The organism is Actinoallomurus liliacearum (genome assembly GCF_039542035.1).
GTDB classification, from domain to species: Bacteria; Actinomycetota; Actinomycetes; order Streptosporangiales; family Streptosporangiaceae; genus Actinoallomurus; species Actinoallomurus liliacearum.
The window spans coordinates 1-57,431 of sequence record NZ_BAABHJ010000028.1 but is presented as its reverse complement, the minus strand read 5'-3'; the positions used below and the strand labels follow the sequence as shown (position 1 = coordinate 57,431).

Annotated in this window: 49 protein-coding genes; 25 read left to right on the top strand and 24 right to left on the bottom strand. The window is 72.4% G+C overall.

Annotated features, from left to right (window positions below; genetic code table 11):
• Positions 1 to 3,000: a bifunctional [glutamine synthetase] adenylyltransferase/[glutamine synthetase]-adenylyl-L-tyrosine phosphorylase gene (locus tag ABD978_RS33765; RefSeq protein WP_425550794.1), complete on the bottom strand. Its 3,000-nt coding sequence runs from the start codon at positions 2,998 to 3,000 to the stop codon at positions 1 to 3.
• 108 nt (positions 3,001 to 3,108) lie between these two features.
• On the opposite strand from ABD978_RS33765, the gene ABD978_RS33760 reads away from it, so the two are divergent.
• Both ABD978_RS33760 and ABD978_RS33755 read left to right on the top strand, forming a co-directional pair.
• Positions 3,109 to 3,831, top strand: coding sequence for an aspartate/glutamate racemase family protein (locus ABD978_RS33760; RefSeq protein WP_345363823.1), 723 nt, complete (start codon positions 3,109 to 3,111; stop codon positions 3,829 to 3,831).
• Positions 3,832 to 3,983: 152 nt separating this feature from the next.
• Positions 3,984 to 5,330 carry an FG-GAP-like repeat-containing protein gene (locus tag ABD978_RS33755; protein ID WP_345363822.1) on the top strand — a complete coding sequence of 449 codons (1,347 nt, stop codon included), beginning with the start codon at positions 3,984 to 3,986 and terminating at the stop codon, positions 5,328 to 5,330.
• Positions 5,331 to 5,385: 55 nt separating this feature from the next.
• Here the strand turns inward: ABD978_RS33755 and ABD978_RS33750 are convergent, their stop codons facing one another.
• Positions 5,386 to 6,972, bottom strand: a complete 1,587-nt coding sequence (locus ABD978_RS33750) for an MDR family MFS transporter (protein ID WP_345363820.1) — start codon at positions 6,970 to 6,972, stop codon at positions 5,386 to 5,388.
• 115 nt (positions 6,973 to 7,087) lie between these two features.
• On the opposite strand from ABD978_RS33750, the gene ABD978_RS33745 reads away from it, so the two are divergent.
• The gene (locus ABD978_RS33745; protein WP_345363818.1) at positions 7,088 to 7,657 is read left to right on the top strand and encodes a TetR/AcrR family transcriptional regulator; all 570 of its coding nucleotides are present in this window, start codon (positions 7,088 to 7,090) and stop codon (positions 7,655 to 7,657) included.
• Here the strand turns inward: ABD978_RS33745 and ABD978_RS33740 are convergent.
• The 7 genes from ABD978_RS33740 to ABD978_RS33710 form a co-directional block, all read right to left on the bottom strand.
• Complete coding sequence (locus ABD978_RS33740; RefSeq protein ID WP_345363816.1) at positions 7,639 to 9,000, bottom strand: glutamine synthetase family protein; 1,362 nt, start codon at positions 8,998 to 9,000, stop codon at positions 7,639 to 7,641. The genes ABD978_RS33745 and ABD978_RS33740 overlap by 19 nt on opposite strands.
• A gap of 147 nt (positions 9,001 to 9,147) precedes the next feature.
• On the bottom strand, positions 9,148 to 9,921 hold the full coding sequence (locus ABD978_RS33735; RefSeq protein ID WP_345363814.1) for an amino acid ABC transporter ATP-binding protein: 774 nt from the start codon (positions 9,919 to 9,921) through the stop codon (positions 9,148 to 9,150).
• Positions 9,918 to 10,739 carry an amino acid ABC transporter permease gene (locus ABD978_RS33730; RefSeq protein ID WP_345363812.1) on the bottom strand — a complete coding sequence of 274 codons (822 nt, stop codon included), beginning with the start codon at positions 10,737 to 10,739 and terminating at the stop codon, positions 9,918 to 9,920. The genes ABD978_RS33735 and ABD978_RS33730 overlap by 4 nt, the downstream gene beginning before the upstream one ends.
• Before the next feature lie 29 nt (positions 10,740 to 10,768).
• Positions 10,769 to 11,578: an ABC transporter substrate-binding protein gene (locus tag ABD978_RS33725; protein WP_345363810.1), complete on the bottom strand. Its 810-nt coding sequence runs from the start codon at positions 11,576 to 11,578 to the stop codon at positions 10,769 to 10,771.
• A 74-nt stretch (positions 11,579 to 11,652) separates the two neighbouring features.
• On the bottom strand, positions 11,653 to 13,179 hold the full coding sequence (locus tag ABD978_RS33720; protein ID WP_345363808.1) for a penicillin-binding transpeptidase domain-containing protein: 1,527 nt from the start codon (positions 13,177 to 13,179) through the stop codon (positions 11,653 to 11,655).
• A gap of 91 nt (positions 13,180 to 13,270) precedes the next feature.
• Positions 13,271 to 14,080, bottom strand: coding sequence for an ABC transporter substrate-binding protein (locus ABD978_RS33715; protein WP_345363806.1), 810 nt, complete (start codon positions 14,078 to 14,080; stop codon positions 13,271 to 13,273).
• 110 nt (positions 14,081 to 14,190) lie between these two features.
• On the bottom strand, positions 14,191 to 15,258 hold the full coding sequence (locus ABD978_RS33710) for an ArsR/SmtB family transcription factor (protein ID WP_345363804.1): 1,068 nt from the start codon (positions 15,256 to 15,258) through the stop codon (positions 14,191 to 14,193).
• 55 nt (positions 15,259 to 15,313) lie between these two features.
• Between ABD978_RS33710 and ABD978_RS33705 the strand changes: the two genes are divergently transcribed.
• The 3 genes from ABD978_RS33705 (at position 15,314) to ABD978_RS33695 (ending at position 19,782) form a co-directional block, all read left to right on the top strand.
• The gene (locus ABD978_RS33705) at positions 15,314 to 16,543 is read left to right on the top strand and encodes an MDR family MFS transporter (RefSeq protein WP_345363802.1); all 1,230 of its coding nucleotides are present in this window, start codon (positions 15,314 to 15,316) and stop codon (positions 16,541 to 16,543) included.
• Between the two features lie 118 nt (positions 16,544 to 16,661).
• On the top strand, positions 16,662 to 17,879 hold the full coding sequence (locus tag ABD978_RS33700; RefSeq protein WP_345363800.1) for an MFS transporter: 1,218 nt from the start codon (positions 16,662 to 16,664) through the stop codon (positions 17,877 to 17,879).
• A 58-nt stretch (positions 17,880 to 17,937) separates the two neighbouring features.
• A complete protein-coding gene (locus ABD978_RS33695; RefSeq protein ID WP_345363798.1) occupies positions 17,938 to 19,782 on the top strand; it encodes an NAD+ synthase in 1,845 nt (614 codons plus the stop codon).
• 62 nt (positions 19,783 to 19,844) lie between these two features.
• Here the strand turns inward: ABD978_RS33695 and panB are convergent, their stop codons facing one another.
• On the bottom strand, positions 19,845 to 20,687 hold the full coding sequence (gene panB, locus ABD978_RS33690) for a 3-methyl-2-oxobutanoate hydroxymethyltransferase (protein ID WP_345363797.1): 843 nt from the start codon (positions 20,685 to 20,687) through the stop codon (positions 19,845 to 19,847).
• Positions 20,688 to 20,887: 200 nt separating this feature from the next.
• Here panB and ABD978_RS33685 point away from each other — a divergent pair, with 200 nt between their 5' ends.
• The 5 genes from ABD978_RS33685 to ABD978_RS33665 all read left to right on the top strand — a co-directional run bounded on the left by ABD978_RS33685 (position 20,888) and on the right by ABD978_RS33665 (position 27,257).
• Entirely contained in the window at positions 20,888 to 22,447 is a 1,560-nt protein-coding gene (locus tag ABD978_RS33685; RefSeq protein ID WP_345363795.1) for an MFS transporter, read from the top strand.
• Between the two features lie 14 nt (positions 22,448 to 22,461).
• Positions 22,462 to 23,070, top strand: coding sequence for a TetR/AcrR family transcriptional regulator (locus ABD978_RS33680; RefSeq protein ID WP_345363793.1), 609 nt, complete (start codon positions 22,462 to 22,464; stop codon positions 23,068 to 23,070).
• A 90-nt stretch (positions 23,071 to 23,160) separates the two neighbouring features.
• The gene (locus tag ABD978_RS33675) at positions 23,161 to 25,230 is read left to right on the top strand and encodes an ATP-binding SpoIIE family protein phosphatase (RefSeq protein ID WP_345363791.1); all 2,070 of its coding nucleotides are present in this window, start codon (positions 23,161 to 23,163) and stop codon (positions 25,228 to 25,230) included.
• Positions 25,231 to 25,367: 137 nt separating this feature from the next.
• Complete coding sequence (locus ABD978_RS33670; protein ID WP_345363789.1) at positions 25,368 to 26,558, top strand: asparaginase domain-containing protein; 1,191 nt, start codon at positions 25,368 to 25,370, stop codon at positions 26,556 to 26,558.
• A gap of 126 nt (positions 26,559 to 26,684) precedes the next feature.
• Complete coding sequence (locus ABD978_RS33665) at positions 26,685 to 27,257, top strand: hypothetical protein (protein ID WP_345363787.1); 573 nt, start codon at positions 26,685 to 26,687, stop codon at positions 27,255 to 27,257.
• On the opposite strand, the gene ABD978_RS33660 is transcribed toward ABD978_RS33665, so the two are convergent.
• From ABD978_RS33660 to ppgK, 4 genes are read right to left on the bottom strand one after another with little or no spacing between them, the layout of a single operon-like run.
• On the bottom strand, positions 27,208 to 28,023 hold the full coding sequence (locus ABD978_RS33660; RefSeq protein WP_345363785.1) for a helical backbone metal receptor: 816 nt from the start codon (positions 28,021 to 28,023) through the stop codon (positions 27,208 to 27,210). The two genes, ABD978_RS33665 and ABD978_RS33660, sit on opposite strands and share 50 nt — an antisense overlap.
• Entirely contained in the window at positions 28,020 to 28,982 is a 963-nt protein-coding gene (locus ABD978_RS33655; RefSeq protein WP_345363783.1) for a ketopantoate reductase family protein, read from the bottom strand. The genes ABD978_RS33660 and ABD978_RS33655 overlap by 4 nt, the downstream gene beginning before the upstream one ends.
• Entirely contained in the window at positions 28,979 to 29,659 is a 681-nt protein-coding gene (npdG, locus tag ABD978_RS33650; RefSeq protein ID WP_345363781.1) for an NADPH-dependent F420 reductase, read from the bottom strand. Before npdG ends, ABD978_RS33655 begins: the two co-directional genes overlap by 4 nt.
• A gap of 24 nt (positions 29,660 to 29,683) precedes the next feature.
• On the bottom strand, positions 29,684 to 30,433 hold the full coding sequence (gene ppgK, locus ABD978_RS33645) for a polyphosphate--glucose phosphotransferase (RefSeq protein ID WP_345363779.1): 750 nt from the start codon (positions 30,431 to 30,433) through the stop codon (positions 29,684 to 29,686).
• 78 nt (positions 30,434 to 30,511) lie between these two features.
• On the opposite strand from ppgK, the gene ABD978_RS33640 reads away from it, so the two are divergent.
• Positions 30,512 to 31,093: a hypothetical protein gene (locus tag ABD978_RS33640; RefSeq protein WP_345363777.1), complete on the top strand. Its 582-nt coding sequence runs from the start codon at positions 30,512 to 30,514 to the stop codon at positions 31,091 to 31,093.
• A gap of 4 nt (positions 31,094 to 31,097) precedes the next feature.
• On the opposite strand, the gene ABD978_RS33635 is transcribed toward ABD978_RS33640, so the two are convergent.
• Positions 31,098 to 31,274, bottom strand: coding sequence for a hypothetical protein (locus ABD978_RS33635; RefSeq protein WP_345363775.1), 177 nt, complete (start codon positions 31,272 to 31,274; stop codon positions 31,098 to 31,100).
• Between the two features lie 58 nt (positions 31,275 to 31,332).
• On the opposite strand from ABD978_RS33635, the gene map reads away from it, so the two are divergent.
• The 4 genes from map (at position 31,333) to ABD978_RS33615 (ending at position 35,329) form a co-directional block, all read left to right on the top strand.
• A complete protein-coding gene (gene map, locus ABD978_RS33630) occupies positions 31,333 to 32,181 on the top strand; it encodes a type I methionyl aminopeptidase (RefSeq protein WP_345363773.1) in 849 nt (282 codons plus the stop codon).
• Between the two features lie 34 nt (positions 32,182 to 32,215).
• Positions 32,216 to 33,193: a DNA polymerase ligase N-terminal domain-containing protein gene (locus ABD978_RS33625; RefSeq protein ID WP_345363771.1), complete on the top strand. Its 978-nt coding sequence runs from the start codon at positions 32,216 to 32,218 to the stop codon at positions 33,191 to 33,193.
• Between the two features lie 260 nt (positions 33,194 to 33,453).
• Positions 33,454 to 34,191: a metal-dependent hydrolase gene (locus ABD978_RS33620; RefSeq protein ID WP_345363769.1), complete on the top strand. Its 738-nt coding sequence runs from the start codon at positions 33,454 to 33,456 to the stop codon at positions 34,189 to 34,191.
• A gap of 112 nt (positions 34,192 to 34,303) precedes the next feature.
• Complete coding sequence (locus ABD978_RS33615) at positions 34,304 to 35,329, top strand: S1C family serine protease (RefSeq protein ID WP_345363767.1); 1,026 nt, start codon at positions 34,304 to 34,306, stop codon at positions 35,327 to 35,329.
• Between the two features lie 43 nt (positions 35,330 to 35,372).
• Here ABD978_RS33615 and ABD978_RS33610 read toward each other — a convergent pair whose 3' ends face one another.
• The 4 genes from ABD978_RS33610 to ABD978_RS33595 form a co-directional block, all read right to left on the bottom strand.
• Positions 35,373 to 35,951, bottom strand: coding sequence for a retropepsin-like aspartic protease (locus ABD978_RS33610; protein ID WP_345363765.1), 579 nt, complete (start codon positions 35,949 to 35,951; stop codon positions 35,373 to 35,375).
• 29 nt (positions 35,952 to 35,980) lie between these two features.
• Entirely contained in the window at positions 35,981 to 36,943 is a 963-nt protein-coding gene (locus tag ABD978_RS33605) for a TIGR03621 family F420-dependent LLM class oxidoreductase (protein ID WP_345363763.1), read from the bottom strand.
• 70 nt (positions 36,944 to 37,013) lie between these two features.
• Positions 37,014 to 39,041 carry a bifunctional copper resistance protein CopD/cytochrome c oxidase assembly protein gene (locus tag ABD978_RS33600; protein ID WP_345363761.1) on the bottom strand — a complete coding sequence of 676 codons (2,028 nt, stop codon included), beginning with the start codon at positions 39,039 to 39,041 and terminating at the stop codon, positions 37,014 to 37,016.
• Between the two features lie 335 nt (positions 39,042 to 39,376).
• A complete protein-coding gene (locus ABD978_RS33595; RefSeq protein WP_345363759.1) occupies positions 39,377 to 40,675 on the bottom strand; it encodes a helix-turn-helix domain-containing protein in 1,299 nt (432 codons plus the stop codon).
• A 621-nt stretch (positions 40,676 to 41,296) separates the two neighbouring features.
• Here ABD978_RS33595 and ABD978_RS33590 point away from each other — a divergent pair.
• From ABD978_RS33590 to ABD978_RS33570, 5 genes are all read left to right on the top strand, one after another.
• A complete protein-coding gene (locus ABD978_RS33590) occupies positions 41,297 to 42,703 on the top strand; it encodes an NCS2 family permease (protein WP_345363757.1) in 1,407 nt (468 codons plus the stop codon).
• Positions 42,704 to 42,759: 56 nt separating this feature from the next.
• Positions 42,760 to 43,380, top strand: a complete 621-nt coding sequence (locus tag ABD978_RS33585; RefSeq protein WP_345363755.1) for an FMN-binding negative transcriptional regulator — start codon at positions 42,760 to 42,762, stop codon at positions 43,378 to 43,380.
• A gap of 70 nt (positions 43,381 to 43,450) precedes the next feature.
• Complete coding sequence (locus tag ABD978_RS33580) at positions 43,451 to 44,932, top strand: potassium/proton antiporter (protein ID WP_345363753.1); 1,482 nt, start codon at positions 43,451 to 43,453, stop codon at positions 44,930 to 44,932.
• A gap of 99 nt (positions 44,933 to 45,031) precedes the next feature.
• The gene (ald, locus tag ABD978_RS33575) at positions 45,032 to 46,147 is read left to right on the top strand and encodes an alanine dehydrogenase (RefSeq protein WP_345363751.1); all 1,116 of its coding nucleotides are present in this window, start codon (positions 45,032 to 45,034) and stop codon (positions 46,145 to 46,147) included.
• 83 nt (positions 46,148 to 46,230) lie between these two features.
• Positions 46,231 to 46,803, top strand: coding sequence for a histidine phosphatase family protein (locus ABD978_RS33570; protein ID WP_345363749.1), 573 nt, complete (start codon positions 46,231 to 46,233; stop codon positions 46,801 to 46,803).
• A gap of 13 nt (positions 46,804 to 46,816) precedes the next feature.
• On the opposite strand, the gene ABD978_RS33565 is transcribed toward ABD978_RS33570, so the two are convergent.
• The 3 genes from ABD978_RS33565 to ggt all read right to left on the bottom strand — a co-directional run bounded on the left by ABD978_RS33565 (position 46,817) and on the right by ggt (position 50,112).
• On the bottom strand, positions 46,817 to 47,656 hold the full coding sequence (locus ABD978_RS33565) for an oxygenase MpaB family protein (protein ID WP_345363747.1): 840 nt from the start codon (positions 47,654 to 47,656) through the stop codon (positions 46,817 to 46,819).
• A gap of 104 nt (positions 47,657 to 47,760) precedes the next feature.
• Positions 47,761 to 48,084 carry a divalent-cation tolerance protein CutA gene (cutA, locus tag ABD978_RS33560; RefSeq protein ID WP_345363745.1) on the bottom strand — a complete coding sequence of 108 codons (324 nt, stop codon included), beginning with the start codon at positions 48,082 to 48,084 and terminating at the stop codon, positions 47,761 to 47,763.
• A 204-nt stretch (positions 48,085 to 48,288) separates the two neighbouring features.
• Positions 48,289 to 50,112, bottom strand: coding sequence for a gamma-glutamyltransferase (gene ggt / locus ABD978_RS33555; protein ID WP_345363743.1), 1,824 nt, complete (start codon positions 50,110 to 50,112; stop codon positions 48,289 to 48,291).
• Positions 50,113 to 50,340: 228 nt separating this feature from the next.
• On the opposite strand from ggt, the gene ABD978_RS33550 reads away from it, so the two are divergent.
• Together ABD978_RS33550 and ABD978_RS33545 are read left to right on the top strand one after the other, a co-directional pair.
• Positions 50,341 to 51,906: an amino acid permease gene (locus ABD978_RS33550; protein ID WP_345363741.1), complete on the top strand. Its 1,566-nt coding sequence runs from the start codon at positions 50,341 to 50,343 to the stop codon at positions 51,904 to 51,906.
• A gap of 40 nt (positions 51,907 to 51,946) precedes the next feature.
• Positions 51,947 to 53,122 (top strand): MFS transporter, encoded by a 1,176-nt coding sequence (locus tag ABD978_RS33545; RefSeq protein ID WP_345363739.1) that lies wholly within the window; start codon positions 51,947 to 51,949, stop codon positions 53,120 to 53,122.
• A 7-nt stretch (positions 53,123 to 53,129) separates the two neighbouring features.
• Here ABD978_RS33545 and ABD978_RS33540 read toward each other — a convergent pair whose 3' ends face one another.
• Both ABD978_RS33540 and ABD978_RS33535 read right to left on the bottom strand, forming a co-directional pair.
• Positions 53,130 to 54,635 (bottom strand): PH domain-containing protein, encoded by a 1,506-nt coding sequence (locus ABD978_RS33540; RefSeq protein WP_345363737.1) that lies wholly within the window; start codon positions 54,633 to 54,635, stop codon positions 53,130 to 53,132.
• Positions 54,632 to 55,129 carry a PH domain-containing protein gene (locus ABD978_RS33535; protein ID WP_345363735.1) on the bottom strand — a complete coding sequence of 166 codons (498 nt, stop codon included), beginning with the start codon at positions 55,127 to 55,129 and terminating at the stop codon, positions 54,632 to 54,634. The genes ABD978_RS33540 and ABD978_RS33535 overlap by 4 nt, the downstream gene beginning before the upstream one ends.
• 240 nt (positions 55,130 to 55,369) lie before the next feature.
• Here ABD978_RS33535 and ABD978_RS33530 point away from each other — a divergent pair, with 240 nt between their 5' ends.
• Positions 55,370 to 56,218: a siderophore-interacting protein gene (locus tag ABD978_RS33530; protein ID WP_345363733.1), complete on the top strand. Its 849-nt coding sequence runs from the start codon at positions 55,370 to 55,372 to the stop codon at positions 56,216 to 56,218.
• Positions 56,219 to 56,391: 173 nt separating this feature from the next.
• Entirely contained in the window at positions 56,392 to 57,261 is an 870-nt protein-coding gene (locus tag ABD978_RS33525; RefSeq protein ID WP_345363731.1) for a helix-turn-helix domain-containing protein, read from the top strand.
• Positions 57,262 to 57,431: the final 170 nt, after the last annotated feature.

The window sequence follows — 57,431 nt, the reverse complement described above, 5'->3', positions numbered from 1 at the left end:
TCACACGCTCGTGTCGTCGCCGTAGAAGACGCGCTCGACGACGGCGCGGGCGTGACGCGCGTGGCGGCGGTAGTCCTCCAGCATCTCGCCGGAGGCGTCGTAGCCGAGCACGCGGGCCACGGCGGAGCGCTCGCGGTGGTGCTCGGTCGGCAGGGTGTCCGAGGCCCGCCCCCGTACGAGCATGACGGCGTTGCGGATGCGGGTGGCGAGCCGCCACGCGTCGCAGAGCCGTACGGCGTCCTCGCGGTCCAGCAGGCCGGCCGCCGCCGCGGCGTCGAGGGCCGCGAGCGTCCGCGTGGTGCGCAGCTCCGGAACGTCGTACGCGTGCCGGAGCTGCAGGAGCTGGGCCACCCACTCGACGTCGGACAGGCCGCCGGGCCCCAGCTTCGTGTGCAGGCGACGGTCCACGCCACGGGGCAGCCGCTCGGCCTCCATCCGTGCCTTGAGCCGGCGGATCTCCATCAGGGCGCGGTCGTCGATCCCGCCCTGCGGCCACCGCAGCGGGTCGATCAGTGCCCGGAAGCGCGTGCCGAGCTCCTCGTCGCCGATCACGGGCGCCGCGCGCAGCAGCGCCTGGCTCTCCCACGGCGAGGACCAGCGCCGGTAGTAGGAGGCGTACGAGTCGAAGGTGCGCACGAGCGGGCCCTGCCGTCCCTCCGGCCGCAGGCCCGGGTCGATGACCAGCGGCGGGTCGGGCGCCGGCAGGGCGAGCAGGCGGCGCAGTTCCTCGGCGACCGCGTGCGCCGCGGGCGCGGCCTCCTGCTCCGCGCCCGGCACGGGGTCGTGCACGAACATGACGTCCGCGTCGCTGCCGTAGCCGAGCTCGTACCCGCCGAGGCGGCCCATCGCGACCACCGCGAACCTCGTCGGCAACGGCGCGCGGCGTTCCATCTCGATCTTGTGGACGGCGGCCCGCAGCGCCGCCTCGATCGTGACGAGGGTGATTGCGGTGAGCGCCTCGCCGGTCTCGCGTACGTCGAGGCGGCCGAGCAGGTCCGCGACCGCGACGCGCAGCAGTTCGCGGCGCCGGATGCCGCGTACGGCGGTGACGGCGTCCGCCGCCGGGTCGAGTTGCAGGCGGGCGGGGACGACGCTCATGTGCCGGCCCACCGCGGCCAGCGCCTCCCCGCGCAGCGCGTCGGACGACCGGGGCGTCAGTGTCGCGTCGCCGGTCAGCAGGGAGACGGCCTCCGGCGCGCGCAGCAGCAGGTCGGTGGCGTAGCGGCTCGAGGACAGCACGTGCGCCATCCGCTCGGCCACGGTGACGTCGTCGCGCAGCAGGCGGAGGTACCACGGCGTGGTGCCGAGCGCCTCGCTGACCTGCCGGAACCCGAGCAGGCCGGCGTCGGGGTCGGGGCCGTCGGCGAACCAGCCCAGCATGACGGGCAGCAGCGTGCGCTGGATCGAGGCGCGCCGGGAGACCCCCGCCGTGAGCGACTGCAGGTGCCGGAGCGCGCCGTCCGGGTCGGTGTAGCCGAGCGCCTCCAGCCGGGTACGGGCCGCCTCGCGGGTCAGGCGGGCCTCCTCGCCCGGCAGCCGGGCCACGGCGAGCAGCAGCGGCCGGTAGAACAGCTTCTCGTGCAGACGCCGGACCTCCCGGGCGTGCCGTCGCCACTCGGCGGTGAACTCCCCGACCGGGTCGGTGCGGAAGCCCAGCGCGCGGCCCAGGCGCCGCAGGTCGGCGGGGTCCTCGGGCACCAGGTGCGTCCGGCGCAGCCGGTGGAGCTGGATCAGGTGCTCGACGCGGCGCAGGAACCGGTACGCGCCGGCCAGCGCGGCGGCGTCGGCCCGGCCGACGTACCCGCCCCACGACAGCTTCTTCAGGGCGATCAGCGTGTTGGGGCCGCGCAGGCCCTCGTCCGTGCGGCCGTGCACGAGCTGCAGCAGTTGCACCGCGAACTCAACGTCGCGCAGGCCGCCGGGGCCGAGCTTGAGCTGCCGCCCGACCTGGTCCGGGTCGATGTGCGCCTCGACCCGGCGGCGCATCGCCTGGACGTCCTCGACGAAGTTGTCGCGTTCGGCGGCCCGCCAGACGAGCGGGGCGAGCGCCTCGACGTACTGTTCGCCGAGCTCCCGGTCCCCCGCCACCGGGCGCGCCTTGAGCAGCGCCTGGAACTCCCACGTCTTGGCCCAGCGCTCGTAGTACGCGCGGTGGCTGGCGAGCGTCCGTACGAGCGGGCCCGCCTTGCCCTCGGGGCGCAGCGCGGCGTCCACCTCCCACAGCGCGCCCTCGGCGGTGCTGGCCGAGCACGCCTTGATCATCCCGGACGCCAGCCGGGTCGCGGCCCGCAGCGCGGCCGTCTCGTCCTGGCCGGGCATCGGCTCGGCGACGAAGACGACGTCGACGTCGCTGACGTAGTTGAGCTCGCGTCCGCCGCACTTGCCCATGCCGATCACGGCGATGCGGCAGGTGCCGGCCTGGTCGCCGAGTTCGGCACGGGCGATGGCCAGGCCGGCCTCGAGCGCGGCGGCGGCGAGGTCGGCGAGTTCGGCCGCGACGTCCTCGACGTCCGTCACCCCCGTCAGATCCCGGCCCGCCAGGTTCAGCAGCGCCCGCCGGTACGCGGCCCGGAGCGCGAGCATCGGCTCCGGGTCTCCCGCGCGGGGCATGGGGTCGGCCGGGTCGGCGCCGACGGCGGTCAGCAGCGCGGTACGCAGCTCGTCGGCCGTGGGGCGCTGGAGTGCCGTGGGCCCGGCGAGGACCCGCCAGTGGTCGGGATGCCGTGCCAGGTGGTCGCCGAGCGCGGCGCTGACGCCGAGGACCGCGATCAGTCGGCCGAGGGCGTCCCGGTCGCCGGCCAGGTCCGCGCGGATGTCGCTCCGCTCCAGCAACCGGAGCAGCCCGGTGAGGGCCAGGTCCGGGTCCGCGGCGGTCCCGAGGACGTCGAGCAGGTCATCGCCGAGCCCCCGGCCGGCGAGCCGGCGTTGTGCCTCGGCGACGTCGGTGATGCCGAGGCGGGCCAGCCGGGCGGTCGTGCTCTCCGTACGGCGTTCGCTCACGATCAAAGATAATCATGAGCGCCCGGCGGGCTTCGCGGGAGTCTCGGATCGGGCCGCTCGGCGCGCTGCCGGCGCCCTCACCCGATATCCCGGAACGCTGGAGCCATCGTGAAACACCTTGGAGTTCTCGCCCACAGCACAGGGGGAGCCGCCCTCTGCTTCCTGACCTTCTGCGAGGAGGGCTTCCACCGGACCGGCCGCAACGAGCATCCGGACGTGACGCTGGACTACATCGCGTTCGGCTACAGCATGGCCGCGTGGGACGCGGGTGACCACGCGGCGGTCCGCGCCACCCTGGCCACCAGCGCCCAGCGGCTCGCCCGGGCCGGCGCCGACTTCTTCGTCTGCCCGGACAACACCGCCCACCTGGCCCTCGAGGTGCCGGGCCCGGCCCTCCCGCTGCCGGGGCTGCACATCGCCGAGGTCGTCGCGGATCAGGCCGCGGCCGAGGGACGCGCCCGCGTCGGCGTGCTGGGCACCAGGTACACCATGGACGGTCCGCTGTACCCGCGTGCGCTGGCCGCCCGCGGCATCGCCGCGGAGGTGCCGGACGCCGACGACCGGGCCCTCGTCAACGAGGTCATCTTCAAGGAGCTGGTGAACGGCGTGGTCAGCGAGGCGTCGCGGCGGGAGTACGTCCGCGTCATCGAGCGGCTGGCCGAGCGGGGCTGCGACGCGGTCGCCCTCGTCTGCACCGAGATCCCCTTGCTGATCACCCCCGAGGTCTCTCCCCTGCCGACGCTGGACTCGACGCGGCTGCTGGCCCGGGCGGCCTACGACGTCGCCGTCGGCGAGCGGGCGATGCCCGACTGGCACGGCGGCCCCCGATGAGCCCGGCCGGTCGCGTCGGCGGCGCTGAAGGCGGAGATCGACGAGCCCCGGGCGAAGTGTGCTCAGGAGAATCCGGTCGACCGGAATCGCCAACCAATGCCGCGGAAGACGCGTCTCCTATTTCACAGCAACTGTGAGTAAGGAGTCAGTCAGTGAGAATTCTCGTGACGGGCACCACCGCCGTCGTCACGGTCGCCGCGGCGGTCGGCCTGGCCTCGGCGGCGGTCGCGGCGGCACCGCGTCAGCCGGTGACGCGGGTCGGCGCGTCGGCGGCCGCGAAGGCCGCCAAGCCCGGCGACTTCAACGGCGACGGCTACCCTGACCTGGCCATCGGCGCCCCGTACGCCAAGGTCGGCTCGGCGACGACGGCGGGAGCCGTCGCGGTGGCGTACGGATCCAAGAGCGGGATCAACACGACGCGACGCCAGGTGATCAGCCAGAACAGCGCCGGAATCCCGGGCGCCGCGGAAAAGGGCGACCACTTCGGCGCGACGCTGGCCGTCGGCGATTTCAACCGGGACGCTTACTCCGATCTGGCGATCGGCGCGCCCGGCGAGGACATCGGCAGCAAGAAGGACGCCGGCTCGCTGACGATCGTGTTCGGTTCCAAGAAGGGATTGTCGACGAAGGCGGTCGCGGTGGGCGGCGTCGGCGGCGCCACGCTGACCGCCGGTGACTTCGACAAGGACGGCCGTACCGACTTCGCGACCGCCGCGTTCGACGGCACGAAGATCTGGGTCGTCCGGGGCACGACCTCGACCAAGCCGAGCGCGGTCGGGATCAGCCCGGGCAAGGACGGTCACGTCGACACCCTCGCCGCCGGTGACGTGACCGGGGACGGTTACGCCGATTTGGCCGTGAGCTGGTATTGGGACGACCCGGCCGACCAGGGCACCACCAGCGTGATCGCCGGATCGGCCAAGGGCCTGGGGAAGAAGGTCGGTCCCACGATCGAGCTCGGCGACACGAACGGGCTCGCCGTGGGCGACCTGAACAAGGACGGCCGCGCGGACGTCGTCATCGGCGGCTACGAGGGCGACCGTTACCAGGTGTACCCCGGCACGAAGAGCGGGATGGACCAGAAGCACGGCGTCTCCGGGACCGAGGGCAGCTCCCCGGTCGCGGCCGGGGACGTCAACGGCGACGGGTACGCGGACGTCGCGTCGCACCTGTCACCCGAGGACGGCGACGACGTGGTCGGGACGCGTCTCGGCTCCGCGAAGGGCCTGTCCTCGAGCGTCCGCACGATCACGGAGCAGGGCGCCGGCATCACGCCGAACCACAACAACGCGTTCGGATCCTCGCTGGCCCTGACCGACCTGAACGGCGACGGCCGGGCCGACCTGGTGACCGGCGTCCCCGGGCTCGACGACTTCGCCGGGGCGGTGGCCGTGACGCCCGGCACCTCCTCCGGCCTGGGCACGTCGGGCACCAAGCTGATCAAGGCGAGCACCTTCGGCTTCGGCGCCGGCGCCCGCTTCGGCACGCTCCCCCGCTGAACGAGTAGAGGCCAGGGGGTCCCGACGGGAGCCCCCTGGCCTCGGTGTCTTCGGGTCAGATGACCGGTTCGGAGATGGTCTCCTCGAGCTGCTCCTTCGGGCCCTTGGCCGCCGAGCCGCGCAGCGGCACCTCGCGGACGAACCAGGCGAGGAGGAAGGCCAGGAAGGCGACGACCGCTCCGCCGATCACCGTGCCGTGCAGGCCACTGGTGACGCCGGACTTGAACGCCTCCTGCACCGGCAGGGGCAGCTTGTGCAGCAGTGCCGGCGTCACGTGCGCGCCACCCGACGCGATCTTGTGGGCGGCCTGCGGGCCGAGCCGGTCGGAGATGGTGTGCTCCAGGCGGTTCGTGAAGATGGAGCCGAACAGCGCCACGCCGAGCGAGCCGCCCACCGTACGGAACAGGGTGACCGAGCCGCTCGCCGCGCCCATGTCCCGCAGCTCCGCGCTGTTCTGGGTGATCAGCATGGTGTTCTGCATGATGAAGCCCATGCCGAGACCCACACCGGCGGTGAGCGCCGAGCTGACCGCCGTGCTGGTGTCGACCTTGAGCAGGAGCAGCATGAGCATGCCGACCGTCATCACCGCGCCGCCGATGATCGGGTACAGCTTGTAGCGGCCGTTGCGGGAGATCAGCTGCCCGGTCGTCAGCATCACGACCAGCATGCCGAACATCAGCGGCAGGAGGAGCAGGCCGCTCGCCGTCGCCGAGGCGCCCTGGACGTCCTGCATGTACTGCGGGAGGAAGTTGACCGCGCCGAACATCGCCGCGCCGACGAGGAAGCTCAGGACCTGGGCGACCGCGAAGTTCTTGTTGCGGAACAGCCGCGGCGGCAGGATCGGCTCGGGGGCGCGGGACTCGGCGAGGACGAACAGGACCAGGGCCACGACCGACAGGATCGCCAGCCCGATGATCTGCCAGGATCCCCAGGGGTACTCGCTGCCGCCCCAGCTCGCGACCAGGGTGAGGGAGACGACGCCGACCGTCAGCAGGAACGCCCCGAGGAAGTCGATCTTCGCCTTGATGTGCGGGGTGTGCAGGCGCATGCCGACACCCGTGACGAGCAGGGCGACCGCGCCGAGCGGCACGTTGACGTAGAAGGTCCAGCGCCAGCTCAGGTGGTCGGTGAGGAAGCCGCCGATCAGCGGGCCGCCGACGAAGGCGATCGGCATCATCCCGCCGATGATCGCCTGGAAGCGGCCGCGCTCGCGCGGCGGGACGAGGTCACCGATGATCGCGAAGGCGCCGACCATGAGGCCGCCGGCGCCGAGGCCCTGCAGCGCACGGAACCCGATGAGCTGGCCCATGCTCTGCGACAGCCCGGACAGCATGGAGCCCGCGAGGAAGATCACGATGGACGCCATGAACATGCCCTTGCGGCCGTACAGGTCGCCGAGCTTGCCCCAGATCGGCGTCGCGGCCGCCGTGGCGAGGGTGTAGGCGGTGACGACCCAGGCGAGGTGGCTGAGGCCCCCGAGGTCGCCGACGATCGTCGGCAGCGCGGTGCCGACGATCAGGTTGTCGAGCATCGCGAGGAACATGCCGAGCATCAGGCCGATGATCGCGATGTAGATGGATCGCGTGCTTCTCGGCTCCGCCGCGCCTGGTGGCGCGGACTCCGCCGTGTTCGTCCCCGACATCGATAACCTCTCTCTGTGGTCGGACGCTTACTTGTCGACCGGCTAGTTTCTTTACCTGCCGTACGGTAAGTTAGGAACTAGCCGGTCGTCAAGTTAGTTTGGACGGAGATTGATCATGGGCGAGCCCCGCGGCGACACCCGGGAGCGGATTCAGGCGGTCGCGCTGGAGCTGTTCGCCGAGCACGGTTACGAGAAGACCTCGCTACGGGAGATCGCCGAGCGCCTCCACGTCACCAAGGCGGCGCTGTACTACCACTTCAAGACCAAAGAGGACATCATCGTCAGCCTGTTCGACGATGCCCTCGCCAGGTTGGACGACCTGATCGCCTGGGGGCAGGCACAGCCGCCGACCCTGGAGACGCGCCAGGAGCTGGTGCGCCGCTACGCCGACAACCTCTACACCTCGGCGCCGGCGCTCATGCGCTTCGCCCACGAGAACCAGGGCACCATGCGCGACCTCGCGGTCGGCGAGAAGATGAAGTGCCGGGTCCGGGCCCTGATCGAGCTGCTCGCCGATCGGAAGGCGCCGCTGACCGACCAGCTCAAGTCGGCGATGGCGATCTTCGGGCTGAACATCGCCCTCTTCACCTTCGACGACTACGACATCACCGACGAGGAGCGCCGCACCACCGGCCTCACCGTGGCGATGGAGATGATCTCCTCGTCTCAGAGCACCGAGAGGTAGCGGCGGCGTTCGTACTCGGTGACCTGGCGGCGGTAGTCCTCCCACTCCGCGCGCTTGTTGCGGAGGAAGAAGTCGAAGACGTGCTCGCCGAGGACCTCGGCGACCAGCTCGCTGCGCTCCATCGCGCTGATCGCCTCGTCCAGGCTCTGCGGCAGCGGCTCGATGCCCATCGCGCGGCGCTCGGCCGCGGTGAGCGCCCACACGTCGTCCTCGGCGCCCGGCGGCAGCTCGTAGCCCTGCTCGATGCCCCTGAGGCCGGCGCCCAGGATCGCGGCGAAGGCGAGGTAGGGGTTGCAGGCGGTGTCCGGCGCGCGGAACTCGATGCGGGTCGCGTGACCCTTCTGCGGCTTGTACATCGGCACGCGCACCAGCGCGGACCGGTTGTTGTGGCCCCAGCAGATGTACGGCGGCGCCTCGCCGCCCGCGCCGGCGGACGCGCCGACGCCGCCCCACAGGCGCTTGTAGGAGTTGACCCACTGGTTGGTGACGGCCGTGATCTCGGCGGCGTGCCGGAGCAGGCCGGCGATGAACGCGCGCCCGACCTTGGAGAGCTGGTACTCGGCGCCCGGCTCGTAGAAGGCGTTGCGATCGCCCTCGAACAGCGACATGTGGGTGTGCATCCCCGAGCCCGGGTACTCGGTGAACGGCTTCGGCATGAAGGAGGCGTGCACGCCTTGCTCGAGCGCGACCTCCTTCATCACCAGGCGGAACGTCATGATGTTGTCGGCCGTGGTGAGCGCGTCGGCGTAGCGCAGGTCGATCTCCTGCTGGCCCGGGCCGCCCTCGTGGTGGCTGAACTCGACGGAGATGCCCATCGACTCCAGCATCATGATGGCGTTGCGCCGGAAGTCGTGCGCGGCGCGGTGCGGCGTGTGGTCGAAGTAGCCGCCCAGGTCGACCGGCGTCGGCTCGCTGCCGTCGTCGGGCTGCTCGCCGAGCAGGTAGAACTCCAGCTCAGGGTGGGTGTAGAAGGTGAACCCGAGGTCGGCCGCGCGGCTGAGGGTGCGCTTGAGGACGTAGCGCGGGTCGGCGAAGCTCGGCGACCCGTCCGGCATGAGGATGTCGCAGAACATCCGGGCCGTACCCGGCGACTCGGCCCGCCACGGCAGCACCTGGAACGTCGACGGATCGGGCTTGGCGAGCATGTCGGCCTCGTAGACACGGGCGAACCCCTCGACGGCCGAGCCGTCGAACCCGATGCCCTCGGCGAACGCCTGCTCCAGCTCGGCCGGGGCGACCGCGACGGACTTGAGGAATCCGAGCACGTCGGTGAACCACAGCCGGATGAAGCGGATGTCGCGCTCCTCGAGCGTGCGGAGCACGAACTCCTGCTGACGGTCCAAAACGGATCCCCTTTGACGACCTGCTACGACAACTCTGGCGTTCTATCAGTGTGCCGTGTCCATGTTTCGGTCACGTTACAAGGTCGCGAAGCGTGACCGCCGTCCCGTCGGGGTCCCCGATGGCGTGCCGCCGGGGACCCCGACGGGTCACTCCTCGACCTCGGCGGCGGCCGGGTCGAGGACACGGGCCAGGAACCTGCGGGTCCGCTCGTGGGTCGGCTCGCCGATGACCTTCGACGGCGGGCCCTCCTCGACGATGACGCCGCCGTCCATGAAGACCACGCGGTCGGCGACCTCTCGGGCGAAGGTCATCTCGTGCGTGACCACCAGCATCGTCATGCCCTCGAGGGCCAGCTTGCGCATGACGCCGAGCACGTCGCCGACGAGCTCGGGGTCGAGCGCGGAGGTCGGCTCGTCGAACAGCATGACGTCCGGGCCCATGGCCAGGGCGCGGGCGATCGCGACCCGCTGCTGCTGGCCACCGGACAGCTGTGCCGGGTAGGCGTCCACCTTGTCGGCCAACCCGACGCGGGCGAGGTTGTCGCGCGCGATCCGGTCGGCCTGCTCGGCGGAGCGCCGCAGCACCTTGCGCTGCGCGATGGTGACGTTCGCGAGCACCGACAGGTGCGGGAACAGGTTGAACTGCTGGAACACCATGCCGACGCGGCGGCGGGCCGCGTCGATGTCCACGTCCGGGTCGGTCAGCTCCACGCCGCCGACGTACACCTTTCCGGCGGTGGGCTCCTCCAGGAGGTTCACGCAGCGCAGCAGCGTGGACTTACCGGATCCGGACGGCCCGATGATGCACACGACCTCGCCGCGCCTGACCTCGAAGTCGATGCCGCGCAGCACCTCCAGGTCACCGAACGCCTTGTGCAGCCCGGTCACCTGGACCGCCGCGGTGGTGTTGACGGTCGTCACCGCTGTCCCCTCTTCTGCCGGGCCTCCAGCCGCCGCGCCAGGTGGCCGAGCGGAATCGTGATGATCAGGTAGCAGATGGCGGCCACGATGATCGGCGTGGTGTTGCCCTGCTGGCTGGCCGCGTCCTGGGCGAGCTTGGACAGCTCCCGCTGCTGCAGCGTGATGCCGAGGAACAGAACGAGAGACGAGTCCTTGAACAGCAGGACCAGTTCGTTGGTCAGCGGCGGGATCACGATGCGGAGCGCCTGCGGAATGATGATCGAGCGCATGGCCCGCCCGTGCGACATGCCGAGCGTGCGCGCCGCCTCCATCTGACCGCGCGGCACGGCCTCGATGCCGGCCCGGATGGTCTCGGCCATGTACGCCGCCGAGACCACTCCCAGGGCGACGGCGGCCTGGCCGTACACGCCCCCGGGGAAGTTGACCCCCGGGAAGGCGAGCGGGACGCCGGTGCCCACGAAGATGAAGATGAGCAGCGCGGGCAGTCCCCGGAACACCTCGATGTAGGCGATGGCGAACCAGCGGTACGGCGGCACCGAGGACAGCCGCATCAGCGCCAGCAGCAGGCCGGCCACCAGGCCGAGTGCGAACCCGGTGACCGTGAACAGCAGGGTGTTGCGCAGCGCGACCGTGATGATGTCGGGGAACAGCGTCTTGGCGACCCGCCATTCGGCGAAGTTGGTCTTCAGCGCCCCCCAGTCCGCCAGGGACACGAGCAGGACGACGGCGACGACGAAGATGCCGTACTCGCCGCCCAGGATCAGCCGACGGCGCTGCGTGCGGGTCAGCCGCGGCGCCGCCTCCGCGTGTTCAGTCATTGCGGCCTCTCGAATCGATCAGGGCCGGCTCAGGCGCCCGCCGGCATCGGGCCGATCCACTTCTCGTAGATCTTCTTGTACTCGCCGCTCTGCCGGGCCTCGTCGATGGTCTGGTTGATCAGCGAGAGCAGCTTGGGGTTCTTGCCCTTGCGGACCGCGAAGCCGTACTGCTCGCCGGTGTTGAGGCTGGCCGCGACGCCGTACGCGGCGTTCGCCGGGTCCTTCAGCCAGCCCTGCACGACCGGATAGTCCTCGATGATCACGTCGACCTGGCCGCTGCGCAGCCCGTTGAGGAGGCTGGCGGAGTCCTTGAAGGACTTCGAGTCGATGCCCTTGGAGTGGACGAAGTCCTCACCGGTGGTGCTCGCCTGGGAGCCGACCTTGAGCTTTTTGGCCTTGACGTCGTCCAGCGACGCGTAGGTGATGCCCTTCTTGGCCATGAGCGCCTGTGTGGCGTTGAAGTACGGCTTGGTGAAGTCGATGAACCGCGCCCGCTCCGGCTTGATCGTCATACCGGCGGCGGCGACGTCGCACTTCCCCGCGTTCAGCGCGGACCCCGTCTTGATCGTCTCAAACGGGGTGTCGATGACCTGCTGGGTCACGCCGAGCTTCTTGGCCACGAGGTCGATGACGTCGACGTCGAAACCGACGACCTTGCCGCCCTGGGCCGACTGGAACGGCGGGTACGGCAGGTGCGTGCAGGTGGTCAGCTTGCCCTTCTTCACCAGCTTGGCACCCTGAACCGTCACTCCGTCCCCGCCGCCGCCGCAGGCGGTGAGGGCGAGGGCGGCCGCGCAGAGTCCGGCGGTGGCGGCGGCAAGCCGACGACTAATAGCCACAATTCCTCCATAAGCAGGACAAACAACTGTCCGACTATGTCATACCGCTCGCCACCTGCGAGAACGTCAGCGGGTCACGACTTGATCACAGCAAGAAAACGGGCTGCGACCGGTCCGGCCACCTGCCCGCCGTCCCCGCCGTGCAGAACGAAGACGGCAAAGGCCAGATCGCCCCGGTAGCCGATGAACCACGCGTGCGTATGACCTTGGGCATCATATTCGGCCGTCCCCGTCTTGCCCGCCGTGCCCGCCGGAAGTCCGGCCCGGGCCGCGGTGCCCCGCGTCGCGACCGCCCGCATCATCGACCGCAGCCCGGCGACCACGGAGGACGGCAGCGGCCGGGCCGTTCCCGCGTGGACGAGGCGCGCGGGCACCAGACGCGGCGGACGGTACGCGCCGTCGGCCACGGCCGCGGCGACCACCGCCATCGCGAGCGGGGTCGCCTGGACCTTCCCCTGGCCGATCGACGCCTCGGCCAGCCCGTTGTCGCCGCCCGGGTCGAGGAGGTCCCCGGAGTAGGCCGTGTCCGTCCCCGTGTCGAAGTGCGCGCCGAAGCCGAACGCGGCGGCGCTCTCCCGCAGCCGCCCGGCTCCCGCCGACACACCGAGTCCCGCGAACGTCGTGTTGCAGGACTCGGCGAACGCGTCGGCGAGTGAGACCCGGCCGAGCGCCAGGCCGCCGTGGTTGTGGATCGTGCGCTGCCCGGCCACCGTCACGGCCGGGCAGTCGACCGGGCTCGCCGGCGTCATCCCGCCGCCCAGCAGCGTCGCCGCGACGACCACCTTGAACGTCGACCCCGGCGGGTACAGGCCCGTGAAGGCGCTCTCGGCCTGCGGCAGCCGGTCGGCGACCGCCACGATCTCGCCGGTCGAGGGGCGGATCGCGACGAGGGCGGCCTGCGCCGATCCCACGGCCGCGTCGGCGGCCGCCTGGGCGCGCCGGTCGATGGTGGTGCGGACGGGCGCCGCGCCACGGCCGGGGAAGACCTTGAGCTGCTGCGCCGGCCGCCCCGGGTTCTGGATCCGCACCGCCCAGCCGGGGGCGCCTTCGTCCTCGCCGAGCCGCTCACCGACGTCGGCGAGGTACGGCTGGGCGTCGTTGTCGTCGGGAAGGGGCCTGCCGTCCGCGGCGACCGGCGCTCCCGACCCGGCCTCGGTCCGGTCGAGGATCCACCGTCCGCCGTCGGCCAGGGCGGGGTGCAGCGTCGCCGGCGACCACACCACCCGCCAGGCGCCGTTCCGGCGCGCGACCCGCAGGGTCGCGTGGAAGCTCCACTCTCCGACGCCGGTCAGGTGCCGGGTGACGGCGTAGTCGACGGACGCCTCGTCCCCGTGCCGTACCGGCGGACCCGGCGTGAAGTCCACCGAGTCGACGCGCAGCGCCCGGGACAGGGCCCGGTGCCGGTCGGCGAAGTCGCCGGGCGGATCGTCGGCCAGCCGCCGCATCGCCGCGAAGTCGCCGCCGCTCCAGGCGCGGAAGTACGCGGCCGAGGCCGCCTCCGGCGTCGCCGGGCCGTGCGGTCCTCGCAGGGCGACGCACGAGAAGACGGCCGCCGCCAGGAGGATGAGCACACCGGCCGCGGCGACGACGACTCTGCGCATCGGACTCCCCCGTCGGCGACGCCTAAGTCGATCATCGTCTCCGACGCGGCGGCGACGCCATGGCCGGTTCCGGCCGATCAGCCCGGTGGCGTCACCCGGTGGCCTCGGGTGGCATCGGGCCCATCCACCGCTCGTACGTCCGCCGGTAGGTGCCGTCCCGCCGGATCTGCGCGATGACGTCGTCGATCAGCCGCAGCAGCGCCGGGTTGTGGCCCTTGCGCACGGCGAAGCCGTACTGCTCGCGGGTGCGCAGCCCCGGGAGGAGGGTGAAGTCCGCGTTGGCCTCGTCGGTGAGCCAGTAGCGCACCACCGGGTCGTCCTGGATCAGCGCGTCGACCTGACCGGTGCGCAGCGCGTCCAACTCGGTGGTGGCGTTCTCATACCCCTTCGTCTGCCACCCCTGATGGCGCGCGTACGCCTGTCCCGTCGTGCCGACGACCACGCCGACGCGCAGCGCGCCGGAGCCTGTGGCGTCCGGCGTGACGCGCGCGTCACGCCGGACCATCAGCACCTGCCCGGATTCGAAGTAGGGCCGGGAGAAGTCGACCACCGCCGCCCGCTGCGGGTTGACGGTCATGCCGGCGGCCGCCAGGTCGCACGCCGCGACCGCGAACACCTCCCCCGAGGTGATCGCGGTGAACCGCGTGTCGATGATCTTCTGCCGCACGCCGAGCCGCCTGGCGACCAGGTCGATCAGGTCCACGTCGAAGCCGACGATCGCCTTGCCCCGCTGGAACTGGAACGGGGCGTAGGGCAGGTGCGTGCAGGTGGTGAGCGTGCCGCGGGCGACCAGGTGAACGCCCCGCACGGTCTGGCCGGCCGGCGCGCAGGCGGTCAGCAGGCAGGCGGTCATCGCCGCCGCGGGCACGGCGCACGCGCGGGAGAGAGTGACCAGGTGCACGGTGCCTCCGAGGGGGGTACGACGCTCCATCCGTCCCACTCACGCGGAAGAGTCAACCAGTTGCGCACCGTCACGTCCATGTCGATCGCGGTGCCCGCGCCGCGAGCGCGTCACCGGCCCTCCGCGAGCGCGTCCTCGTCGACCGCGCCGCCCGCGCCCGCGAGCGCGTCGCCGGCCGCCGTGCGCGCGTACAGCACACGCCGGCCGACCCGATGGCCCGTCACCAGACCGCAGGCGCGCAGGACGCCCAGGTGCTGACTGATCGCACCGGGGGTCACCGCCAGGCGCCCGGCGAGCTCCGTCGTCGGCGCCGGGACCGTCAGCGCGAGCAGCAGCGCCGCCCGGCGCCGCCCGATCAGTGCCGCGAGGGCGTCCGGAGGCGCCGCCGGGGCGGTCTCCCACAGCGTCGCGACGCCGTACGCGGGATAACTCAGCATCGGCTGGTACGGCGGGGTCATCACCGAGACGGCCGGCCAGACGAACGCGCTCGGCACCAGCACCAGCCCGCGCCCGGCCAGCGGGCCGTGATGGTGCCACCGGCGCTGGACGGCGAGCCGGTCGCCGTGCCAGCGGACGGCCTCGTGCAGCCCGGCGAAGAGCCCCTCGGCCCCGCGCTCGGTCAGGGCGCGGGACCGGCGGAGCACGTCGCCCTCCAGCAGCGCCCGCATCCGCGGCCAGGACTCCTCGAGCGCCGCCTCCCAGTACGCGGCGATCAGGTCGGCGACCTCGCCGAGGGCGCGCTCGGGCGCCTCGGCCATCGCTCGGCGCCGCGCGCGCAGGCCGGCGGCGTCCGTGCCCGCCCGCACGAACGCCTCGGCCGAAGAAGGAGCGTGGAACGCCGGCCCCTCGGCGCCCTTCCCGACGTCCCGGATCTCCACGGCGACCCGGCGTGCGGGCGTGGCCCGCACCCGCGCCAGTTCGGCGGCGAAGTCCGGCAGCGGGGACTCCGGCGGCGGGGTCAGGAAGTCGGGCATGTACCCGCTCGCGGGGACGAGCGCGCGCAACGGCGTCAGGTCGAGTCCGCGCAGCCGGGGCCGTACGGCGCGGACCCACGGCAGGTGCAGCGCGCGGCGGGACGGGTCGGCCAGCACGCGCAGGCTGTGCATGAGCTCCCAGAGGGGCGAGAACGCGAACCGGACGCGCGCGACGTCGTCCGGGGCGAAGAGGAATTCGATCATTTAGGCACCGCTAAAAGAGTTCCAGCCGGGCCCGGGTGTTGTCGACCATGCCCCCATGACCTCCGTCGACGAGATGCCCGCTCCCCCTTCCCCCCGGCTCCCCGCGTTCCTCCACACGCGGGTCGGCGGTCTGCCACGAGGCTTCTGGGCGCTGTGGACCGGCAGCTTCGTCAACCGGCTCGGCACGATGGTCGAGCCGTTCCTCGCCTTCTATCTCACGGGGGTGCGCGGCCTGTCCGTCGGCGCGACCGGGCTCGTGCTGGCGCTGTTCGGCCTCGGCTCGATCGTCTCCCAGCTCGTCGGCGGAGTGCTCGCCGACCGGATCGGACGGCGGGCCACGCTGACCGGCGGGATGCTGGCCACCGCCGCCGCGATGCTCGCGCTCGGGTACACCACCACGACCCCGGCGCTGATCGTGCTGGTGTTCGTGCTCGGGCTGACCATCGACGCGTTCCGTCCGGCCTCGCAGGCGCTGCTGGCCGACCTGGTCGGGCCGGCCGAGCGCGCCCGCGCCTTCGGGCTGCTGTTCTGGGCGATCAACCTGGGCTTCGCGGTCGCGATGGTGCTCGGCGGGACGCTGTCGCGGGCGGGCTTCTCCTGGTTGTTCTGGATCGACGCGGCCACCTGCGTGGTGTGCGGCGTCCTGGTCTGGCGGGCGGTGCCCGAGACCCGTGGCCGGCGCGCGGAGCGCGAACCCGGCGGGCTCGTGGACGTCCTGCGGGACCGCGTCGCCGTCGGCTCGGTGCTCGTCGTCCTCTGCTACGGATTCGTCTACATGCAGTCCTACTCGACGCTCCCGCTGGCGATGCGGCAGGCGGGGCTTCCGGCGTCGGCGTACGGCTTCGCGGTGGCCCTCAACGGCGTCGGGATCGTGATCGTGCAGCCGCTGATCGGCGCCTGGCTCGGCCGCCGCGACCACAGCCGCGTCCTGGCCGCGGGCGTGGCCGTGGTGGGCGCCGGATTCGGGCTGACCGCGTTCGCCGCGTCGGCGTGGGCGTTCGCGGCGACGGTCCTGGTGTGGACGCTGGGCGAGATCCTCTTCGCGTCGGTGTCCACGGCGATCATCGCGGATCTCTCGCCCGCGCACCTGAGGGGGCGCTACAGCGGGCTGTACGGCACGGCGTTCTCGGCGGCCTCGCTGCTCGCCCCGCCGATCGGCGGCGGGCTGCTCGGCCTGGCCTCCTGGTCACCGTGGCTGGTCTGCGCGGCCCTGTGCGGGACCGCCGCGGCCGGCGCGCTGGCGCTCGGCCCCGCGGTACGGCGCCGGCGGCGGGCGCTCGGCTGATCCGGAGGGATCCGAGGGGTTGACCGGTTCCTGTGAAAATGTCTAACTTCAGGTGGTTAGTCCCCCTCCGAGGCGGCGTACGAGCTGAATGGTGCAGGCTCCGAGGTCCTGTGGCCCGGTGCACGGACTGTCCGTTCTCCGGGAGCGGAACTTCCGCTGGTTCTTCCTCGGCCAGTGCACCTCCATGCTCGGCGACGGCATGGTCGCGCCCGCCCTCGCCTTCGCCGTCCTCGGCCTGACCGGGCGCGCCGTCGACCTCGGGGCCGTTCTCGCCACCGGGTCTGCCGCGCAGGTGATGTTCACCCTGGTCGGCGGCGTCATCGCCGACCGGCTGCCGCGCCACTCGCTGATGCTCGGCACCGACCTCGTACGCGCCGTCAGCCAGGGCGTCGCGGCGGCCCTGTTGATCAGCGGCGCCGCGCGGATCTGGCATCTCCTGGTCCTCCAGGCGGTGCACGGGATCGCCGCCGCGCTCTCCGGGCCCGCCGTCGCCGGAGTCGTCCAGGCGACGACGCGGCCCGAACAGCGCCAGCCCGCCAACGCCCTGCGCGTCCTGGCGCTGTCCACGTCCCTCCTCACCGGGCCCGCGGTGGCCGGCGCCCTGGTCGTCGGCGCGGGCCCGGGCTGGGCGCTCGCCGCGGACTCGGCGACCTTCGCGGTCAGCGCCGCCTGCCTGTCCCGGCTGCGGCTGCGGCGGACCGGTCACGAACAGCCGCAGCGGTTCACCCGCGAGCTGGCCGACGGCTGGCGGGAGTTCCGGTCCCGCCGGTGGGTGTGGAGCGTCATCGTGGCCGCCTCCCTGGTCAACCTGCTCGGCGGGGCGTTCTCGGTGCTCGGCCCCACGCTGAGCGCCCGGTCGTTCGGCGGCGCGGGCGCGTGGGCGCTGATCTCGGCGACGTTCGGCGCCGGCTGTCTCGGCGGCGGCGCGATCGCGCTCTGCGTACGGCCGCGGTTCCCGCTGCGCTCGGGACTGGCGATGATGGTGCTGTTCGCCTGCCCGGCCCTCGCCCTGGCAGGCGAGCTCACGGTGCCCGGCATCGCGATCGCGGCGTTCTTCGGCGGCCTCGTCCTCATGGTCTTCAACACGCTCTGGGAGACGGCCCTGCAGCACCACGTCCCGGCGACCGCCCTGTCGCGGGTCTGCGCCTACGAGTGGGCGGGGGCGCTCGCCTGCCAGCCGCTCGGCCTGGCGCTGGTGGCGCCCGTCGCCGGCTGCTTCGGCCTGCGGACGACGCTCTTGACCGCGGGCGCCCTGCAGGTCCTCGTCGTCCTCATCCCGCTGCTGTTCCCCGAGGTGCGGACGCTGCCGTCGCCGCCACGCGACCGCCGGCCCTGATACTCGATCATCAGATCCCTGAGGACACCACCCGGCGCGCCCCGTCTAGTCTCGAAGCGTGGCACAGCTTCGTATCGCACTCGCTCAAGCCAACGCGACCGTCGGCGACCTCACCGGCAACGCCGACCGCACCGTCGAATGGACCCGGCGCGCCGCCGACCGCGGCGCCCACCTCGTCGTCTTTCCCGAGATGTTCCTCACCGGCTACCCGGTGGAGGACCTCGCGCTGCGCAAGTCGTTCGTGGACGCGTCGATCGCCACCCTGGAGGCGACGGCCCGCCGGCTCGCCGACGAAGGCCTGGGCGAGCTGGCCGTCGTGCTCGGCTACCTCGACCGGCGCGCCGACGTCGTGGACCGCGTCGGCCAGCCCGCGGGCGCGCCGCTCGACGCGGCGGCGGTGCTGTACCAGGGCCGGGTCGCCGTCCGCACCGCGAAGCACCACCTGCCGAACTACGGCGTCTTCGACGAGTACCGGTACTTCGTCCGCGGTGACCGGCTGCCCGTCCTGCGGCTGCACGGCGTCGACGTCGCCGTGGCGATCTGCGAGGACCTGTGGCAGGAGGGCGGACCGGTCACGGTGACCCGTGAGGCCGGCGCCCAGTTGCTCGTCGCCCCGAACGCCTCGCCGTACGAGCGCAACAAGGACGACGTCCGCCTGGAGCTGTGCGCGCGCCGGGCCCGTGAGGCGGGGTGCGCGCTCGCGTACGTGAACTCCGTCGGCGGCCAGGACGAGCTGGCGTTCGACGGCGACTCCGTCATCGTCACCGGCGAGGGTGAGCTGATCGCCCGCGGCCCGCAGTTCGAGGAGGACCTGCTCGTCGCCGACCTCGACCTGCCCACCGCCCCGGCGGAGTTCACGCCGGGCGAGACGCCCGCCGACGGGCACGACGGCACCACCATCACGATCGAGCGCGTGCTGCTGTCGTCCGCCCCGGTCCCGGCGTACACCCCGGAGGAGCCGCCCCGCGCCGAGCCGCTGGGCGACCTCGGCGAGGTGTACGGCGCGCTCGTGCTCGGCGTGCGCGACTACGTTCGCAAGAACGGCTTCCGCTCGGTCATCCTCGGGCTGTCCGGCGGCATCGACTCCGCGCTGGTGGCGACGATCGCCGCGGACGCCATCGGCCCGGACAACGTGCACACCGTCCTCATGCCGAGCCGCTACTCCAGCGATCACTCCATCACCGACGCGGAGGACCTGGTCAAGCGGCAGGGCATCCACTCCCGCACGGTGCCGATCCGCGGCATGGTCGACGCCTACGAGGCCGAGCTGGAGCTGCACGGCCTGGCCGCCGAGAACCTCCAGGCGCGGGTCCGCGGCAACATCCTCATGGGCCTGTCCAACGAGCACGGCCACCTGGTGCTGACCACCGGCAACAAGAGCGAGCTGGCCACCGGCTACTCCACGCTGTACGGCGACTCGGCGGGCGGCTACGGGCCGATCAAGGACGTGCCCAAGGTCACGGTGTTCGCGCTGTGCCGGTGGCGCAACGAGCGGATCGACGGGGCCCACCCGTTCACGCCTCCGTCGGAGACCCCGCCGATCCCGCAGAACATCATCGACAAGCCGCCGTCCGCGGAGCTGCGCCCCGGCCAGCTCGACACCGACTCGCTCCCGCCGTACGACATCCTCGACGCGCTCCTGGACGACTACGTCGAGAAGGACATGGGCCGCGACGGCCTCATCGCGGCGGGCCACGACCCGGAGCTGGTCGAGCGCGTGATCCGGCTGGTCGACGCGGCCGAGTACAAGCGCCGCCAGTACCCGCCCGGTCCGAAGATCACCCCGAAGAACTTCGGCCGCGACCGCCGGCTCCCCATCACCAACAAGTGGCGCGAGATCGTCGCCCCCCACACCGCCGACCCCGCGCGCGTCGCGAAGCGGCAGACCGCGAAGGACGCCTGAGCCGCTGAACGCGACGCCGCCGCCCGGCCCGGCGGTCCGGGGCGGGCGGCGGCGGTCGGGGATCAGCGGTAGGTGTGCTCGGGGCCGGGGAACGTGCCCGAGACGACGTCCGCGGCGAACTCCTCGGCGGCGCCGCGCAGCACGCCGCCCACCTCGGCGTAGCGCTTGACGAACTTCGCGGTGTGCGGGGTGAGGCCGGCCATGTCCTGCCACACCAGCACCTGCGCGTCGGTGCCGGGGCCGGCCCCGATCCCGATGGTCGGGATGGACAGCGCGGCGGTGACGCGCTCGGCGAGTTCGGTGGGCACGCATTCGAGCACGACGGAGAACGCGCCGGCCGCCTCGAGGTCCTTGGCGTCGGCCATCAGGCGCTCGCCGTCCTCACCACGCCCCTGGACGCGGTAGCCGCCGAAGGCGTTCACCGACTGCGGCGTGAGGCCGAGGTGCGCCATCACGGGGATGCCCGCCGCGACGAGCGCCTCCACCTGCGGCAGCACCCGCCGGCCGCCTTCGAGCTTGATCGCGTGTGCGCCGGCCTCCTTGAGGAACCGCGCGCCGGTGTGCAGGGCCTCGGCCACACCGGCCTGGTAGGCACCGAACGGCAGGTCGGCGACGATCATGGCGCGGGAGGTGCCGCGCACGACCGCCGCGGTCAGCGGGATGAGGTCGTCGACGGTGACGGGGATCGTGGACTCGTGGCCGAACACCACCATCCCGGCGGAGTCGCCGACGAGCAGCACCGGGATCCCGGCGTCGTCGAAGACCCGCGCGGTGAGCGCGTCGTACGCGGTGAGCATGGGCCACTTCTCGCCGCGCTCCTTCGCCGCCGCGATGTCGCGGACGGTCACGCGGCGCCCGGTCTGGCCGCCGTACAGGGTGGTCGGCCGACTGGTCGATACAGACATCGGAAACCTCCTGCCTCGAGGCGCCACGGTGGCGTCCCCGGACGGATCGATGATCCCACGGGGTCAACGACTCGTACACCCCCGCCTCTTCCCAGGAGGTTTCAAAACGGTACGGTTGCGTATCGGAATGAACCGGCCTAGGCTGTGCGTTGTTAAGAAACGAGACTGACTCGTATCGATATTCCCCCTCGAAGGGCCTCATGGATCCGCAGACCATCCAGAAGAGACGCTGGGCCATCCTCGGCGTTCTCATCGTCAGCCTGCTCGTCATCGTGCTCGACAACACGGTCCTCAACGTCGCCCTGAAGACGATCGCGGACCCGCGCGCCGGCCTCGGCGCCAGCCAGGGCCAGCTCGAATGGGCCATCAACTCCTACACGCTCGTGTTCGCCGGGCTGCTGTTCACCTTCGGTGTGCTCGGCGACCGGATCGGCCGCAAGCGCATGCTGATGATCGGCATGCTCCTGTTCGGCCTGGCCTCGCTGCTCTCCTCGTACGCGCAGACGCCCGACCAGCTCATCCTCGCCCGCGCGGCCATGGGATTCGGCGGCGCGGCGGTCATGCCGCAGACCCTGTCGATCATCACGAACGTCTTCGAACCCGAGGAGCGCGCCCGCGCCATCGGCTTGTGGGCCGGTGCCGTCGGCATCGGCGTCGCCGTCGGGCCCATCACCGGCGGCCTGCTCCTCGACCACTTCTGGTGGGGCTCGGTCTTCCTGATCAACGTCCCGGTCGTCATCGCCGGCGTGATCGGCATCGCGCTCCTCGTTCCGGAGTCGCGGAACCCGGTTCGCGCCAAGATCGACTTCGGTGGTGTGCTGCTGTCCATCGCCGGCCTGATCCTGCTCACCTACGGAATCATCGAAGGCGGCGAGAAGGCGACCGTCACCGCGCCGACCGTGTACGGCTCCGTGCTCGCCGGGATCGCGCTGCTCGCGGCGTTCGTCTGGTACGAGTCCCGTATCGAGCACCCCTCCCTCAACGTCCGGCTGTTCCGCGACGGACGGCTGTCGGCGTCCGTCGGCGCCATCGCGCTGGTGTTCTTCGCGCTGGGCGGCGTCTTCCTGTTCATCTCGCTGTACCTGCAGGACGTCCGCGGCTACTCCCCGCTGCAGGCGGGCCTGCTCACGCTGCCGCTGGCCGCCGGCCAGATGATCTTCTCCCCGCGCAGCGCGGGGCTGGTCGCCCGGTACGGCGCCAGGCCGGTCGCCGCGACCGGCCTGACGATGGTCGCGCTGGCGCTGCTCAGCTACCACTTCGCCGCGGTCCACAGCCCGATCTGGATCCTGGGGATCACGTTCTTCGTGCAGGGCGCGGGCATGGCCCTGGTGATGACCCCGGCCACCACTTCCGTCATGTCGGTGCTGCCGAGGGAGCAGGCCGGATCCGGCTCGGCCATCAACAACATCGCCCGTCAGGTCGCCGTCGCGCTCGGCACCGCCCTGCTGGGCTCCCTGGTGGCCTCGATCTACCGGAACGGTATGAAGCCGCACCTGACCGCGCTGCCCGAGAACCTGCGCGCCGTCGCCGGGTCGGACATCGGCGCGACCACGGGAGTGGCCGAGAAGCTCGGACCGGCGGGCCGGGCGCTCCTGTCGCCGGCGCACGACTCCTTCGTCCACGCCATGCACATCACCTCCGCCATCTCGGCCGCCGTCGCCTTCCTCGGAGCGCTCGTCGTCCTGAAGTGGATGCCGGGCAGGCCCGCGGTCGAGCCCGACATTCCCCACGTCGAACAGCGCGAACCCGTGGAGGTGTGAGACGGTGAAGCGTGATGACGCACACCACTGACCAGTGTGCTGCGCGGCCGCCGGGACGACCGCGCAGCGAGCGCGCCGCCAAGGCGATCGTCGACGCCACCCTGGACCTCCTCGCCGAGGAGGGCGGGGTGGCGGGCGTCTCCATCGAGGCCGTCGCCGCACGCGCGGGGGTCGGCAAGACGACGATCTACCGCCGCTGGCCCAACAAGGAGGCGCTCATCATCGACGCGCTCGCCGCGTTGAAGGGGCCGCTGCCCGAGCCGCGCGGCGAGTCGCTTCGCGAGGACCTCTACGCCCTTGCCAAGGCGTTCGTCGCCGACAAGAGCGACAAGAAGCGGGTCGACTGCTACTGGAGCGTCCTCGGCAGTTCGGAGCGCTACCCGGAGCTGATGGACCGCTTCACCCGCGAGATCGTCGAGCCCCGGCGCGAGGTCATCCGGGAGGTGCTGCGGCGGGGCGTCGCCTCCGGAGAGCTGCGCCCCGACCTGGACGTCGAGCTGACCCTGTGGATCCTCACGGGAGCCGTCGCCCACCGGACGCGGGCCGCCGGCGCCGGTCCGGTCCCGGAGGACTACGCGGAGCGGGTCGTCGACGCCCTCATGACGGGACTCGCGCCACGCTGAACCCGGAGTTGTGATGATCTTCCTCCGCCGATCACATTTGGTCATACTTTTACAACGGGGGATGACGGGTCACAGGAAGGACTCCGGCGGATGGCCGACTCTTCGGCGAGAACTCTGGTGCTCGGCATCGGCCGGGCCGGCCAGATCCTCCAGTGCGGGCAGAACTCCTCCGGCGTGCTCGGCAATGCCCCCGAAGAGATCGTCGGCACGAACGTGTCCGGCCTGTTCACCGACGAGAGCAAGGAGGCCCTGACCGGGCTCCTCGACGCCCTCGCCGACCGCCACGAGCGGACCGCCGTCCTGGGGCTGCGCGCCCCGGACGGCGAGGCGCGCAACGGCGTCGTCACCGTCCAGCCGATGCACACCGCCGCCGCCGACCCGGTCGACCTGATGATGATCCGGGTCGCCGTCACCGACCTCGAGCGCTTCACCGACCCGGCCCTGATGCGCCGGGCCATGCTGGACGACGCGCTCGTACGGATCGGCGCCACCCTGGACCTCGACCAGATGGCGCGCGAGCTCGTCGACGTCATCGTGCCGCACTTCTGCAACTCCGCCGGCGTCCTCATCCAGGAGGCCATCGTCGCCGCCGACGAGCAGCCCTCGGTCGCGGCGGACGGCACCACGGTGCTGCGCCGGGTCGCCCTCGCCTCCGACGAGTCCGACCCCCGCTGGAACGCCGCCTTCCCGACCGGGGAGGTCCTCACCTACCCGCCCGACACCCCGTACACGCGCTGCATGGCCACCGGCGAGCCGGTGCTGGTGCCCCACCTCGACGGCAAGGTCGCCAAGCGGACCGCCCGGCTGTGGCGGCGCAAGCCCGTCGCCAAGCTCCTCGCCGACACCTCCATGGTCGTGCTGCCGCTGATCGCCCGGGGCACGACGCTGGGGTTCCTCGTCTGCACCCGGAGCTCCGCGCACCGGGCCTTCGACGCGTACGACGTCGAGCTCGGGATGGAGTTCGCCGCCCGCGCCGCCCTCTACATCGACAACGCCCGGCACTACAGCCGCGAGCGAGCGACCGCCCTCACCCTCCAGCGCAGCATGCTGCCGACCGGCCTCACCGCGCCGTCCAGCGTCGCGGTCCGGCACCGTTACCTGCCCGGCAACCAGCTGATCGAGGTCGGCGGCGACTGGTACGAGTCGATCGCGCTGCCCGGCGGCCGCGTCGCCCTCATCGTCGGCGACGTCGCCGGGCACGGCGTACGCGCCGCCGTCACGATGGGCCGCCTGCGCACCGCCCTGCGGACCATCGTCAACCTCGAGCTCTCCCCCGCGGACGGCCTGCAGCAGCTCGACGCGCTGATGCGGGAGATCGGCGAGCGGGAGCCCGCCTTCGCCACCTGCGTGTACGCCGTGTACGACGCGACCGACGGCACCTGCGAGATCGCCTCGGCGGGGCACCTGCCGCCGCTGCTGCTCCGGCCGAACGGCACCAGCGAGTTCCTCGACGTCCCGCCCGCGCCGCCCCTCGGCGTCGGCGAGGGGATGATCGAGACCCGTACGTTCACTATCGGGGACGGCAGCGTCCTCGTGCTCTACACCGACGGGCTCGTGGAGAACCGCGGCCAGGACATCGACGACGGCCTGTCCCGGCTGCAGGGGCTGTTCGGCGCGGAGGCGCTGTTCCGGCCGCTGGAGGAGCTGGCCAAGGCCACCCTCGACAGCGCCTACGCCGACCACGACCGCGACGACATCGCCGTGCTCATCGCCCGCCTGCGCCGCCTGCCCGCCGGTCACGTCGTCTCCTGGCGGCTGCCCGCCCTGCCGTCCGCCGTACGGGACGCCCGGGTCCGGGTCCGCGAGACGCTCGAACGCTGGGACTGCGAGGAGCTGTCCTTCAGCACCGAGCTGGTGGTGTCCGAACTCGTCACCAACGCGCTGCGGTACGCCTCGGGCGACATCGAGCTGCGGCTGCTGCGCGACCGCACCCTGGTCTGCGAGGTGCGCGACGACTCCGACGCGCTCCCCCGGGCCCGCCAGGCCGCCGACGACGACGAGGGCGGACGCGGCCTGCAGGTCGTGCACCGGCTCGCCAAGCGCTGGGGCGCCCGGCCCGCCGGCGACGGCAAGGTCGTCTGGTGCGAGCTGGAGCTGCCCGACCGGGACGACGGCTTCGACGGCTCCTGGCCCGGCGAGGCCCACCACCTCCCCGCCTGACCACGCCGGGCCGCATTCGGACCCCCGTATTCGCGACAACTCACCCCCGCGGATGATCTCGATGCATTAGGTTTCGTCCGTCGTCTGATCACGAGCCGGACGCCGTCGGCGCCGCGTGACGCCGAAGGATGCCGAGCATGAGCGCCTCTGTGAGCCCGCCGCCGTGGCCGATCCCGCCGTCCTGGCAGGTCGCGCTCCCGGGACGCGAGCCGGACGCCGAGCCTGATGGGGCTCCGGCGGCCGGGGCGCCTTCCGACGGGTACCCCGCCGTCGCGCCGCCGGCCACGGGCCCGTCCGGCACACCGGTACCGGACGACGTCTCCTTCGCGATCTCGCCCTCCCCTGGGCCGGGCGCGTCCGTGGCTCTCCGGACCGGTGCGGGCCCGGCCGACGGCGCGACCGGTGACGTTCCGGCCGGGACCGTGCCCGGCGGCGGGCCGGAGATCATGCCCCGGCTCGTCGTCGTGTTCCTGCCGGAGGGATCCGGCGCCATGGTCGACGCCATGCCGTCGCTGCCGAACGGGGTCAGGGTGGAGCGCCGGCCGGCCGCCGGTCCCGTCTCCACCTTCGCCGGGGTCGGTGAGCTGGCCCGCGCGGTCGGCGAGGCCGTCGCCGGCGGGGCGAGCGGCGTCGTCGTCGTCCATCCGGCGGAGACCCTCGCGGAGACCGCCTGGGCGCTGGAACTGCTGCATGAGGGTTCCGCGCCCATCGCCCTGGTCGCGGCCTCCGGCGGCCCGTCCGAGCTGGCGGACGCCATCGCCGTCGCGGCCGCCGGCCCGCGGTGGCTCGGCTGCGCGGTCGTGGCGCACGGGGACATCCACGCGGCCCGGCACGTCAGGGCGACCGGCATCGCGGCGCCGGCGTTCGCCTCCCCGGGGGCGGGGCCACTGGGCCAGGTGATCGGCGGGATCCCGCGTCTGCTGTGGCGCCCGCCGGAGCGGTTCACGGTGCGCGGGCCCTTCGCCGGGCGTCCCCCGCGCGTCGGGCTCCACGTCGTGGCGCTCGGCGACGACGGCGCGTTGCTGCGGGCGCTCGCCGGCCACTGCGACGGCCTGATCGTCGCCGCCCGCGCCGGGCAGGCCGCCCTCGCCGCGCTGGTCCCGGTCCTCGCCGAGACGGCCGCCCGCATCCCGGTCGTCCTGCACTCCCCGACCGCGACGCCCGGCGGAATGGCGGTCACCGGTCTCGAACCGCTCAAGGCCCGCGTCCTCATGCACCTGCTGCTGGACGCCGGTCACGACCGCGCCGCCGTGCTGAACGCCTTCGCCGCGCTAGAGGGGAACGCCGCGGCGCCGTCCGCGCCGTCGCCGGTCGCAAGCGCGTTTTGAAGATCGTCCGGTCGGGGTAGATGATCACCACTCCCGTGTAACGCCACAACCGACGACCGGTCCGAGCCGTCAGGGACGAGTGCCCGGATGGCGGGGGCGAACCCCCGCTTTCCGAAGGGCACTTCCATGCCGCGCGTCCTCGAAACCGTCCTGTGCACGACGACCCTTCTCACCGCGACCGCCGTATCGGCCACGGCCGCGTCCCCGGGCTTCGCGGCGGAACGCGTCTCCGCGGTCCGGGCCGTTCCGGGCGGCGTGCCCGGAGCCTGCTCCCGGGTCTACCTGCCGCTGTCCGATCCGGCCTGTCAGCCCGGCGCGGTCAATCCGGACGTCACGCAGGAGACGATCGGCTCGACGATCTGCGTGGCCGGGTGGACCAGGACCGTACGGCCGCCGGTTTCGTACACGAACGCGCTCAAGGTGCGGCAGATCGCCGAGTACGGCTACGCCGACACGAACCCCGCGCACTACGAGGAGGACCACCTGGTCCCGCTGGAACTCGGCGGCGCGCCACGGGATCCGCGCAACCTGTGGCCGGAGCCCCGGTACGACGCCGGTGGGGGCACCGCCGCCGACAAGGACGAGGTCGAGAACGCGCTGCGGAAGAAGGTGTGCGCCGGCCTGATGCCGCTCGCCGCCGCTCGTACGATCATGGCCGTGGACTGGAGGAGGGGCCGGAGCGCGGCAGCGACGCGCTGAGGACCCGCCGCGCCTCGGTGAGCGACGGCCCGTACCACTCCAGGTGCCGGCCGCTCACCAGGGCCACCGGCACGTCCGGGAACATCTCCGGCCCGTCCGTGGCGGAGAAGGCGTACGGCTCGTCCGGCAGGACGACCAGCCCCGGCCGCCGGTTCAGCATCTCCTCGACGGACACCTTCGGGTACCGCTCGTCGGCGCGCCCGTACGCGTTGGCGACGCCGAGCCGCGCGAGGAGGTCGCCGGCGAAGGTCTCCCGGCCGAGCACCATCCAGGGCCGCCGCCAGATCGGGACCACCGCCGTCACGTCGGGCGGCGGGGGTCCGCCGAGCACGTCGGCCCACACCGTACGGGCCTCGGTGAGCCATCCGGGCGGGTCCTGCCCGCAGGCGGCGAGCATGCGCCCGAGGCTCGTCAGCGCCTCCGGGAGGGTGCGGATCACGGTCACCCAGACGGGCACGCCCGCGGCGCGCAGCGCGTCGAGGTCGGCCGGGCGGTTCTCCTCGAAGTTGGCGACGACCAGGTCCGGCGCCAGCCCGGTGATCCGGCGCACGTCGGGATTCTTGGTGCCGCCGACGCGTACGACCCCGAGGTCCGGCGGCTGGACGCACCAGTCGGTGGCGCCCACCAGCAGACCCGGAGCCGTACGCGCGATCGCCTCGGTGAGGGACGGCACGAGCGACACGACACGGCGCACGTCCCGGGCGGGCCGGAACGGGACTCCGAGGTCATCGGCCTGGAGGGGGGCGCCGTGCGGCCGTCCGGTCATCCGGGCGCGGACCCGTCCAGGGCGGCCATGAACTCCTCAGGCGTCATCAGGCCGGGTTGCAGGCCCTCGTGGGCCATCCGGTTCGCCAGCCGCCGCAGCAGGTCGTTGACCGGGGTCGGCACGCCGTGCTCCCGGCCCAGCAGGACGATCTCACCGTTGAGGTAGTCGGCCTCGATGGTGCCGGTCCCGCGGCGCAGGCTCTGGTAGGACGAGCCGCCGCCGCGCGCACGCCCGCGGATCGGACGGACCTGGAACGGCATGCCCCCGCCGCCGAGCGCGTCGATGCCGGCCGCGCGCAGGCACGCCTCGCCCTCTTCCCGGGCGAGCCGGGCGATGTCCGCGCCCCGCTCACCGGGCCCGATGACCACCTCGACGGCGTTGCCCAGATTCATGAGGAGCTTGCCGTACTTGTAGCGCATGACGTCCGGCCGGGCCTCCGCCGCGAACGTCGCGTCCGCGAAGGCCGCCGCGAGCGACTCCGCCGTACCGTCGACGCCGTCGGGATACCGGCCGACGTCCAGGCCGCCCGTCCGGGGGGCCTGGTACGCCTGGACGACGCCGGGTTCGAGGAACGCCGACGGCAGCAGGACGCAGACGCCGTACACGCGGGGGAACCGCCGTAGGGCGAGGCGTTCGTTCTCCACGCCGTTCTGGGCGGAGGCGACGACGATGTCCGGTGGGGCGACGGCCGCCAGCTCGGTCAGTGCCGGCAGGGTGTCCTGCGTCTTCATCGCGAGCAGAACGACGTCGCCGGGCCGGAACGTCACCTTCGCCGGCCGGTCGGCCACCGGGATGGGCAGGGTGACGCTCTCGTCGGGGGTGTCGAGGCGCAGGCCCCCGTCGCGCACGGCCTCATGGTGCGCGCCGCGGGCGATGAGGGTGACGTCGTGGCCGTGCTGGAAGAGCCGCGCCCCGATGACGCCGCCGACCGCGCCCGCGCCGTAGACGACGAACCTCATACGTCGGTGACCCGCAGGCCCGCGTGTGCCTTGTAGCGCCGGTTGATGGAGATCAGGTTGGCGGTCAGCGCCTCGACCTGGTGGGCGTTGCGGAGCCGCCCGCCGTAGACGCCGCGCACGCCGCCGATCCGGCCCGCGAGGGCCTGCACCGTGTTGGTGGCCTCCCGATTCTCGCCCAGGACGAGGACGTCGAGGTCGATCTCCTCGACGGCCGGGTCGAGGAGGGTCACGGCCGAGACGTGGTGGAACGCCGCGACGACGGTGCTGTCGGGCAGGGCGGCCGCGGCCTGCTGGGCGGCGCTGCCCTCCTCGACGGGCAGCGCGTAGGCGCCCTGCTTGTCGAAGCCGAGCGGGTTGACGCAGTCGACCACGATCTTGCCGGCCAGCTCCTCCCGGAGGGACTCCAGGAGCGCCTTGTGGCCGTCGTACGGCACGGCCACGATGACGAGGTCGGCCTCGCGGGCGACGACGGCGTTCTCCGCGCCCCGGACGCGCAGGCCGTCCCCGAGGCTCTCGGCCGCCTGCTCGGCGCGTTCGGCCTTGCGCGACCCGATGATCACCTCATGGCCGGCGAGGGCGAACCGGCGCGCCAGCCCCTTGCCCTGGTCACCGGTGCCGCCGAGGATGCCGATGGAAAGACCGCTGACGTCCGGCAGATCCGCCTGCTGAGTGCTCATAGTGGATGATCCTGCCAGGCCGGCTCAGGACCGCGCCGCGCCGGGTACCGCAGCCATCGCGGCGCCGATGATGCCCGCGTCGTTGTGCAGCTCGGCCGGGACGACCGGGGTCCGCACGTCGGCCAGGAGGGGCAGGAAGCGGTCGGCCTTCTTGCTGACGCCACCGCCCAGGATGATCAGCGACGGCCACAGCAGGTCCTCGATCCGCCCCAGGTACTCCGACAGCCGCTTCGCCCAGTCGTGCCAGCTCCAGTCGTGAACCTCCCGGGCGTGGGCGGAGGCCCGCCGCTCGGCGTCCTTGCCGCGGATCTCGATGTGCCCGAGCTCGGTGTTCGGCACGAGCGTCCCGTCGAGGAACAGGGCGCTGCCGACCCCGGTGCCGAGCGTCAGCATGAGGACCGTGCCGGCCCGGCCGCGTCCCACGCCGAAGGTCATCTCCGCGACCCCGGCGGCGTCGGCGTCGTTGAGCAGCGTCACGGGCACCCCGCTCGCCTCCGCGAACAGGTCGCGCGCGGCCAGGTCGATCCACGCGTCCCCGAGGTTGGCCGCCGTACGGACGACGCCGTCGGTGACCACGCCGGGAAAGGTGACGCCCACCGGTCCCGTCCAGCCGAAGTGCGAGACGATCTCGCCGACGACCCGCGCCACCTCCTGGGGCGGCGCGCCCTCCGGGGTGGGCAGGCGCAACCGGTCCCGGGTGAACTCACCCTTGTCCACGTCGACCGGCGCGCCCTTGATGCCGGACCCGCCGATGTCGACCCCGAGTATCTCCATGGCGCAATACCTACCTGAGATCCTTCGTAGCTAACAAAGTGCACGTGATCTCACGGTCCGTACGGCACGATAAGGACCATGGACGCGAGTCAGGTGGCGGCTCTGCGGGAGCTGCTCGCGACGACCGGCTGGCCGGAGCGCACGCGGGAGTTCGCCTGGGCGTTGCGGTCGTCCACCCGGACGCCGGGCGGCCTGCTGGTCTTCGGCCCGCCCGACGACGAGCCGTGGCACCTGGCCGCGCACCTGGACGACGAGAGCCGGCTCGGCGGCCTGCCCGAGCTGGCGCCCACGCTGGTGCGCTGGGAGCCGCCGCCGGGCGCCCCGCCGCACCTGCGGATCGGGCTGGAGCGCCTGGAGGCGGCCCGGCGCGGGGAGACGCTGATCGTCGTGTCCGAGGACGAGTCGCCTGCGCCGCTGCTGGAGCGGGTGGACGACGCCCGCCGCGTCGGCGCGACGATCTTCGCGGTGGACACCGGCGACCGTGAACTGGAGGGCCTCGCGCACGAGGCGCTGACGGTGCCGGCCGACGACCGGCTCGTGTCGTTCGACGCCGCCCAGCACCTCGTCAGCGCCGCCGCCGGGGAGCCGCCGCCCAGGCGCGGCCTGCGCGACCGCCTGGCACGGCTCCTGGAGACGATCAGCGGCCCCGCCGTCCCCTGACGCCCTAGAAGTCGTCGTCCTGGCGCCGCCACTGCTCGTTGCGCTCGGCGGCCCGCTGCAACGCGTGGGCCGCCTCCTCCTCACTGGCGTAGGGGCCCATCCGGTCCCGGTCCGGGCAGCCGGGCCCGTGCTCGACCCGCTGGTGCTTGAGGCAGAAGAACCACTTTCCCTCGTCACTCATCGCGACCTCCGATCATGGTGTCATCTGTGCCCCGGCTTGCTGACTACACTCCAACAGCATGACGACGCAACTCCGCCCCGGTCACGTCTCCCCGATGCGCAAGGTGCCGTCGGACATCCCCCGGCCGGAGTACGTCGGCAAGAAGGTGCCGCGGACCGGAGAGCCGGACGTCAAGACGCCCGAGATCATCGAGAGGATGCGGGTGGCGGGCCGGATCGCCGCGCAGGCGCTCGAGGAGGTCGGCAAGCGCATCCAGCCGGGCGTGACGACGGACGAGCTCGACCGGATCGGGCACGAGTTCATGCTCGACCACGGCGCGTACCCCTCGACGCTGGGCTACCGCGGGTTCCCCAAGTCGCTGTGCACCTCGCTGAACGAGGTGATCTGCCACGGCATCCCCGACGACACGGTCGTCCGCGAGGGCGACATCATCAACATCGACATCACCGCGTTCAAGGACGGCGTGCACGGCGACACCGACGCGACGTTCCTGGTGGGCGAGGTGGACGAGGAGTCCCGCCTGCTGGTGGAGCGCACCCACGAGGCGATGATGCGCGGCATCAAGGCCGTCCGCCCGGGCCGGCAGCTCAACGTCATCGGCCGGGTCATCGAGTCCTACGCCAAGAGGTTCGGCTACGGCGTGGTGCGCGACTTCACCGGGCACGGCATCGGCACGACGTTCCACTCCGGGCTGATCGTGCCGCACTACGACGACCCGCACGCGACGACGGTCATCGAGTCGGGCATGACGTTCACCATCGAGCCGATGCTGACGCTGGGCACGATCGACTACGAGATCTGGCCGGACCGCTGGACGGTCGTCACCAAGGACCGCAAGCGCACCGCGCAGTTCGAGCACACGATCCTCGTCACCGACACCGGCACGGAGATCCTCACGCTCCCGTGAGATAGGCCGGTTCCTCGCGGGTACGTACCGCGCCGTGGCCGACAGACTCGGGACTTACCGCCAGAAGCGCGACGCGGGCCGTACGCCGGAGCCGGTTCCGGACGAGGGGCCGCTCCCCCGGGGCGACGACGACACGTTCGTGGTCCAGGAGCATCACGCGCGGCGGCTGCACTGGGACTTCCGGCTCGAACGCGACGGCGTGCTCGTCTCCTGGGCGCTGCCGAAGGGCCTGCCGGACGATCCGCGGACCAACCACCTCGCCGTGCACACCGAGGACCATCCGCTGGAGTACGCGTCCTTCGCCGGGGAGATCCCGAAGGGCGAGTACGGCGGCGGCCAGGTGACCATCTGGGACCGCGGCACGTACGAGACGGAGAAGTGGACCGACCGCGAGGTCAAGGTGGTCCTGCGCGGGAACCGCGTCTCGGGCCGGTACGTGCTGTTTCCGACCGGCGGTGAGAACTGGATGATCCACCGTATGGATCCGCCGGTCGACCCGGACGCGGCGCCGATGCCCGAGCGGATCGACCCGGTACGGCCGGAGCGGCGGGAGCGCCTCCCCCGGCGCGCGGACGCGTACGGCTTCGAGTTCGCGTGGGGCGGACGCCGGTCGATCGTGTTCTCCGACCGCGGTACGACGCGCGCCCTCGACGGCGACGGAAGGGCCGCCAAGGCCCCGTCCGGCCTCGGTGAGTCGCTCTCCGCCCACCGGGTCGTCCTGGACGGCGAGGTCACCGACCTCGAGGGGCGCGAGACCTACCTGGTCTTCGACCTGCTGTACCTCGACGGCCGCCCGCTCGTCGACGAGCCGTACCGGCGGCGACGGGAACTGCTCGAGGGGCTGGGCCTCGCCGGGCCCCGGTGGCAGACCGCGCCCTGCTTCGACGACGGCGAGGCGGTACGGGCCGCGGCTCGCGAGCAGGGCCTGCCGGGCGTCGTCGCCAAGCGTCTCGACGCGCCGTACGACCAGGAGAAGGCCGACTGGCGTCTCATCCCGGTCCGGGATTCCTGACCGCCCTGGACTGTCGCCTCGACTCCCCGCGGGGGCGCGACATCGCCGCCCTGACGCCGCGGACCGTGTAGCGCGGGCGCGCACCGCCGCGCGCGTCGAGACGCCGGCCTCCCACGTCGCCTCCCGGGTACGGGGAACGGGCCCGCGGGCCACGGCGATGTCGCGTCGATCACGGGAACCGCTTCGGCGCGTCGCGCGTCCGTTCTCCTCGAAGCGGGCTACATTCCGCGCGTGGCAACAGAGCGGGTGATCTTCACATGATGGGCCATACGCATGCGCTGGCGGGGGCCGCGGCCTGGCTCGGGACCGTCCCCTTCCTGACCGACTACGGGATGCGGATGACCCCCGGTCAGATCGCGGCCGGAGCGGTCGTCTGCGCCGGGGCGGCGCTGCTGCCCGACCTCGACCACCACGACGGCACGATCGCCAACACGTTCGGGCCGGTCACCCGCGCCCTGTGCCGCGCCATCTCGGCGGTGTCCGGCGGGCACCGGCATGCCACCCACTCGCTGCTGTTCTGCGTCGCCATGGCCCTCGGCGCCGACTGGCTGTCGGAACACGTCGTCCAGGCGTGGTGGGTGATGCTGTTCCTGATCATCGGCCTGGGCCTGCGCGGCATCGGGATCCGCGTTCCGGAGCGCGAGCACTTCGACGCGCTGCTCAACGCCGCGATCGCCGGCGGCCTGACCTTCCTGATGGCCGGGATGCACTTCGCCGGGCCGGGCATCGGCGGGCACGGGTTCACGCTGGGGTGGGCCGGGTTCGCGGTCGGGCTCGGCTGCCTCGCGCACGTCGTCACCGACAGCATCACGCCGCAGGGCTGCCCCGTCTTCTGGCCCATCCCCTGGCGGCTCGCGATCCCGCTGGTGGGGCACACCAACGGCGCCGTGGAGAAGTGGGTGGTCACGCCGCTGCTCACGCTCGGCATCGTGGTCCTCGGTGTCCGCTCGTCCGCCGGGTCCTTCGCCGCGCACTGGCTCGAGTACCACGGCGGCTGATCGACGCCGACCCGGCGGTACTTGCCCGTACCCGGCAGGCCGTGGCGCTTTACCCGGCCGACCTGCTGGGAAGAGCAGTGATGTGGGACACATGACGCGATGTGGCGTCACCATGATCACTGCGCTCGTCCTGATCGCCGGGTGCGGGGGCGGCGACGCGAAGAACACGAACACGGCCACGACGGCGCCCGCGCCGCCGGGCCAGGGCGGCGGGCTGCGGCTCGAGCAGGACTACGAGCGGGTCGTCAAGGCGGTGCTCCCCTCCGTCGTGCAGATCGACACCGACACCGGGCTCGGGTCCGGGGTCATCTACGACAACAAGGGTGACATCGTCACCAACTCGCACGTCGTCGCCGGGGCCAACCGGTTGCGGGTGACCACCGCGACCGGCAAGAAGGCGCTCCCCGCGACGCTCATCGGCCAGTACTCCCCGGACGACCTGGCCGTCGTCCGGGTGAACGACGCGTCGTCGCTGCGGCCCGCGCGGTTCGGCGACTCCAGCCGCCTGTCGGTGGGCGAGATCGTGCTGGCGATGGGCAACCCGCTCGGCCTGTCGGGCAGCGTGACCAGCGGCATCATCTCCGCGGTGGGCCGCACGGTCTCCTCTCCGCGCGAGGGCGCGTTCCCCGGCGCGACCATCTCGGGCGCCGTACAGACCAGCGCGCCGATCAACCCGGGCAACAGCGGCGGCGCGCTCGTGACGCTGGAGAACGAGGTCATCGGCATCCCGGCGCTGGCCGCCTCCGACCCGCAGATCGGCGGCGCGGCCGCGGGGATCGGGTTCGCGATCCCGAGCAACACGGTGAAGTTGATCGCCGACCAGTTGATCAGATCGGGCCGGGTGACCAACTCCGGCCGGGCCGCGCTCGGCATCACGGTCCGGGACGTCGCCGACCTGTCGGGCAACGTCGTCGGCGTCGGCGTGGTGTCGGTGACGAGGGACGGTCCCGCCGACAGGGCCGGGATCCGGCCCAACGACATCATCGTGTCGGTCAACCGCACCAAGACGCCGAGCACCTCCGACCTGTCCGACGTCCTCGCCGGCCTCAAACCCGGACAGACCGTCCCGGTGGTGGTCCAGCACCCCGACGGCAGCAAGACCATCGTCAATATCGCGCTCGGCCAGCTGCCCGGCTAGCCGAACCCCGAGACGCCGCCCGGCCGGCCGTAACGGCCACCACCTATTTCCGGAAGTTGATGCGGTCGCGGCTGAAGTCGAGGGTGACGCTGCTGAAGTGGCGGAGTTCGTCCGAGCCGAGCAGCCCGGCCACGCCCATGTTCAGGTCGACCACCGCCAGCGACGTCGCCCGGAGCGGAACACCGCCGAGCGTCCAGCTCCGCACCTTGACGATCGGGACCATCCCGCTGCCCGTGACGCCCTGGACACGGTGCTCCTGCCCGGTGCGCGGCAGCGCCAGGCGCCGGACGAGGCTGCGGTCGACGGAGGAGTTCGACGACCCGGTGTCCAGGACGAACTCGTACGGCCCCATGCCGTTGACCCGGATCGGGACGAAGACGAGGGTGCCGCCGCCGTTGCGGATGACCCGCATGGGCAGCGAGAAGCTCTGGTCGGTGTCCGACGGAAGGGGCACGCCCAGCGATCCGGGCGCCGATCCGACCGCTGACGCCCGCGCCCGAGCGGAGGCGGCCGGCGTCCCGACGCTCAGGTCGGCGGTCGGCCGGGCGTGTGTCTCGGCGCAGCCGGCGGCCATCGGCAGCGCGGCGGCCAGCAGCAGCCCGGTGATCATCGTGCGGGACACAGGAACGGACGTTCCCGCCGCCGGGCCGGCTAACCGTGCCGACCGCGCGTGAGCGCCCGTACGCGCTCGATGACGGGGGCGAACTCCTCGATGAACGGCGCGTGCACCGTGTAGTAGGTGAAGCCGTACCGCTCGCGGTCGCGCAGGATCCGCTCGGCCATCTCCTCGACGGTGCCGATCAGAACGAACGGCGTGTCGAGGACCTCCTCGGCGCTCAACGCCCCGTCGTACCGGGTGCTGAGCTCCTCGGCCACGGCCCGGCGGTCGTCGGTCCGGCGCACCATCTGCACCAGGGTCTGCCACTCGATCCGGTCGGCCCGCGCACCGGCGCACTCGCGGGCGTACCGCACGCGCTCGTCCGTCTCGGCCGCCGTCGCGAGGCGCAAGGTGCCCGGCGGCCGCCCCTTGACCTGCAGCGTCCCGGCGATCCCGACGATGTCGGCGCGTTCGGCCGCGATCCGCAGGGTCCGGTCCCCCATGCCGCCGATCAGCAGCGGCGGCCCGGATCCGGCGAAGCCCCGCCGCTGCACCGGCGCGAGCACCGGCAACCCGTAGGACTCGCGCAGCGCGGCCTGCCGCTCGTAGCCGCCCGCGGCGAACAGCCGGGTCAGCTCGTCGACGGTCGCCTCGAGACGGTCGGCGCGGGCGCCGAACGGCTCCCACGCGATGCCGGCCTCGTCGAACTCCCACTTGACGTACCCCGCGCCGAGCCCGACCTCCAGCCGGCCGTCGGTGAGGAGGTCGGTGGTGGCCACCTCCCGGGCGAGCAGCGCCGGGTTCCAGAAGGGGGCGTTCAGCACGAGGGTGCCGACCCGGAGCCGCCGGGTCGCCGCGGCCGCCGCGACGAGCGTCGGGAAGGGCGCGGGCACCCCGAGGTGGTCGGCGGCGAAGACGGTGTCGTAGCCGAGGCGCTCGGCCTCCTGGCAGCGCTCGACGAGCTCCGCGTGCGACGACGTGCCGAGAAGGACGAAGGAGAACCGGAAGTCACCCATGAGGGTCAGCCTTCCCTCACGACGGCGTCGGGCATAGGGGTCTCCGCGCTCGGCGAAACCGCCGAACCCGTCACTCCTGGCTGTGCGCCCGCTTGTCCAGGGACGCCAGGTAGGCGTTGTAGTCGGCCAGCTCGTCGTTCTCCTTGCGCGCCGCCGCCCGGTCCGCGCGGCGCTCCTCGCGGCGCGCCACGCGCTGATCCGCCATGAACCACTGGAACACGATCGCGAGCAGGACGATGAACGTCGGGATCTCCCCGAACGCCCACGCGATCCCCCCGCCGGTCTGCTGGTCGACGAGGATCGACGGCCCCCACGACCGGTGCAGCGAGTTGTACCAGCCCTCGGCGATCGGCTGCCCGAGCTCCATCAGCGCGATGCCGAAGAAGGCGTGGAACGGCATGGTGACGAACAGCAGGAGGATTCGAGCGATGTACGGCAGCCGGCGCGGCGTCGGATCGACCCCGATCAGCACCCAGAAGAACAGGGTGCCGGCCGCCATGAAGTGCACGAGCATCGCCAGGTGGCCGACGTGGGCGCGCATGAGGTAGCCGAACAGCGGGGTGAAGTACAGCGCGTACGTGCTGCCCATGAAGATGACCGTGGCGACGGCCGGATGGCCGATGAACTTGGCCGCCCGGCTCTTCAGCATCGCCGCCAGCCACTCGCGCGGGCCGCGGTCGCCCCGGATGGCGGCCGGCTTCAGCGCGCGCAGCGCCAGCGTCACCGGGGCGCCGAGCACGAGGAAGATCGGGGTGAGCATGGACAGCGTCATGTGCTGCACCATGTGCACGCTGAACAGCACCGGCGCGTAGGTCGCGGCGCCGGTCATCGTCACCGCGACCACGGTGATCAGGCCGACGAACCAGGAGACGGTCCGGCTCACGGGCCACCGGTCGCCGCGCCGGCGCAGCCGGGAGACGCCGGCGAGGTACAGGCCGCCCAGCACGATGACGAGGACGCCGAAGAACAGGTCCGGCCGCCACATGGTCGCCAGCCGGCCGATGGTGACCGGCGGCGGCATGTCGAAGCCGAGCAGGCTGCGGATCGGCGACTCTTCGGCGGACGGCGCGGGCGGAGCGGTCCGGGCGAGCGCGACGGCGACGCCCATCGTGGCGGCCATCACGAAGGCCTCGGCGGCGAGGAGCCGCACCAGCGGCCACGGCGGACGGCCGACCGGCGGCCGCGTGTACCCCTTGGGGTTGTGCGCCATGACGGCGGGCAGCGTGCGTTCGCGGTGGAGCCATCCGGCGGCCCCGAGGAGGACGAACAGCACCACCTTGGCGAGGACCAGCCGGCCGTAGTCGCTGGTGAACAGCTGGGCGGGGGTGGGCAGCCGGGAGATGGCGTTCGCGACACCGCTGACGCCGACGGCGACGAAGCACCACAGCGCCATCCGGCTGAACCGGTGGGCGGCCACGCCGAGATGGTCGCCGTCGTGGACGGCGTGCCAGGTGAGGACCAGCAGGCCGCCGACCCAGGGCGCGAGCGCGACGACGTGCATGGCCAGCCCGCTGATCGCCAGCTCGTGGTTGGGCGAGGTCGCCGAGTGGCCGGTGAGCGGCGGCGGCAGCAGGGCGGCGAGGGCGACGACGAGCAGGCCCGCCGCGCTGCCCAGCGTGGCCGCGGTCCGGGTCAGCAGGGCGATCATCGCGGCCAGCAGGACGACGATCATCAGCGCGGTGCCCTGCGGGAGCTGCCCGACGTAGCTGGACAGTTCGTTGCCGCCGGCGACCGTGCCGACCGGCTCGCCCAGGATGTCGGAGACGGTGAAGATCAGCGTGGCGGCCGCGCCGGCCGCCCAGACCGCGGCGATCCAGGACGTCGCCCGCACGTACCGCACGGCCTGGGGGTCCATGACGCCCTTGGCCGAGGGCAGCAGGGCGACGGCGCACAGCAGGGTCCCGACGGTCAGCGCGCCCCCGAGGTCCATGGCCAGCCGGGCGACCGGCAGACCCCACCGGGTCAGCGCGCCGGCGTCCGCGAGCCCACTGATCACCTTCTCGCGGACCGCGCCGCCGGCGACCAGCGCGATCAGGAGGGCGGCGAGGCTGGTGAGGCCGACGAGTGCCGCCGCGGCGTACGGCCGGTGCCTACGCACGGGAGACCGACCGCCGAAGGAGGACGGCTGCGCGCGGCGCGCCGGCGTGGGCGTCGGCGGCACCGGGGCGGTGCGCGAACGAAAGGATCATCATGGCGAGGCGGTCGTCTCTCCGGGTCGGTGGGTCTCCCGGGGTCGCTCACCACTCGGGCGGGCACGGCCTGCGGCCTCCTCGGCCGCCCGCCCGCCCGCCGGGAGCGCTCCCCGGACCTCCTCAGCTTATTCACCGTCGGGGGGCGCGGTGAGGCGGATCGGCGTTCGGGGCACGGCGGGACGGATCGGCGTTCAGGGCACGGCGGGACGGATCGGCGTTCGGAGGGCGCGCCCGACCGCCGTCACAGGCCCGCGCAGGCCAGCGCCTGCCGGTACGCGTCGGCCCGCTGCTGCGGGGACCCGGCGTCCGACAGCAGCTCGGCGAGCCGGAACCAGCCCTGCGCCGCCTCACGAGAAGGGCCGATCTCTCCGAGGCACGCCATCGCGCGGTCCACCGTCGCCGTGGCCTCCTCCCGCCGGCTGAGCCGCAACGTGGCCTCGGCGAGCGCGATCAGGGCGCCGGCGGTGGCCGGCCGGGCCTCGGTGCCGAGGATCTCGAGCGCCTCGTTCGCCCGTTCGGCGGCCCGCCGCGGCTCGCCCATCGCCAGCTCCGCGCGGGAGAGCTGGGTCAGGCACCAGGCGATGTCGGCGTCGGCCGCCCCGGTCGCGGTCCGCTCGTGGAGGGCGCGTTCGAGCTCGTCACGGGCGCGCGCCGCGTCCTGCGGCCGGGCCAGCAGCATGAGGGTCGCGTACTCCCCCCGCAACCGGCTGGCGTCGCGCAGGTCGGCGACCTCGCCCAAGAGGGCGAGCGCCCGCTCCCCGTACGTCACGGCCCCTTCGAAGTCCGCCTTGTGCTGGGCCACCAGGGCGGCCTCCCAGTAGGCGGCCATCCGGGCGACCGGGCTGCCCGTCGCCTCGGCGCGCTCGACCAGCCGGTCGGTGAGCTGCCGCGCGCTGACCAGGTCGCCCCGTTCGAGGTAGACGCCGACGAGGGTGGCGCCGAGCTTGACCGTCTCGTCGCTCCACGGCCCCTGTTTCGTGGTGACCCGCGCGAACGCGCGCTCGGCCACGGCCGCGCTCTCCGTCAGGTCGCCGTGGTCCCAATGGCAGCGGGCGGCCGCGACGTTCACGCGGATCCACTCGTCGGTGTCGTACTCCGGCGAGAGGGCCGACCCGAGGGCGGCGAACTCGCGGAGGGCCTCCTCGATCGCGCCGGCCGCCTCGAGGGCGAGAGCGTGTCCCCAGCGCGCCCGGCGCGCCGGCTCGGGCAGGCTGCTGAGCGCCGGGTCGGCGAGCAGCTCCGCGAAGCGATCCCGCGCCTCGGTCGCCCGGCCGCCCCGCAGCGCGGTCTCGGCCTGGTCGAGCGTCGTCTGCAGCCGGTCCTGGGTGGCCTCGTCGATGCCGCTGGAGAGGTAGGACGCCGAGCAGCCGAGCTTGCGGGCCAGGAGCCGTACGACCTCCGGGGTGGGGGTGCGCTTTCCACTCTCGATCAGGGAGACGTAGCTGTCGGACAGCTCAGGGAGAGCCAGTTGCGCCTGCGAAAGGCCCTTACGCATCCGTGCCCAGCGGATCCGTTGCCCGAGCGATTGGTGACTGTCCACATTGACCCACTTTTACCGAAACAATCAACAGAGAATCAGGAGGAGTGGTCGACTCCGGGTCATGGCTCACGAAGGCCCGTACGGCACGGCCTTCGACCTGGGTGCGGTTCCCCCGTGAACCAGGACAGTTCAACGATCACGCCTCTCATCAGCGGCGAACCGGCCACCCCCGGCCGACCGTCCCCCGTCGCTGACAATACTTGTACCAGAAAGGATAGTTTTCGCCGTCTTCTTACTGAAGACCTTTTTGAGGATTTCGAAACCCGCGCCGTCGCCCACCGCGGGATCACCGCGTGCGGACGCGCGCTTCGCGGCCGATCTCCGCAAAGCCGGAGCGCGATTCACCCCATTACCCACGTATCCCGGAACCACACCCTTCACCGCCGACGCCGGGCCGGGGCGGTGGCGCCCGCGAGGCCGCACGCCGCCCCGCCCGATGCCGGACAACGGACGTGTTACCTGGATACGACGGATGTGTAACGTCCGTACCGGGTGGTCCGGAACGCCGCCTGGGCGGCTAGTCTTCCGACGTCCCCCTTGCGGCCCGAGACCCTGACGATCCCCTCGCCCGATCGATTCGTCGGAGGCCGTACGCCCAGTCCTGCGAAACGGAGCCCCCGAATGACGACGCGGCTGGAGGCCGGAGGTCCCCTGGACCGATTCTTCGACCTGACCGCGCGCCGGACGACGGTCGCACGCGAGGTCCGCGGCGGCGTCACGACGTTCGTGGCGATGGCCTACATCATCCTGCTGAACCCCATCATCCTCGGCGGGGCGACCGACGTCACCCACGCGAAGCTGTCGATCCCGCAGCTCACGACGATGACCGCGCTGTCGGCGACGATCTCCACGCTCATCATGGGCCTGGTCGGCAACGTGCCGCTCGCCCTCGCGTCCGGGCTGGGGATCAACGCGGTCGTCGCCTACCAGGCCGCGCCGCACATGACCTGGCCGCAGGCCATGGGCCTGGTGGTGCTCGAGGGCGTCATCATCGTCATCCTGGCCCTGACCGGGCTGCGCGAACGCATCATGAACGCCATCCCGCTGGCCATCAAGCACGCCATCGCCGCCGGCATCGGCGCCTTCATCGCGCTGATCGGCATGGTCGACTCCGGCTTCGTCAGCAAGGGCGAGGGCACTCCGCTGAATCTCGGGACCGGAGGCCACCTCACGGGCTGGCCGGTGCTCGTGTTCGTCATCGGCCTGCTGCTGATGATCGTGCTGTACGTCCGCCGCGTCCCCGGCGCGATCCTGCTGAGCATCGCCGTCGCCACGGTGCTCGCCGTCGTCATCAACGGCAACACCAAGATCGCGGCCGAGTCGTGGGGCACGGTCGTGCCGAAGCTGCCCTCCAAGCTCGTCTCGACGCCGGACTTCGGGCTGTTCGGCAAGGTCGATCTCTTCGGCGGCTTCGGCCGGGCGGGCGTGCTGACCGCCCTCGTCGTGCTGTTCACCCTCGTGCTGAGCGGCTTCTTCGACGCGATGGGCACGATCCTCGGCCTGACCGAGGAGGCCGGCCTGCTCGACGAGGAGGGCCGGGTCCCCCGACTGGGCCGCATCCTCGCCGTGGACGGCCTGTCGGCGATCACCGGCGGGCTCACCAGCTCCTCCGCCGGCACCGTGTTCGTCGAGTCCGCGGCGGGCATCGGTGAGGGCGCCCGGACCGGCCTGGCCAACATCGTCACCGGAATCCTCTTCGCCGCGACGCTGTTCCTCACCCCGATCGCGGCCGTCGTTCCGGCGCAGGCGGCCGCGCCCGCCCTGGTGATCGTCGGCGCGCTCATGATGACCCAGGTCGCCAAGATCGCCTGGTCCGACCTGGACATCGCGATCCCGGCGTTCCTCGCCATCGTGACCATGCCCTTCACGTACTCCATCACCAACGGCGTCGGCGCGGGCGTCATCGCCTACACCGTGATCCAGACCGCCCGCGGCCGCTGGGCCGGCTGGCTGCTGTGGCTGATCTCGGTGGTCTTCGTCGCCTACTTCGGCATCACCGTCATCGAACGGATCTTCGGCATCTCCTGACGAGATCCGGCAGCTCCCGACGAGTTCCGGCAGCTCGGACGAGAAGAGGTGGAGCCATGCTCATCCATCCCTGGGACGCGGCCGACGAGGAGGAGTGGCGTACCTGGCTCGGCGACCACGACTTCGGTCAGCTGATCGCCGCCGGGCGCGGGCGCGACGTGCCGATCGTCGTGCCCACCCACTTCACCTTCGACGGCGTACGGACCGCCTGGCTCCACCTGGCCCGGCCCAACCCGGTCTGGGCGGCCCTGGACGAGAACCCCCGGGCGCTCCTCACGGTCATCGACGACTACGCCTACGTGCGGTCGGAGTGGAACGCCGGCGCCGCCACTCCCGACGGCCGCGGCGTGCCGACCTCCTACTACGCGACCGCGCAGCTCGCCTGCGACGTCCGGATCGTCGACGACCCGGCGGAGAAGGCCGAACTGCTGAACCGCCAGCTCGGCCACTTCGAGCCCGGCTCCGGGCGGCTTCCGGTGTCCGCCGAGGAGGACCCGGACCGCCGGCTGCTGCCCGGCATCCGCGGCGTCGAGCTCACCGTCACCGACGTCCGCGCGAAATTCAAATACGGCGGCAACAAGGAGGTCGAGCACCGCTACGCGATCGCCGCCCGCCTCGAGGAGCGCGGCGGGCGTGCGGACGTCGCCGCTCGTGGTCACCTGATGCGCCGCGTGTAGATACCGTTAGAACCCAAGGTGTGCCGGGAAGTCTGGTCGGCTCTGTCTTCGTCGTCCCCGTAGAAGGGCAGTGGCCTTGTCGGACACCGAGGAGTTCGGGCTCGCGATACTGCTGATCGCGCTCATCGGCACGGTCGCGGTGCTGTCCAACCGATTCAGCGAGCGCACGCGGATCCCGGCACCGGCCATCTTCCTGGTGTGCGCGGCGATCGCCTCGGACCTGTGGCCCCGCCTCGGCGCGGTCTCGATCCCGACGATCGAGAAGATCGTCACGGTGGCGCTCGCGGTGATCCTGTTCGACGGCGGGATGCACATCGGCCGGCGCAGGTTCCGGGCCGCGGCCGGCGCGACGATCTGGATCGGCGTCGCCGGAACCCTCGTCACCGGCGCGGCGGTCGCCCTGCTCGCCCACTACGGGCTCGGCATCGACTGGCGGCTGGCGATGCTGCTCGGCACGGCCCTCTCGCCCACCGACCCGGCCGTGGTGTTCTCCGTGCTGGGCCGCCGGGAGATCGCCGGACGCACCGGCACCCTCCTGGAGGGCGAGTCCGGGGCGAACGATCCGGTCGGCATCGCCCTCCTGGTCGCGGTCCTGGGCGCCACCGGCGGCGGCGCGTCGGCGATCGGCGACGTCACCGTCACGTTCGTCGAGCAGATGGTCGTCGGCGCCGCCATCGGCGTCGCCGGCGGGATGGCCCTGCTGGTCTTCATGCGACGCGTCCCGCTGCCCAGCGAGGGCCTGTACGCGCTGCGGGTGCTCTTCGGGGCGCTGGTGGTCTACGGGCTGGCGACGATCGCGCACGGCTCGGGCTTCCTGGCCGTCCTGGTGGCCGGCATCGTGCTCGGCGACGAACGCGCGCCGTACAAGCGGGAGATCGAGCGGTTCCACTCCTCGCTGGCGAGCCTCGCCGAGATCGTCGCCTTCACCATGCTCGGCCTCACGATCAGCCTGCGCGGCCTGGGCGATGGCGGCGCGTGGTGGATCGGGCTGGTCCTCGCCGCCGCGCTGGCCTTCGTCATCCGCCCGCTGTTCGTCGGGCTGCTGCTGTGGCCGGTGCGCCTGCGGCGCGCCGAGCGGATCTTCGTGCTGTGGACGGGGCTGAAGGGGGCGGTCCCGATCCTGCTCGGCCTGTTCATCCTGCAGGCGGGGCTGCCCGGGGCCCGGCGTGCCTACGAGATCATCTTCGTCGTCGTGGCGTTCTCGGTGGTCGTGCAGGGCAGCCTCGTGCCGGAGTTCGCCCGCCGCCTGCGCATCCCGCTGCGCGTCGTCGAGCCCGAACCGTGGAGCCTGGGCGTGCGGTTCCAGGAGGAGCCCGAGGGGCTGCACCGGTACCAGGTGCGGGAGGGTTCGGCCGCCGACGGCATGAGCGTGGACGACCTGCCGTGCGGCGAGGACGTCTGGATCAGCTTCGTCATCCGCGACGGGCGCCTGATGCCGGTGCGCGGGGACACGCTGTTGCGGGCGGGGGATGAGGTGCTGGTGCTGGCCACTGAGGGCCCGGAGCTGGAGGCGGTGTTCACCCGCCGGCGGGAGGGTCCCCCGGCCGGCTGACAGCATGTCAGCAAGCGCGGCGAGGCGGATACATGTTGCCGCCGCCGCTGCGGGCGTTCCGCGGCCACTCTTGGGGTGTAAGCACCACTAGGAGGAAACGTGAAGGTCGGCGTACCCCGCGAGATCAAGAACCATGAATACCGTGTGGCGATCACGCCCGCGGGCGTGCATGAGCTGGTCCGGCACGGCCACGACGTCCTGATCGAGCGCGGGGCCGGCGCGGGCTCGTCCATCCCCGACGAGGACTACATCGGCGCCGGGGCCAAGATCTTGGAGTCCGCCGACGACGTGTGGGCGGCCGGCGACCTGATCCTGAAGGTCAAGGAGCCGATCGCCGAGGAGTACCCCCGGATGCGGAAGGGCCAGACGCTCTTCACCTACCTGCATCTGGCGGCCTCGCGCCCGTGCACGGACGCGCTGCTCGAGAACGGCGTCACCTCCATCGCGTACGAGACCGTGCAGTTGCCGAACCGGTCCCTGCCGCTGCTGGCCCCGATGTCGGAGGTCGCAGGGCGGCTCGCTCCGCAGGTCGGCGCCTACAACCTGATGCGTTTCAACGGCGGTCGCGGCGTCCTTCCGGGCGGCGTGCCCGGCGTCGCCCCGGCCAAGGTGGTCGTGGTCGGCGGCGGCGTCTCCGGGCTGAACGCCGCGCAGATCGCGGTCGGGATGGGCGCGGACGTCACGGTGATGGACGTCAACGTCGACCGGCTCCGGTACATCGACGCCATCTACCAGGGCCGGTTGAAGACGCTGGTGTCCAGCGCGTACGCCATCGAGCGGGAGGCGCTCGACGCCGACCTGGTCATCGGCGCCGTGCTGATCCCCGGTGCCAAGGCGCCCACGCTGATCTCCAACGAGCTGGTGTCCCGGATGAAGGCGGGCTCGGTGCTCGTGGACATCGCCATCGACCAGGGCGGCTGCTTCGAGGACTCCCACCCGACGACGCACGCCGACCCGACGTACCAGGTGCACGGCTCGGTCTTCTACTGCGTCGCCAACATGCCCGGCTCGGTGCCGAACACCTCGACGTACGCGCTGACGAACGTCACGCTGCCGTACGCCGTCGCGCTCGCCGACAAGGGCTGGCGCGCGGCGCTGCGCGACGACCGCGCGCTGGCGCTCGGCCTCAGCACCTACGACGGCGCCCTGGTCAGCGAGCCGGTCGCCGAGGCGCACGGCCTTGAGGCCACCGTGCTGGACGGCGTCCTCGCCTGACCGCGGTCGCGGGTCCCATTCGGCGCTCCTCCCGTCCCCGGGGCGGTGGGGAGCGCCGTGCAGGTCTCCCGTATTGTGCCCTCATGGGGGAATTGATACTGCTGCGGCATGGTGAGACCGAATGGGCCCGCACGGGCAGGCACACCGGCCGTACCGATGTCCCTCTGACCTCGCACGGCGAGGAGCAGGCCAAGGCGCTCGCTCCGATCATCGCCGCCCGCGACGTCACGCGCACCCTGACCAGCCCCGCTCAGCGCGCCCGCCGCACGGCCGAACTGGCCGGACTGACCGAGGGCGACGTCGACGACCGTCTCTGGGAGTGGGACTACGGCGCGTACGAGGGGCGTACGACGCCGGACATCCGCCGCGACCGGCCCGGCTGGTACCTCTGGAGCGACGGCGTGCCCGAGGGCGAGACCGCCGAGCAGGTCGGCGCGCGCACCGACGCCGTCATAGAACGCGTCCGGCCGTACCTCGCCGAGGGGAACGTGGCGCTCGTCGCGCACGGGCACGTGCTCCGCGTGCTCACCGCGCGGTGGCTGGGCCTGCCGCCCGCCGACGGCCGGCTGTTCCGGCTCGACACCGGGACCGTCTCCGCCCTCGGCACCGAGCACGACCGTCCCGTCATCGGCTCCTGGAACGTCCCCGCCCGGTAGGTTCAGGCCCCGGTCAGGACACGGCGGCGAGGTCCGACGTCGTCTCGCGGGTCAGGCGGCGGGCGCGGCGGGCGTCGGGCGAGTAACGCCACTGCTCGGGGACGATCCGGGTGCCGCGGTACAGCGCCTTCAGCGTCGTCGTGGCCCACAGGTCCTCCAGCGGCGTGGCCGGCAGGCCGTACATCCGGCGCGCCCAGCGGGGCAGGGTCGCCACGACGAGCGTCGCGATGCTCGGCGCGGCGAGCTTCAGCGGCAGCATCCGGCGCGGGATCGCCGGGTTGTACAGGCGCCACAGGCCCTGCTTGGCCTCCCGGCAGGCGAAGAGCTCCGGACGGATCCGCGCGTAGTAGTCCCGCATCTCGGCCACCGAGGCGGGGATGTCGGCCGGGTCCAGCCCGACGACCGCGCCCGCCCGGCGCTGCTCGTCGACGAACGCGTCGGCCTCCTCAGGGGTGAGCGGCACGCCGGAGCGCCACGCGACGTCGAGGTAGGAGTCGACCTCGCCCATGTGCACCCACAGGAGGTTCTCGGGCTCGTCGATCCTGAAGATCTCGCCGGTGTGGGGGTGGAAGCCGGTCAGCCGGGAGTGGATCCGGCGGACCCGGCGGCCGACCCGCTCGACCTCGTCCAGGGTGCCGTACGTCCGGACGCGCACGAACTCGACCGTGCGGGCGAGCCGGTCCCAGGCCGCCCGCGGGTCCATGAGCTCGGAGTTCTGCGCGGTGCCCCACATGGACGGCGGGTGCAGCGCCTGCAGGATGAGCGCGCGGAGGCCGCCCACCAACAGGACGGGCTCCCCCATCACTTTCCAGGTCACGGATCCGGGGCCGAACAGCCCGTAATCCTCGCTCATCCGTCACCGCCTTGAGAGATCGTCTCGGGCGCGCAGGAGGACACGCCACGGCGCAAGTAAGTGATTATTGCCCGCATATGAGCAGATGACACGCTGATACGGCGTCACAGGGTGGTCTGCTCGCGGACCCAGGCGAGGTAGTCGGCGCTCCCCGCGACGACGGGGGTGGCGATGATCTCCGGGGTGTCGTAGGAGTGCCGCTCGGCGATCCGGCCGGCCAGGGCCTCGAAGCGCTCGGCGGTGGTCTTGAAGACGACCATCCACTCCTCGGCCGTCTCGATCTCGCCCTCCCACCAGTAGGTGCTGGCGATGGGGCCGACGAGCTGGGCGGCCGCGGCGAGGCGCTCGGTGACCGCGGACCGGGCGATCTCGGCCGCCTCATGGCGTGAGTCGGTGCTCGTCGTCACCTGGACGTACGCCTCGGCCATGGGCGCTCCCTCCCCCGCTCGATGGTAGCCCTGACCTGCGCCGACCTCGCCTAGTGATCGCGTAATCATTCCGGAACGATGGCGTGGCGGGCCGGGTCGCCCACGGGCCGGCGGCCCGCGCGTCCGGAGCTCGCGGGCGGCCGGGACGGCGTTCCGCCGCGGCCGGCGGAGGAGCCGCGGCCGCGGCGGGGGGCGAACCGCGCGTTACCGGCTGGGCAGGACCACCATCGCGCTGCCACCGTGCCGGCGGACCGGTTCGGCGACGGCCTGTAGCCTGCCGCCGCCGAGGAACTCCACCCCGGCCGCCGCGCCGATCACGCCCGCCGGCGGTCCGGGGAACAGCGCCAGGTCATGGCCCTTCGCCTTGAGCGCGGCGCCGTACTGGTCGATGAACGCCTGCTCGGCGAAGGTCTGCGGCGTGTTGCGCTGGGTGGCGCGCGGCGCCGCCACCGCCTGGGGCAGCGTCATGCCGAGGTCCACGCGGTTCAGCAGGATCTGCAGGACCGTGGTGATGATGGTGGAGCCGCCCGGGGAGCCCACGGCGAGGTACGGCCGTCCGTTCCGCAGCACGATCGTGGGCGCCATGCTGCTGCGCGGGCGCTTGCCCGCCGCGGGCAGGTTCGGGTCGGGGTAGCCCGCCGGCGTCGAGGACGTGAAGTCGAAGTCCGTCATCTCGTTGTTGAGCAGGAACCCGCGGTGCGGCACGGTGATCCCGCTGCCGCCGAACTGCTCGATCGTCAGCGTGTACGACACGACGTTGCCCCAGCGGTCCGCGGTCACCAGGTGCGTCGTCTGCGGCCCCTCGTACGGCAGGTCCTGGCCCTGGCCCTGCGGGGTCGCGCAGCCGTGCGCCTTCAGGTCGCCCGGGGCCACCGGGCTCTTGGCCGCCTCGTCCGGTTTGATGAGGCACGCCCGCGAACTCGCGAAGCCGTCCGACAGGAGCGTCTTCAGCGGCACGTCGACGTACGCCGGGTCGCCGACGTAGGCGTTGCGGTCGGCGTAGGCGAGCCGGGACGCCTCGAGGTAGGTGTGCACGGCCTGGACGGGGTCGCTGAAGTGGAAGTTCTTCATGATGTTCAGCGCCTCGCCCACGGTGGAGCCGCCCGAGGAGGGCGGGGCCATGCCGTAGACGTCCAGCCCGCGGTAGTCGACGTGCGTCGGGGCGCGGCCCACGGCGCGGTAGGCGGCGAGGTCCGAGGTCCGCATCACGCCGGGCCGGATGTTCCGGGTGGCCTTCGGGTCGACGGGCGGCTTGCTCACCGTCTGGGCGATCTCGGCGCCGAGCCCGCCCCCGTAGAACCAGTCGAGGCCGCGCCGGGCGATCTGGCGGTAGGTGTCGGCCAGGTCGGGGTTGCGGAAGGTCGACCCGACGGCCGGCGGCTGCCCGCCCGGCAGGAACAGCTCGCGCGTCGGCACGATGTCCTTGAACCGTTCGGCGTTGACCGCGGTCTGGTCGTAGAACTCCTGGTCCACCGTGAAGCCGTGGTCGGCCACCCTGATCGCCGGCTGGAGGAGGGTGCCGAGGCGGCGGGTGCCGAAGCTGCGCAGGGCCTTGTCCCACGTCGCGAGCGTGCCGGGCACGCCGATCGACAGCCCGCTGGTCACGGCCTCGTCGAACGACAGCGGCTTGCCGGTCTTCGGGTCGATGAAGATGTCCTTGGTCATCCGCGCCGGGCCGGTCTCGCGGCCGTCGATGGTGGAGACCTTGTGGGTCCGCGCGTCGTAGTACGTGAAGAAGCCGCCACCGCCGATCGCGGCGACGTACGGCTCGGTCACGCCGAGGGTGGCGGCCGCGGCGACCGCCGCGTCGACCGCGTTGCCGCCGTTCCGGAGCACCTCGATGCCGGCCCGGGTCGCGTCCAGGTCGACGCTGGAGACGGCGCCGCCGTATCCGACCGCGACCGCCTGTTTGCCCTGTGGCGGAGCGAGGCCCGGGGACCGGCCGGGCAGGCTCCGTGCCTGGGCGGGCACGGTGAGGGTCGCCAGGGCGAGGGCGGCGAGCCCGAGGACGGCGGTTCTGCGGCGCATGGAGATCTCTCCTGACCCAGGGTGAACGCTCGCCCCCACCATGCCACCCGACCGCTCCTGCTTTCCAGAACATCGGCCGAACACGGTCGAAGTGTCGCGTACCTTCCGAAAACCCATTAAGCGGTTGTGACCTTGTTATCCATCAGGAACTTGGACATCCTTGGTGACCCTAGGACACGTAGGCGGTGGGGGCTCGACCGGCCGAGAACCTTTGGGGGACAACAGGAGTTGAGCGTCCAGGCGCCGTTCCGCAACAACCTGCTCCGCCGGCTGCCGATCGAGGAGACCGTCAGCCCGCACTACGGGGGCCGCCATCGGCTGGCCCTCATCTACAAGACACGCGACCTGATCGTTCTGGGCCTCGGCGTGATGGTGGGCGCCGGCATCTTCAAGATCGCCGGCCAGCAGGCCGCGACGACGGCGGGTCCCGCCGTGATCGTGTCCTTCGTCATCGCGGGCCTCGCCTGTCTGCTGTCCGCGCTCTCCTACGCGGAGCTGTCGTCCACGATGCCGGTCGCGGGCAGCGCCTACTCGTTCACCTACGTCGCCTTCGGCGAGATCTGGGCCTGGGTGATCGGCTGGGCGCTCCTGCTCGAACTGCAGCTCGCCGCCGCGGTCGTCGGCCGGGCCTGGTCCCTGTACGCGACGCAGCTCATCACCGACGTCGGCACCATCTCCGGTGTCTCCGCCATCCACGTGCCCAGGGCGATCGCGGGCGTCGTCGGGCACGAGACGGGCTTCGACCTGTTCTCCCTGCTCATCCTCGCCCTGCTGGCCGTGGTGGTGGCCATCGGCGCGCGGCTCAGCCTCTACACGCTGTGGTTCATGGTGCTGGCGAAGGTCATCGCGATCGGGCTGGTGATCGCCGGCGGCCTCCTCTTCTTCCACCCCGCCAACCTCAAGCCGTTCGTGCCGCCCGCCCGGCCCGTGCCCACCGGCGGCGACCGGACCGTCCTGGACCTGATCACGGGCGGCGCGCCGCACGCGTTCGGCCTGTTCGGCATCTTCGCCGCCACGTCGGCGATCGCCTTCGCCTACATCGGCTTCGACCTCATCGCCACGGCCGCCGAGGAGACCCAGGACGCACCGCGCCGGGTGCCGGCCGGGATGATCGTCAGCCTGCTCATCGCGATCGCCCTCTACATCGGCGTCGCGGTCGCCATGGTGGGCATGGTCCCGTACGGCAGGCTGGACCCGGCGACGCCGCTGGCCAGTGCGTTCACCGCCGTCGGGTCGAGCGGGATGGGCCTGGTCATCGACGTGGGCGCCGTGATCGGCCTGGCCACCGTCATCCTCGTCGTCATGGTCGCCCAGACCCGCGTGATCTTCGCGATGGCGCGGGACGGCCTGCTGCCCGCGCCGCTCGCCGCGATCAGCGGCCGGTACAAGGTGCCGACCCGCGCCGCGCTCCTGGTCGGGGGCACGGCCATCGCGCTGTCCCAGGTCGACGTCTGGACGTTCGGGAAGGTCAGCGTCCTCACGCTCCAGCAGATGATCGTCATTGGGACGCTGTTCGCCTTCCTCTTCGTGTCGGCGGGCGTGCCGGTGCTCCGCCGCAGCCGCCCGGACCTGCCGCGCGGGTTCCGCGTGCCCGGCGTGCCCGTGACGCCGATCCTGGCGATCGGCGCCACCGGCTGGCTCATGCTCAACCTGCACCTGCGCACGTGGGAGTACTTCGGGATCTGGATGGCGTTCGGGCTGATCGTCTACCTGCTGTACGGGCGGACCAACAGCCGCCTGCGGCACACCCTCGAGGGCCACGCGGCCCCCGCGCAGGGCCGGCACCGCCGTTGACGGGGATCCCCGACCCGCGCGCGTGGGTGATCATGGTCGGGTGACTTTGACCTCCGTCTCGACCGGTCCGACCCGCCGGGACCGCCTGGCCCGCCTCGCCGTCGCCGCCGTCTTCGCCCTGCACGGCATCGCGGCGGGAAGCTGGGCCGCCCGCATCCCCTGGGTGAAGGAGGCACGGCACCTCACCTCCGCCGACCTGGGGCTGGCGCTGATGGGCGCGGCGATCGGCGGGCTCACGGCCATGCCGGTCGCCGCGTGGCTGAGCGCGCGGGTCGACAGCCGCACCCTGACCCGCGTACTGGTGATCGCCGTCGGAGTCGCCCTGCCGCTCCCGGCCTTCGCGCCGGTCCTGCCGGTGATCTTCGTTTCGCTGGTCCTCTTCGGTGCCGTCAGCGGCGTCCTCGATGTGGCGATGAACGCCCAGGGCGTCAAGGTCCAGGAGCGCTACGGCCGGTCGATCATGTCGGGGCTGCACGGTCTGTGGAGCGTCGGCGGTCTGATCGGCTCGGCGAGCGCCGGACTCGTCGCCCATGCCGGCGTCGCGGCACCGGCGCACCTGCTGACCGTCGGTGTGATCATCGCGGTGGTCGGCACCCTGTGCGGCACCCGCCTCACGCCCGCGCCGCCGACGGCCGCCGGGAAGGTGTTCGCCCGGCCGGACCGCGCCCTGCTCCTCCTCGGCGTCATCACCTTCGGCAGCCTGTTCGGGGAGGCCGCCGCGGCCGACTGGAGCGCGGTGTACCTCCGCACCGCCGCGCACGCGACGCCCGGCGTCGCCGCGTGGGGTTACGCCGGGTTCTCCCTGTCCATGGCCGCCGCCCGTCTCGTCGGGGACCGTGTCGTGGAACGGCTCGGCGCGCCCCTCGTGGTGCGCACGGCGGCCCTGATCGGCGCCGTCGGCCTGGCCGTGGGGCTGCTCGTACCGGTCACGCCGGTGGTCGTCGTCGCGTTCGTCCTGCTCGGACTCGGCATGGCGACGGTCGTCCCCCTGACCTTCAGCGCCGCGGGCCGTACCCCCGGCCGGGACCCGGGCACGGCGGTGGCCGCCGTCGGCACCGTCGGGTACGGCGGATGGATGATCGCCCCACCCGTCATCGGGTTCGTGGCGCAGGCGACCTCGCTCACCACCGCGCTCGCGCTGGTCGCGGTCATGACCGCCCTCATCGCCCTGCCCGCCGGAGCCCTCCGCGAACGCCCGGACGCGACCGAATCCTGAGCGGCGCTCAGCGCTCCAGGAAGGGCGTCAGCAGGCCCGGCAGGGCCTCCTCGGCGATCCGCAGGGCCTGCGGCAGGGGTACGTCCTGGACCTCCACCCGCTGACGTCCGGCGGCGGTCGTCGCGACCAGGGTGGCCAGGCCGCTCCGCCGCTGGAAGAAGGAGCGTCGCAGGTTCCAGCCGATGATCCCCTCGCAGGACAGCGCGCTCCGGCGTCGTACGAGCGAGCCGCGGCGGCTGACGAGGGTGCCGTCCACGACGGTGTGCCCGAGGGCGTGCGCGCGGTCGGTCGCCAGCAGGGCGGCGAGCGGCACGAGGACGAGCGCGACCTGCCACGTCCATGCGGGCACCGCCCCGAGGGCCCACAGGGCGAGGACGGCGGCCACGAGGAGGAGGGCGGTGCCGACGGCGCGGGAGAACCGGCGGCGGGCCGCGCGCGGCCCGTGCCCGGTCAGCGTACGGGTGAAGGGGACGTCGTCCCGCAGGACCGCGGCGGCCACCCGGAGGGCCTCGGCGCGCGGCGCGGGCGGCAGCAGCAGTGACCCGCCGCGTTCGGCGCCGCGCCCGACCCGCAGCCCGGTGGTGATGGCGATGCACCGGGCCCCGCCGACGGCCCGCAGCAGCAGCGGCTCGCTGAACTCGACTCCGCGCAGCCTCCGCTCCTCGATGGTGATCGCGCGGGTCGTGATGAGGCCGCGGGTGACATGGAGCGTGCCGGCGTCGTTACGGGTGAGCCGGAAGCCGTGGAAGGACAGGACGTACCCGAGGGTGGAGGCCACCGTCACGACCACGAGCAGCGCGACCACGACGACCAGGACGTCCACGGCCGGCGAGGTCCGCCCGAACCGGTCCAGCAGCGCGCTCAGCACCTCGATGCGCCGGGGGTCGACGTGCGCCTCGTTGAGCGAACGCCACACGACGCCGGCCACGACGCCGACCGTGACGAACCCCGTCAGCGTGAACGGGCCGTACCGCACCCAGTCCGGGCGCATCCGGGCCAGGAGCGTCTCACGGGGCCGCTCGGCCGGCCGCGCGTCAGGGGCCGCCGCGCGGTGCAGGAGCTCCTCCCGCAGCCGGGCGGCCTCGGTGGCCGTCATCGCGTCCAGCTTCACGCCGTCGTTCTTGCGGTCGGTACGGCCGGTGCCCACCTCCACCTTGGCCAGGCCGAGCGAGCGGTGCAGGGCGTGGGCCGTGACGTCGACCGTACGGATCCGGTCGCGGGGGACGGTCAGGACCTGCCGCCGCAGGAGGCCCTTGCGGACCTGGAGCTGTTCGGCGGTGACGCGGTAGGAGGTGGTGAACCAGCGCAGCAGCCCGCCGAGGATGACGAGGCCCGTGGCGCCGAGGCTCCACCAGGACCCGTGCCCTCCGGTGCTGCCGACGACCACGGCGCCGACGAGGACCGGCCAGGCCCGCAGGAGCTCCTGCACCGGGTGAACGAGGAGCATCCGGGTGGACAGCCGCCGCCAGTCACCGGCACCCGTCTGGGTGAGACCTGGTTCGGTGGCACTCATGTGGCGTCGCTCCGGTCGGCCGCGGTGCCCTCGGTGAGGCGGTCGACGAGCCGTTCCGCCGCCTCCAGGTCGAGCCCGCGGATCTTCAACGGGCCGGCCGCCGAGGCCGTCGTCACGGTGACGTTGGCGAGGCCGAACAGTCGCTCGAACGGTCCGCGCTCGCTGTCGACGGTCTGGATCCGGGAGATCGGGGCGATGCGCCGTTCCTGGTCGAACCAGCCGGACTGTGTGTAGACGGCCTCCGGCGTCACCTCCCAGCGGTGCACACGGAATCGCCACTGCGGCATCACGATGACGTGCGCCGCGCCGAGCACCCCGGTCAGGATGAGTCCCGCGAGATGCCATGGGACGTGGCCCCGGTCGTCGAGCATCCAGATGACCTGCACGGCGGCGATGGGCAGCCAGCCGCCCAGCGCGCGCAGGGTCCAGTAGCCGATGGCCTTCCTGCTGACCAGGTGACGTGGCGGCCGCAGCCGCATTTCGGTTCCCTCCACGACGCCGATCCTCGCAGAGCCCTCGTCGTCCCTACAGAGCGCGCTATCACCGACTTTCCCATGACAGATGTCACGGGAGCCGTCCACCGGCCCGCCCTCGGAGCGGTCCCCGCCGGCCCGGTCGTTCCGGAGCCGGGGTCCGCCCCGGGGTAGGCGTCCCGGCCGTGATCCCGCTCACGCCCTTGCGGTGTGAGAGCCATCGCGGCATAAAGTTAGGCTTACCTAAACAAGGAGATCCCTATGACTGACGACAGGCCCGCCCGGCGGGGCCGGCGGGTGAACCGCGGGCGCGTCGAGCGCGTCGAGCGGATCACGCCGCACCTGATCCGGGTGGTGATCGGCGGAGAGGAGCTGGCCGGATTCTCCGCCGGCGCCTACACCGACCACTACGTGAAGATCCTCTTCCCGGTGCCCGGCGTGGAGTACCCCGAGCCGTTCGACATGGAGGCCGTACGCCGCGACCTGCCGCGCGACCAGTGGCCGCGGCAGCGCACGTACACGGTCCGCTCCTGGGACGCGGAGACCCGGGAGCTGGCCATCGACTTCGTGTACCACGGGGACCACGGCCTGGCCGGCCCGTGGGCCGCCGGGGTCAAGCCGGGCGAGGAGGTCCTGTTCCTGGGGCCCGGCGGAGGGTACGCGCCGAGCGAGACGGCCGACTGGCACCTGCTCGTGGGTGACGAGAGCGCGCTGCCGGCCATCGCCGCCTCGCTGGAGAGGCTCCCGGAGGACGCGACCGCCCGGGTCTTCGTCGAGGTGGCCGACGCGGAGGACGAGGTGCCGCTCGCCTCGCCGGGCGACGCCCGGATCGTGTGGCTGCACCGCGACACCGCCGAGGTCGGTGCCGCGCTCGTCGAGGCCGTACGGGACCTGGAGTTCCCGCCGGGCGAGGTCCACGCGTTCGTGCACGGTGAGGCGGAGTTCGTCAAGCGGCTGCGGCGGCACCTGCGAATCGAGCGGGGCCTGTCGATGGACCAGCTGTCCATCTCCGGTTACTGGCGCCGTGGCGCGGACGATGAGGGCTGGCGGGCGAGCAAGGCGGAGTGGAACCGCCGGATCGAGGAGGAAGAGGCCACCGCGACCACCTGAGCCGCCCAGAGAAGACCGGGTGGATCCGGCCGGCGACCCGCTCCATTGGACCGATCCGCCATAAAAGAAGGTTTTCAAGGGCTATTTCGGTCAGAGAGGGCCGTCAGGTCTGTTCACCAGTGGTCATCGATGGCAGACTCTGCCCGCATTATGGTGATCGGAGGTGGGTACCCGTGGCCGTCGCGGTGCATTCGGTGAGCAGGCCCACCGTACGCCGCAGGATCGTGGGCGCGCAGCTGCGGCGCCTGCGGGAGGCGGCCGGGGTGAGCCGCAAGGACGCGGCCGAGGCCATCAACACGACGGAGAGCCGGATCGGCCGCCTCGAGCAGGGCCGGGCCGGCCTCGACGAGGACGACGTCGTCGCGCTGCTCAAGCTGTACGGCATCGACGACCGCGGCGAGCGCGACGCCCTGCTGACCGTCGTACGCGAGGCCAGCCGACCGGGCTGGCTGCAGGCCTACAACAACGCGATGCCCGCCTGGTTCCGCCCCTACGTCGACCTGGAGGAGGCGGCGCAGGTCATCCGGACCTACGAGGTGCAGTTCATCCCCGGCCTGCTGCAGACCCCGGACTACGCGCGGGCGGTCGTCCGGCAGGGCATGTCCGATCCGTCGTCGGCCGAGATCGAACGCCGGGTCGAGCTGCGGATGCGCCGGCAGCGGCTCCTCTACCAGCCGCACCCGCCGCGTCTGTGGGCCGTGATCGACGAGGCGGCGCTGTGGCGGCCGATCGGCAGCGTCGAGGTGACCCGGGCCCAGCTCCGCGCGCTGCACGAGGCCGCCCGGCGGGAGAACATCACGGTGCAGGTCATGCCGTTCCGGGTCGGCGGTCACGCCGGTGAGGCCGGGGCGTTCACGATCCTGCGGTTCCCCGAGCCGGAACTCCCCGACATCGCCTACATCGAGCAGCTCACGGGTGCGATGTACCTGGAGAAGGACGACGACATGGACCACTACACGGCGGCGATGGAGCGCCTGTGCGTGCAGAGCGCCTCGCCGGATGAGTCCATGGACCTGATCAGCAAGATCAGGCGCGAACTCTGAGATCGATCCCGCACGGCGGACGGAGTCCGCGCGCGCTTCAACGCGCTCGTCGCGTTCGTTTCCCGCGCCTTCCGGCGGCGACTCGTGTCAGAGGTCGCGAAGGATCGAGCCGAGGGTGTCGCGGATGCGGGTGGCGGGCTCGGCGTCGATGCACAACCGCTCCATCACCG

Bases quoted from the DNA above. Each gene is read 5' to 3' on its own strand.
- ABD978_RS33705 (WP_345363802.1), top strand. From the start codon at position 15,314: ATGACCTCCGTCGACGAGATGCCCGCTCCCCCTTCCCCCCGGCTCCCC.
- ABD978_RS33660 (WP_345363785.1), bottom strand. From the start codon at position 28,023: ATGACCGGACGGCCGCACGGCGCCCCCCTCCAGGCCGATGACCTCGGA.
- ABD978_RS33730 (WP_345363812.1), bottom strand. From the start codon at position 10,739: ATGACTGAACACGCGGAGGCGGCGCCGCGGCTGACCCGCACGCAGCGC.
- ppgK (WP_345363779.1), bottom strand. From the start codon at position 30,433: ATGGAGATACTCGGGGTCGACATCGGCGGGTCCGGCATCAAGGGCGCG.
- npdG (WP_345363781.1), bottom strand. From the start codon at position 29,659: ATGAGCACTCAGCAGGCGGATCTGCCGGACGTCAGCGGTCTTTCCATC.
- ABD978_RS33585 (WP_345363755.1), top strand. From the start codon at position 42,760: ATGCTCATCCATCCCTGGGACGCGGCCGACGAGGAGGAGTGGCGTACC.
- map (WP_345363773.1), top strand. From the start codon at position 31,333: ATGACGACGCAACTCCGCCCCGGTCACGTCTCCCCGATGCGCAAGGTG.
- ABD978_RS33540 (WP_345363737.1), bottom strand. From the start codon at position 54,635: ATGAGTGCCACCGAACCAGGTCTCACCCAGACGGGTGCCGGTGACTGG.
- ABD978_RS33615 (WP_345363767.1), top strand. From the start codon at position 34,304: ATGATCACTGCGCTCGTCCTGATCGCCGGGTGCGGGGGCGGCGACGCG.
- ABD978_RS33710 (WP_345363804.1), bottom strand. From the start codon at position 15,258: ATGATCGAATTCCTCTTCGCCCCGGACGACGTCGCGCGCGTCCGGTTC.
- ABD978_RS33590 (WP_345363757.1), top strand. From the start codon at position 41,297: ATGACGACGCGGCTGGAGGCCGGAGGTCCCCTGGACCGATTCTTCGAC.
- ABD978_RS33565 (WP_345363747.1), bottom strand. From the start codon at position 47,656: ATGAGCGAGGATTACGGGCTGTTCGGCCCCGGATCCGTGACCTGGAAA.
- ABD978_RS33680 (WP_345363793.1), top strand. From the start codon at position 22,462: ATGACGCACACCACTGACCAGTGTGCTGCGCGGCCGCCGGGACGACCG.
- panB (WP_345363797.1), bottom strand. From the start codon at position 20,687: ATGTCTGTATCGACCAGTCGGCCGACCACCCTGTACGGCGGCCAGACC.
- ABD978_RS33530 (WP_345363733.1), top strand. From the start codon at position 55,370: ATGACTGACGACAGGCCCGCCCGGCGGGGCCGGCGGGTGAACCGCGGG.
- ABD978_RS33685 (WP_345363795.1), top strand. From the start codon at position 20,888: ATGGATCCGCAGACCATCCAGAAGAGACGCTGGGCCATCCTCGGCGTT.
- ABD978_RS33640 (WP_345363777.1), top strand. From the start codon at position 30,512: ATGGACGCGAGTCAGGTGGCGGCTCTGCGGGAGCTGCTCGCGACGACC.
- ABD978_RS33750 (WP_345363820.1), bottom strand. From the start codon at position 6,972: ATGTCGGGGACGAACACGGCGGAGTCCGCGCCACCAGGCGCGGCGGAG.
- ABD978_RS33635 (WP_345363775.1), bottom strand. From the start codon at position 31,274: ATGAGTGACGAGGGAAAGTGGTTCTTCTGCCTCAAGCACCAGCGGGTC.
- ggt (WP_345363743.1), bottom strand. From the start codon at position 50,112: ATGCGCCGCAGAACCGCCGTCCTCGGGCTCGCCGCCCTCGCCCTGGCG.
- ABD978_RS33570 (WP_345363749.1), top strand. From the start codon at position 46,231: ATGGGGGAATTGATACTGCTGCGGCATGGTGAGACCGAATGGGCCCGC.
- ABD978_RS33620 (WP_345363769.1), top strand. From the start codon at position 33,454: ATGGGCCATACGCATGCGCTGGCGGGGGCCGCGGCCTGGCTCGGGACC.
- ABD978_RS33605 (WP_345363763.1), bottom strand. From the start codon at position 36,943: ATGGGTGACTTCCGGTTCTCCTTCGTCCTTCTCGGCACGTCGTCGCAC.
- ABD978_RS33675 (WP_345363791.1), top strand. From the start codon at position 23,161: ATGGCCGACTCTTCGGCGAGAACTCTGGTGCTCGGCATCGGCCGGGCC.
- ABD978_RS33655 (WP_345363783.1), bottom strand. From the start codon at position 28,982: ATGAGGTTCGTCGTCTACGGCGCGGGCGCGGTCGGCGGCGTCATCGGG.
- ABD978_RS33670 (WP_345363789.1), top strand. From the start codon at position 25,368: ATGAGCGCCTCTGTGAGCCCGCCGCCGTGGCCGATCCCGCCGTCCTGG.
- ABD978_RS33720 (WP_345363808.1), bottom strand. From the start codon at position 13,179: ATGCGCAGAGTCGTCGTCGCCGCGGCCGGTGTGCTCATCCTCCTGGCG.
- cutA (WP_345363745.1), bottom strand. From the start codon at position 48,084: ATGGCCGAGGCGTACGTCCAGGTGACGACGAGCACCGACTCACGCCAT.
- ABD978_RS33665 (WP_345363787.1), top strand. From the start codon at position 26,685: ATGCCGCGCGTCCTCGAAACCGTCCTGTGCACGACGACCCTTCTCACC.
- ABD978_RS33745 (WP_345363818.1), top strand. From the start codon at position 7,088: ATGGGCGAGCCCCGCGGCGACACCCGGGAGCGGATTCAGGCGGTCGCG.